The sequence below is a fragment of the Streptomyces sp. NPDC003697 genome, from assembly GCF_053587115.1.
Map to the genome: position 1 here is coordinate 1 of NZ_JBSFNN010000004.1, position 57,671 is coordinate 57,671.

The window sequence follows — 57,671 nt, forward strand, 5'->3', positions numbered from 1 at the left end:
TGTGGAAGGAGAGACGATCGTGACGGTATTGACATGGCTGCTCATCCCGCTGGGGACGGGCGTTCTGGTGAGCCGGAAGCCCAAGTACATCCAGTACGAGGGCGTCCGGCCGGCACGCCGAGAGCACGCACCGGACGCCGCTCCTTGACAGGCAAACGTTGCCTGCCGCGGCCCTAGAAGCGGCCGGCGCCCAGGTCCCGGGACACCGCGCGGGCGCAGTCCCGCACCGCCGCGATCAGGTCCGGGCGCAGCTCGCCCTCCTGGCACACCCGCTCCACGGCGCCGGTGATGCCGACCGCCCCCACCGGCATCCGCCGCCGGTCGTGGATGGGCGCCGCGATGGACGCCACACCCACCCAGGTCTCCTCCACGTCGGCCGCCCAGCCCCGCGCGCGCGTGAGGTCCAGCACGTGTTCAAAGGCCTCCGGCTCGCACACGGTCCGGTCGGTGAACGGCTTGCGGTCGGACTCGATCGCCTCGCTGTGGGCGACCGGGTCGTACGCCGACAGGACCTTGCCGAGCGCCGTGGAGTGCAGCGGCTGCATGGCCCCGATCTCCAGGACCTGCCGGCTGTCGTCCGGGCGGAAGACGTGGTGCACGATCAGCACGCCCTGCTGGTGCAGCACGCCCAGGTAGACGCTCTCGCCGCTGGAGCGGGCCAGGTCGTCCGCCCACACCAGGGCCCGCGCCCGCAGTTCGTGCACGTCCAGGTAGGTGGTGCCCAGCCGCAGCAGCTCGGCGCCCAGCTGGTAGCGCCCGGAGGTGTCGTCCTGTTCGACGAAGCCCTCCTGCTGGAGGGTGCGCAGTATCCCGTGGGCGGTGCCCTTGGCGAGACCCAGTGACGACGCGATGTCCGACAGGCCGAGCCGTCGTTCGCCGCCTGCGAGCAGCCGCAGCATCGCGGCCGCCCGTTCGAGCGACTGGATGTTCCGTGCCATCGCCGTCCTGCCTCCGTCCCCTTCAACCGTCGGCGGCGACCTCCCTGCCACCGTTCGGCAATGCCGAACACTACCGGTCGATGTCGACTCTCCGCTAATGGTCGGTCGACACCTGTTACGTCCCCGTCCCGCCGAGGGTGACGTCGGCGACATCCTCGTCCGCACCGTGGACGGCCCGAACATCGCCCCCCACTCCCGGCTACGCTGGCCGCGTGCGCCTTGGCGGGAGCTCCGGGAGGAGTGTGCCGACAAGGCGCAAAGCCGACAGCCGTCGCACTCACAGGGAGCCCCTTCATGGCCTCGTTGCCGCCGACCCCTTCCGCCGACAGCCGGACCCGTGTGTCCGCCCTCCGCGAGGCACTCGCCACCCGAGTGGTGGTCGCCGACGGAGCGATGGGCACGATGCTGCAGGCCCACGACCCCACCCTCGAGGACTTCGAGAACCTCGAAGGCTGCAACGAGATCCTGAACGTCACCCGGCCCGACATCGTCCGTTCGGTCCACGAGGCGTACTTCGCCGCGGACGTCGACTGCGTGGAGACCAACACCTTCGGCGCCAACCACACCGCGGCGGCGGAGTACGAGATCTCCGAGCGGGTCCACGAGCTGTCGGAGGCGGGCGCCCGCATCGCCCGCGAGGTCGCCGACGAGTACGCCGCCCGGGACGGCCGGACCCGCTGGGTGCTGGGCTCGATCGGCCCCGGCACCAAGCTCCCCACCCTCGGGCACGTCGGCTACACCACGATCCGGGACGGCTACCAGGCCAACGCCGAGGGCCTGCTCGCGGGCGGCGCCGACGCGCTGATCGTCGAGACCACGCAGGACCTGCTGCAGACGAAGGCCTCGGTCCTCGGCGCCCGGCGCGCCATGGAGGCCACCGGCGCCGAGGTGCCCCTGCTGTGCTCGATGGCGTTCGAGACGACCGGCACCATGCTGCTCGGCTCCGAGATCGGCGCCGCGCTGACCGCGCTGGAGCCGCTCGGCATCGACATGATCGGCCTGAACTGCTCCACCGGCCCGGCCGAGATGAGCGAGCACCTGCGGTACCTCACCCGGCACTCCCGCATCCCGCTGCTGTGCATGCCGAACGCGGGCCTGCCGGTGCTGACCAAGGACGGCGCCCACTTCCCGCTGGACCCCGAGGGCCTCGCGGACGCGCAGGAGAACTTCGTCCGCGACTACGGCCTGTCCCTGGTCGGCGGCTGCTGCGGCACCACCCCCGAGCACCTGCGACAGGTGGTGGAGCGGGTCCGCGGCCTCACCCCGCCCGGGCGCGACCCGCGCCCCGAGCCGGGCGCCGCCTCCCTCTACCAGAGCGTCCCCTTCCGCCAGGACACCTCGTACCTGGCGATCGGCGAGCGCACCAACGCCAACGGCTCCAGGAAGTTCCGCGAGGCCATGCTCGACGGGCGCTGGGACGACTGCGTGGAGCTGGCGCGCGAGCAGATCCGCGAGGGCGCGCACATGCTCGACCTGTGCGTCGACTACGTCGGCCGCGACGGCGTCGCCGACATGGCGGAACTCGCCGGCCGCTTCGCCACCGCCTCGACCCTGCCGATCGTGCTCGACTCCACCGAGGTCGACGTCCTGCGTGCCGGGCTGGAGAAGCTCGGCGGCCGTGCGGTGCTCAACTCGGTGAACTACGAGGACGGCGACGGCCCGGACTCCCGGTTCGCCAAGGTCACCGCGCTCGCCAAGGAGCACGGCGCCGCCCTGATCGCCCTCACGATCGACGAGGAGGGCCAGGCCCGCACCGCGGAGAAGAAGGTCGAGATCGCCGAGCGGCTGATCGGCGACCTGACCGGCAACTGGGGCATCCACGAGGAGGACATCCTCGTCGACTGCCTGACCTTCACCATCTGTACCGGCCAGGAGGAGTCCCGCAAGGACGGCGTCGCCACCATCGAGGCGATCCGCGAGCTGAAGCGCCGCCACCCGGCCGTGCAGACCACGCTCGGCCTGTCCAACATCTCCTTCGGACTCAACCCGGCCGCCCGGATCCTGCTGAACTCCGTCTTCCTCGACGAGTGCGTGAAGGCCGGCCTGGACTCGGCGATCGTGCACGCGTCCAAGATCCTTCCGATCGCCCGTTTCGACGAGGAACAGGTCACCACGGCCCTGGACCTCATCCACGACCGGCGCCGCGAGGGCTACGACCCGCTGCAGAAGCTGATGGCGCTGTTCGAGGGCGCGACCGCGAAGTCCCTCAAGGCGGGCAGGGCCGAGGAACTGGCCGCGCTGCCGCTCGAGGAGCGCCTGAAGCGGCGGATCATCGACGGCGAGCGCAACGGCCTCGAGGCCGACCTGGACGAGGCGCTGCGGACCCGCAAGGCCCTCGACATCGTCAACGAGACCCTGCTGGACGGCATGAAGGTCGTCGGCGAGCTGTTCGGCTCCGGCCAGATGCAGCTGCCGTTCGTGCTCCAGTCCGCCGAGGTCATGAAGGCCGCCGTCGCCCACCTCGAACCGCACATGGAGCGCACCGACGAGGCCGGCAAGGGCACCATCGTGCTCGCCACCGTCCGCGGCGACGTGCACGACATCGGCAAGAACCTCGTCGACATCATCCTGTCCAACAACGGCTACAACGTCGTCAACCTCGGCATCAAGCAGCCCGTCTCCGCCATCCTGGAGGCGGCCGAGGAGCACCGGGCCGACGTCATCGGCATGTCCGGGCTCCTGGTCAAGTCCACGGTGATCATGAAGGAGAACCTGGAGGAGCTGAACCAGCGGGGCCTGGCGGCCGCCTACCCGGTCATCCTGGGCGGCGCCGCCCTGACCCGGGCGTACGTCGAGCAGGACCTGCACGAGCTGTACGAGGGCGAGGTCCGCTACGCCCGCGACGCCTTCGAGGGCCTGCGCCTGATGGACGCGCTCATCGGCGTCAAGCGCGGCGTGCCCGGCGCCAAGCTGCCGGAGCTGCGCCCGCGCCGCGTCCGGGCGGCCACCGTCGAGATCGAGGAGCGTCCGCAGGAGGGCCACGTCCGCTCCGACGTGGCCACCGACAACCCGGTCCCCGAGCCGCCCTTCTGGGGCACCCGCGTGATCAAGGGCATCCAGCTCAAGGAGTACGCGAGCTGGCTGGACGAGGGCGCCCTGTTCAAGGGCCAGTGGGGGCTGAAGCAGGCCCGCACCGGCGACGGGCCGACGTACGAGGAACTCGCCGAGACCGAGGGACGGCCCCGGCTGCGCGGGCTGCTGGACCGGCTGCAGACCGAGAACCTGCTCGAGGCGGCCGTCGTCTACGGCTACTTCCCGTGCGTGTCCAAGGACGACGACCTCATCGTCCTGGACGAGCAGGGCAACGAGCGCACCCGCTTCACCTTCCCCCGTCAGCGCCGCGGCCGCCGGCTCTGCCTGGCCGACTTCTTCCGCCCGGAGGAGTCGGGGGAGCGGGACGTGGTCGGATTCCAGGTCGTCACCGTCGGCTCCAGGATCGGAGAGGAGACAGCGCGGCTGTTCGCCGCCGACTCCTACCGCGACTACCTGGAACTGCACGGCCTGTCCGTGCAGCTCGCCGAGGCGCTGGCCGAGTACTGGCACGCGCGCGTGCGTGCCGAGCTGGGTTTCGCCGGCGAGGACCCGCGCGACATCGAGGACATGTTCGCCCTGAAGTACCGGGGCGCCCGTTTCTCCCTCGGTTACGGCGCCTGCCCCGACCTGGAGGACCGCGCCAAGATCGCGGACCTGCTCCACCCGGAGCGGATCGGCGTCCGCCTGTCGGAGGAGTTCCAGCTGCACCCCGAGCAGTCCACCGACGCGATCGTGATCCACCACCCGGAGGCCAAGTACTTCAACGCGCGCTGAGGCGCGGCCCCGCCCGTTCGGGAACGGCGCCGGGTGTCCTGGGGGCACGGTGTTCAAACCAGGCGTTCGCGAGGCACAAGTCGTACACTGGCAGGTCCACCGCAGGCCGGTTCCCGTGACGGGAACCGGCCTGATCGTCCCTGAAGGAGGTACACCGGATGACCAGTACGGTCCCCGCTCTCTCCACCCGCGCGGCCGAGGGCTCCGCCCTGCAGGCCGTTCTCCTGGACATGGACGGCACGCTGGTGGACACGGAGGGCTTCTGGTGGGACGTCGAGGTCGAGGTCTTCGCCGCCCTCGGACACACGCTCGACGACTCCTGGAGACACGTCGTGGTCGGCGGGCCCATGAGCCGGAGCGCCGGTTTCCTGATCGAGGCCACCGGCGCCGACATCACCCTCGCCGAGATCAGCGTTCTGCTCAACCGCGGCTTCGAGGACCGCATCGGTGCCGGCCTGCCCCTCATGCCGGGCGCCGCACGGCTGCTCGCCGAGCTGTCCGCGCACGGCATCCCCACGGCCCTGGTCTCCGCCTCGCACCGGCGCATCATCGACCGGGTGCTGACCGGGCTCGGTGCCCACCACTTCGCCCTGACGGTCGCGGGCGACGAGGTCGCGCGCACCAAGCCGCACCCCGACCCGTACCTGCTCGCCGCGGCCGGGCTGGGCGCGGACCCCGCCCGGTGCGCGGTGGTCGAGGACACCGCGACCGGCGTCGCCGCCGCGGAGGCGGCCGGCTGCCACGTCGTGGCCGTGCCCTCGGTGGCGCCCATCGAGCCCGCCCACCGGCGCACCGTCGTCACGTCGCTCGAAGAGGTCGATCTGACATTCCTGCGCGGACTGATGACAGAAATGCGCTAGATCGTTCACCGAGCGTGCACCATGAATAAATCCATTAGCATTGTCAGCTCAATCGAATAAATCAATACGCGCGGTCGTGGCGGAATTCCGGTGCGGCGTACGCGAGTTGGGGATGTGACGTTCCCCACGCCTGCGGGGGTCGACATCGGAGGCGGCATCTGGTCCCCGCCCCCTCGCGGACACGCTTCGTGCACCCTTGTGTCCCGGTTGGTGAGACGCTGCACCAATCCTTCCGCAACACGTTTCTCCGGTCCGTTCATACCCGGTTCCACAGCGTGATGGGCATTCCGCTCCGCTCGCTGTGACCCCTCCCGCGGGGGCGGATTAATCTCATCGCGAGAACATCGCCCCTACCCCGTGATCCGCCGCAACACCCCTGCATGCCGGGTACACGGACATGACTGCCTGGAGAAACTCGAGCATGAACCGCAAGACTCTGGTGCTGCCGGCCGTGGCCGGCCTGCTCGCCCCGGTGCTCGCCGCCTGCGGCGGGTCCGACAGCGGCGGCAACGGCGGCGACGCCATCGTCGTCGGCACCACGGACCGGTTCACCGCCTCCGAGGAAGCCCCCGCGCCCCTGGACCCGGCCTACGCCTACGACGTCGGCAGCTGGAACATCCTGCGCCAGACCGTGCAGACGCTGATGATCCAGCCCAAGGGCGAGGGCGAGCCGGTGCCCGAGGCCGCGGAGCGGTGCGGCTTCACCGACAGCGGCAACGAGCGCTACGCCTGCACCCTGCGCGAGGGCCTGAAGTTCGCCAACGGCGACCCCATCACCGCGGCCGACGTGAAGTTCTCCATCGACCGCGCCCTGGCCCTCAAGGGCGACAGCGGCGTGTTCGGCCTGCTGTCCACCGTCGACACCGTCGAGACCAAGGGCGAGCGCGAGGTCGTCTTCCACCTCAACACGGCCGACGCCACCTTCCCGTTCAAGCTGTCGACGCCCGTCGCGGGCATCGTCAACCCCAAGGACTACGCGAAGAACAAGCTGCGCGACGGCTTCGCCATCGACGGCTCCGGCGCCTACACCATGAAGGCGAAGGTCGAGAACGACGAGCTCGTCGAAGCGGTCTTCGCCAAGAACCCCAACTACAAGGGGACGTTGCAGCTCAACAACGACAAGGTGGAGATGCGGTCGTTCGAGGACGCCGGCGCCATGGGTGACGCCCTGGACAAGGGCGACATCGACGTCATGACCCGCACCATGGCGCCGGAGCAGATCCGCGCGCTCACCAACGCCTCCGACGGCAAGGTCGACATGGTCGAGATGCCCGGTCTGGAGATCCGCTACCTCGCCTTCAACACCGACGCCCCCTCCGTCGAGGACAAGGCCGTGCGGCAGGCGATGGCCCAGGTCATCAACCGCAGCGAGCTGGTCTCCGAGGTCTACGGCCCCCAGGCCGAGCCGCTCTACTCGCTGGTGCCGGCCACCATCACGGGCCACTCCAACGCGTTCTTCAACAAGTACGGCGACCCCGACGTGGCGAAGGCCAAGTCGCTGCTCGCCAAGGCCGACATCACCACGCCGGTGAAGCTGACGCTGCACTACACGACCGACCACTACGGTCCGGCCACCAAGAAGGAGTTCCAGATCCTTCAGAAGCAGCTCAACGCCAGCGGCCTGTTCGACGTGAGCATCCAGGGCACCCCCTGGAAGAGTTTCCGCACGGCGGAGCTGAAGGGCTCCTTCGACGTCTACGGCATGGGTTGGTTCCCCGACTTCCCGGACGCGGACAACTACCTCGCGCCGTTCCTGGACAAGGACAACACCCTCAACACGCCCTACGTCAACAGCCGGATCCGCAACACCCTGATCCCGGAATCCCGCCGGGAGGCCGACCGGCTCACCGCCGTCTCCAGCCTGACGGCCATTCAGGACATCGTCGCCGACGACGTGCCGATCATCCCGCTGTGGCAGGGCAAGCAGTACGTCGCCTCGACGGACGACGTCACCGGCACCGCCTACGCCCTCAACTCCACTGCGACCCTTCAGCTATGGGAGCTCGGGCGCGGTGTGAAAAACTGAGCGCTCTTCGGGCCCTGTGTCGGCACAGGGCCCACCCCGGCGGCTGGGACTGCGGCCCCGGGCCTTCGAGGACGCGAACGAGGCATACGCTGTGAACATGCGCAAGCAGTGGCCGGTTCTGCCCATCGTGGCAGGACTGGCATCCGGTCTGCTGACCGGATGCGGATCCGACAGCGGCGGATCCGGGAGCGACGGCTCCCAGGTGGTCGTGGGAATGTCCGACGACGTCCTGGCCACGGACCCGGCGTCCGGCTACGACCCCGGCTCCTGGCTGTTGTTCAGCAATGTCTTCCAGTCGCTGCTCAGCTTCCCCAAGGGAGGCACCGAGCCGCAGCCGGAGGCCGCCGAGCGGTGCTCCTTCACGGACACGCAGACCAAGGTGTACCGGTGCACGCTCAAGGACGGGCTGAAGTTCAGCAACGGTGACCCGCTCACGTCCGAGGACGTCAAGTTCTCGTTCGACCGCATGCTGAGGATCAACGACGACGCGGGCCCGGCGATCATGTTCCCCATGCTCGACTCGGTCGCGACGCCCGACGACAGGACCGTCGTCTTCCGGCTGAAGGTCCCCGACGCCACCTTCCCGAGCAAGATCGCCTCCGGCGCCGGCTCCATCGTCGACCACCGCCAGTACGACGCGGACGGGCTGCGCAAGGACGGCCGGGCCGTCGGCTCGGGCCCGTACAAGCTGGACTCCTTCGGCAAGGACGAGGCCGTCTTCTCGGCCAACAAGAACTACACGGGTGCCGCCGAGCGGAAGAACTCCGGCGTGACGCTGCGCTTCTTCCACGGCGACCAGGCCGCCCTCAAGCGGGCCCTGCTCGACGACAGGGTCGACGTCGCCTACCGCGGCCTGACCGCCGGCGACATATCCGACATCGAGAAGCAGGACGGCGACAAGGGCGTCGAGGTCGTCGAGGGCAGCAGCGCCGAGGTCCAGCACCTGGTCTTCAACATGGACGACCCGGTCGCCGGAAAGCTCGGCGTCCGCAAGGCCATCGCCCACCTGATCGACCGCGACGAGCTCATCAGTCAGGTCTACAAGGACACGGCGACCCCGCTGTACTCGATCATCCCGGCCGGGATCGCCGGCCACAACACGGCCTTCTTCGACACCTACGGCGCCCGCCCCTCCAAGGCCGCGGCGGCCGCCGCCCTGGCCGCCGACGGCATCAGGGGCAAGGTGCGGCTCACCCTCTGGTCGACCCCGTCCCGCTACGGCCCGGCCACCGACCAGGAGTTGGGCGCGATCGCCGCCCAGCTCAACGCCAGCGGCCTGTTCCAGGCGGACGTCGTGTCCGTGCCCTTCGGCCAGTACGAGAAGGACATCGCCAAGGGCAAGTACGGCGTCTACGTCAAGGGCTGGGTGCCCGACTACCCGGACGCCGACAACTTCACCGCGCCCTTCTTCGGCGAGGGCAACGTGCTGGGCAACCACTACACCAACAAGACCATCACCGGCACGCTCATCCCGCGCACCGCCGCCCAGAGCGACCGAGCCGCCACCGACAAGGCCTACGGCGAACTGCAGGACATCGTGGCCCGCCAGCTGCCGGTCCTGCCGGTGTGGCAGGCCAAGCAGTACGCGGTCGTCCGGGACGGCGTCTACGGGCTGGAGTACTGCCTGGACGCCTCGACCGTGTTCCGCTTCTGGGAACTCAGCAAGAGCTGACGCCGACCGGTTCCGCACGGACTCCGCGGGAAGGGCGCCACTCCCGGCTCCTACGGGAACGGCGCCCTTCGTCGTCGCGGCCCCCGGTGCGCCGCGCTGCCCGTCGGTGCGGCCCGGCCGCTACTGCTGCGCGCCGGGCCGCACCAGACCGCTCTCGTACGCGTACACCGCGGCCTGCACCCGGTCGCGCAGGCCCAGCTTGGTCAGCACATGCCCGACGTGCGTCTTGACGGTGGTCTCACTGACGAACAGGTCGGCGGCGATCTCCGCGTTCGACAGCCCCCGCGCGACGAGCTTCAGCACTTCCACCTCGCGGTCGGTGAGCGTGTGCAGGGTGTCCGGCACCGGCTCCTCGCCGGAAGGCAGGTGCGTGGCGTACTTGTCCAGCAGACGGCGCGTGATGCTCGGCGCCAGCATCGCCTCGCCGGCGGCGACCACCCGGATCGCCTGCACCAGTTCGTCGGCGGGAGCGTCCTTCAGCAGGAACCCGCTCGCGCCGGCGCGCAGCGCCTCCACCACGTACTCGTCGAGGTCGAAGGTGGTCAGCACCAGCACCTTCGCCGGGCCGTCCCGGCCGGGCCCGGTGATCCGCCGGGTCGCCTCCACCCCGTCCATCCGCGGCATGCGGATGTCCATCAGCACCACGTCGGGCTGCAGGGCGCGCACCTGGTCCAGGGCCTGAAGGCCGTCTCCGGCCTCACCGACGACCGCGATGTCCTGCTCGGCCTCCAGAATCATCCGGAACCCGGTACGCAGCAGCGGCTGGTCGTCGACCAGTAGGACGCGGATGGCCACGAGAGTCTCCTTCGCTAGGTCCTGTCGTCTGGATCAGGCCGACTTCCGGGTGCGGTGCCTTCCGGCCGACCCGGGCGGGGTCTGGTGCGTGCCGCCGCACGGCGGAGGAGGGCGCCGACGCGGAACGCCGACAGCCGACGAGAATGCGGCAGATGCGCGTGCCCGGGCCCGCGACGCCGGGGTGGTCCGGACGACAGGGCCTGGTCCGGCCCCATTCTGCCCTGCGCCCCGATTCCCGGGGCCCCCACCCTCGCGGCACGGACGGCCGCGCGCCCCGGCAACCCCGGGCAGGCGGGCCGACTTTCGCGCCCGGCGGCGTCCACGGCCGGGCGGACGCCGGTGGGCGACGCGGCCGGGGCCCTGGTCGCACGGCGAGAGGACGAACCACCGGACCCGCCCCGGCACGGAGCCGGCGGACCGGCGGCAGCCGCTGCTACTCGGACGCCTCGCCCGGCCCTCTGGCCACCTCCGCGCCCCTCGCCCGCACCGGCAGCGGATAGGGCGGCGGGGTCCCCCCGAACTCCGGACAGTGCGCCTTGTGGTCGCACCAGCCGCACAGCTTCGTCGGCCGGGGCCGCCAGTCGCCCGTCTCCGTCGCCAGCCGGATCGCGTCCCACAGCGCCAGCAGCTTCCGCTCGACCCGCTCCAGGTCGGCCACCACGGGGTCGTACGTCAGCACCTCCCCGCTGCCCAGGTACACCAGCTGCAGCCGGCGGGGCACGACCTTCTTCAGCCGCCAGACCACCAGCGCGTAGAACTTCATCTGGAACAGCGCGCCCTCGGCGTACTCGGGCCGGGGCGCCTTGCCCGTCTTGTAATCGACGATCCGCACCTCGCCGGTGGGCGCCACGTCGACCCGGTCGATGATCCCGCGCAGTCTCAGCCCCGACTCCAGCTCCGCCTCGACGAACAGCTCGCGCTCGGCCGGCTCCAGCCGCGTCGGGTCCTCCAGCGTGAACCAGCGCTCGACCAGCTGTTCGGCCTGTGTCAGCCAGCGGGCCAGCCGTTCGCCGTCCGGGTCGTCGGCGAACAGCTCCACCAGCTCCGGCCTGGCCTCACGCAGCCGGTCCCACTGGCCGGGGATCAGTGACTTGGCGCGGGGCGGGGTCCGGTCGGCGGCCGGGGCGTCGAAGAGTCGCTCCAGCACGGCGTGCACCAGGGTGCCCCGCGTCGCGGCCTCGCTCGGCTTCTCCGGCAACCGGTCGATCACCCGGAACCGGTACAGCAGCGGGCACTGCATGAAGTCACCGGCACGCGAGGGCGACAGGGACGCGGGCACGGAGGCGGCGGGGGAGGCGGAAGCCGGAGACGGGGACGGGGAAACGGTCGGGGAAACGGACGGGGACGGTACGAACACGGCCTCCCGCGGCTCCGCCTGCGCGGTCGCCGCCGGCGGCGACCCGGCCTGCCGCGGCCCGGCCCCTTCGCTGTCGCTCCTGGCTTCGCCCTCGGTGCTGGTCTCCATGCCACAGACCTTACGGCCCGGCACCGACAGTGACCCCGTCCCGCTGCCGTGAAGAGCGCTACAGCGGGGAAGCGCAAGGGGTGCCGGGCTGATCCGTTCGCCCCGGCCGCATACCATCGACCCGAGACCCTTCCGCCCGTCAGGTGCGGGAGACGCTTTCCAACGAGGGGACACCGTGGACGTGAGCGGCGGAGGCGGTAAGCCGCGGTCCGGCAAGGACGAGCCGGCCGAGGACCAGACGGCCCCGGAGGTCCGTGCCACCGACCCCGAGAACCGCGAGACCGACGCCTCCCACCCCGGCCCCGACGACGCCGGCACCCGCACTACGCCTGGCTCCGACGGCGCCGGCACGGACGCCGGCACCCGTACCTCCCGCGGCTCCGACGACGCCGGCACGGACGCCGGCACCCGCACTCCACCCGGCGCCGCCCGTCCCGCCGCTCCCGCCGAGCAGGGGCACGACCCGCACGGCGCCGCCCGTCCCGCCGCTCCCGCCGAGCAGGGGCACGACCCGCACGACGCCCATCCCGACCGCGCCCACGCGCGCTCGGGGCGCCGCGGGAACCGGGCGCCGCAGCGGCACCCGGAGCCCCGGGGCGGGCTGCTCATGGGGCGTCCCTTCGGCGTGCCCGTGTACGTGGCGCCGAGCTGGTTCCTGGTGGCCGCCCTGATCACCTGGGTGTTCGGCGGGCAACTCGACCGCGTGCTGCCCGGTCTCGGCGCCGCCCGCTACCTCGTCGCCCTGTTCTTCGCGGTCGCCTTCTACGCCTCCGTGCTCGTCCACGAGCTCGCCCACACGATCGCCGCGCTCCGGTTCGGGCTCCCGGTGCGCCGCATCCGGCTGCAGTTCTTCGGCGGTGTCTCCGAGATCGAGAAGGAGGCCGAGACGCCGGGCCGCGAGTTCGTGCTGGCGTTCGTCGGCCCGCTGCTCTCGCTGGTCCTCGCCGGCGTCTTCTACCTGGCCCTGCAACCCGTCGAGCCCGGCACCGTCCCCGGCATCCTGCTGGCCGGTCTGATGATCTCCAACCTCCTCGTCGCCGCCTTCAACCTGCTGCCGGGCCTGCCCCTGGACGGCGGCCGCATGCTCCGGGCCGTCGTCTGGAAGATGACCGGCCGGCCGATGAGCGGCACCGTCGCCGCAGCCTGGGTGGGCCGCGCCCTCGCCGTCTGCGTCCTGATCGGACTGCCCCTGTTCACCCAGTCCGGAGCACTCGGCTCCGGCGCCGAGGACAGCGTCGGCGTGGACACCGTCACCGACGCCCTGCTCGCCGCCATCCTCGCGGCGATCATCTGGACCGGCGCCGGCAACAGCCTGCGCATGGCCCGCCTGCGCGAACACCTGCCGGAGCTGCGCGCCCGCAACCTCACCCGCCGCGCCGTCCCCGTCGAGACCGACACCTCGCTCTCCGAGGCCCTGCGCCGCGCCAACGCCGCCGGAGCCCGCGCCCTCGTCGTCGTCGACGGCCACGGGGAGCCCCTCTCGCTCGTCCGCGAGTCCGCCATCGTCGGCGTCCCCGAACACCGCCGCCCCTGGGTCCACGCCAGCGAACTCGCCCAGGACCTCACGGAGGGGATGCGGGTCTCCGCCGAGCTCGCCGGCGAGGACCTGCTGGACGCCCTGCGCGCGGCCCCGGCCACCGAGTACCTGGTGCTGGAGGAGACCGGCGAGATCTACGGTGTGCTGTCCGCCGCCGACGTCGAGCGTGCCTTCGTCAAGGCCATGGCCCGTCCCTCGGCGTCCGCCTGAGCGCACCTTTCCGCGTGGTCGGCGGCCCCGCGCGGGACCGGTAGGCTGGTCACATGTCCGAACCGACCGGTGCCGCCCGCCGTCGCGGGCCCTTCAAGGTCGGGGACCAGGTACAGCTGACCGACCCCAAGGGCCGCCACTACACGTTCACGCTCGAAGCAGGGAAGAACTTCCACACCCACAAGGGTTCCTTCCCGCACGACGAGCTGATCGGCGCACCCGAGGGCAGCGTCGTCCGCACCACCGGGAACGTCGCCTACCTCGCGCTGCGCCCCCTGCTCCCCGACTACGTCCTGTCCATGCCCCGCGGGGCGGCCGTCGTCTACCCCAAGGACGCGGGGCAGATCCTCGCCTTCGCCGACATCTTTCCCGGCGCGCGCGTCGTGGAGGCCGGCGTCGGCTCCGGTTCGCTCAGCAGCTTCCTGCTGCGGGCCATCGGCGACCAGGGCATGCTGCACAGCTACGAGCGCCGCGCGGACTTCGCCGAGATCGCCCAGCAGAACGTCGAACGCTACTTCGGCGGCCCGCACCCCGCCTGGCAGCTCACCGTCGGCGACCTCCAGGACAACCTGTCCGACACCGACGTCGACCGCGTCATCCTCGACATGCTGGCGCCGTGGGAGTGCCTGGAGGCCGTCACCAAGGCCCTCGTCCCGGGCGGCATCCTCTGCTGCTACGTCGCGACCACCACCCAGCTCGCCCGGACCGTCGAGTCCATCCGCGAGATCGGCAGCTTCAACGAGCCGACCGCCTGGGAGACGATGATCCGCAACTGGCACATCGAGGGCCTCGCCGTCCGCCCCGACCACCGGATGATCGGCCACACCGGCTTCCTGCTCACCGCCCGCCGCCTCGCGGACGGCGTCGAGCCGCCCACGCGCCGCCGCCGGCCCGCCAAGGGCGCCTACGGGGAGGACTACGAGGGGCCCAACGCCGGTGGGGGCGCCGGCCGCTGAGGCGGCACGCTCCAGGTCAACGCACAGGCGCCGTGACGCAGTTACCCGGCAGGGACGGGAACCGCGTCACGGCGCCTTCGTCCTGACGCGGCACCAGCAGTCACGGGACCGCGGACGCGCGGTCGCCGACCGGAAACCGGTACGAGTACCCACCCTGCTGTTCCCCAGCCCTGTGACGTGTGGCACGATGCTGGCCACCCCCACCGGCACAGCCCTCACAGGAGACACTCCTCGTGCAGCATTCCGCCGTTCCGGAACTGGCACACACGCACACCAGCCCCCTCCACTGGGTCGCCACCGCCACCGCTGTCGCCGGTGTGGTCGCCCTCACCTCGGTGCTCCAGCCCGGCTCGGCCACTGCGGCGCAGCCGGCCGGCACCCGGGCGCGGTCCGCCCCCGCGGCCGCCGCGCCGCCCGGGACCACCGGTGTGAGCTTCCCGCTCGCCTGCGGTCCCGTGAAACCCGTGGTGGCCGGGCGGGCCTCCGGCGACCTCGACGGCGACGGCCGCCCCGAGACCGTCGCCGCGGTCCACTGCGACGCCGCCATGGGCACCCCGCCCGACGGCCTCTACGTCCTCACCCGGGGCGCGGACAGCGGTGAACCCCGGGTCGTGGCCACGCTGGTCGACCCGGAGGACCGGCGCACCGTCACGGACCTCGCGGTCCGCGGCGGCGTCGTGACCGCCACCCTGCTCGGTTACTCCTCACCCGACGTGCCCAGTTGCTGCCCCGACCTCACCGACGTCACGGCGTGGCAGTGGCGGGACGGCACGTTCCTGCGCTCCACGCCCTCGCCGGGGCGCAGCGTCTGATGCCTCATCCCCGGCGAGGGGGGCGCGCAGTGCCGGCGGAGGGCGGGAAACCGGGTTCATGGGGCCGCAGGGGCTCAGGTGGCGGTGACGCTGGGCCACCGCGCCGTCACTCGGCGTCCGGCCCGTACACCTCCACCTTGTCCGAAATCCGACGTACGTGGATGCAGTCGCCCGGGCATTCCCGCGCCGAGTCCACGACGTCCGTGAGGAGCGGTACCGGTACGGGGGTTGTCGCGCCCCTGTCCTGCAGCAGCTCGTCACCCGGGCCCTTGACGTAGGCCAGACCGTCGATGTCCAGCTCGAACACCTCGGGCGCGTACTGGGCGCAGATGCCGTCCCCGGTACAGAGATCCTGGTCGATCCAGACCTCCAGGGCCTCGCTCGTGTCCGGGGCCTGCTGCTGCACGGTCATGTCTCCTGCCGTTTCGCTTCGAGCCGCACGGGAATCCGGCCAGCTCTGGCGGGTGTTGAACACTTCGACCCTACAGCCGCCCGCTTTCCCTTCGCGTTCCGTGGGTATTCCCCTGGCGTGGGGGAGAGCGCAAGGGTGAAGATCGGACACACCTCGACCGTCTTTTGATCTAGGGGTTTCAATCGACACCCACCCAGGTAGGGTCTGGAAGCGTCCAGCTCCCCTTGGAGGAGGTGAGGACCGTGGCAGCCCACGACGACGACATTAACCGCGGCATCCGCCCGGGACGCGGGTCCGACGACCCGGGCGGGCAGATCGCCTACCTTGAGCAGGAGATCGCCGTCCTGCGACGCAAGCTCGCCGACTCTCCGCGGCACACGAGGATCCTCGAAGAGCGGATCGTCGAGCTGCAGACCAACCTGGCCGGCGTGTCCGCGCAGAACGAACGACTGGCGAACACCCTCCGTGAGGCCCGCGACCAGATCGTGGCCCTCAAGGAGGAGGTGGACCGGCTCGCGCAGCCGCCGGCCGGCTTCGGTGTCTTCCTGCAGGCCAACGAGGACGGCACGGCCGACATCTTCACCGGCGGCCGCAAGCTCCGGGTGAACGTCAGCCCCGGCGTCGAGCTCGAGGAGCTGCGGCGCGGCCAGGAAGTGATGCTCAACGAAGCGCTCAACGTGGTCGACGCCATGGAGTTCGAGCGCGTCGGCGACATCGTCACCCTCAAGGAGATCCTCGAGGACGGCGAGCGCGCCCTGGTGCTGGGCCACACCGACGAGGAACGGGTGGTGCGGCTCGCCGAGCCGCTGCTGGACGTGACCATCCGCCCGGGTGACGCCCTGCTGCTCGAGCCGAGGTCCGGCTACGTCTACGAGGTCGTGCCCAAGAGCGAGGTCGAGGAACTCGTCCTCGAAGAGGTGCCCGACATCGGCTACGAGCAGATCGGCGGCCTCGGCAACCAGATCGAGGCCATCCGGGACGCCGTCGAGCTTCCGTACCTCTACCCGGACCTGTTCAAGGAGCACGAGCTGCGGCCGCCGAAGGGCGTGCTGTTGTACGGGCCCCCCGGATGCGGCAAGACGCTCATCGCCAAGGCCGTGGCCAACTCGCTCGCCAAGAAGGTGGCCGAGGTCACCGGCCAGGCCGCCGGCAAGAGCTTCTTCCTCAACATCAAGGGCCCCGAGCTACTGAACAAGTACGTCGGCGAGACCGAGCGGCAGATCCGCCTGGTCTTCCAGCGCGCACGGGAGAAGGCCAGCGAGGGCACCCCCGTCATCGTCTTCTTCGACGAGATGGAGTCCCTCTTCCGCACCCGCGGCTCCGGCGTCAGCTCGGACGTGGAGAACACCATCGTCCCGCAGCTGCTCGCCGAGATCGACGGCGTGGAGGGCCTGCAGAACGTGGTCGTGATCGGCGCCTCCAACCGTGAGGACATGATCGACCCCGCCATCCTGCGGCCCGGCCGGCTCGACGTGAAGATCAAGATCGAGCGTCCGGACGCCGAGGCGGCCCAGGACATCTTCGGGAAGTACCTCACCGAGCGTCTCCCGCTGCACGCGGACGACCTCACGGAACACGGCGGCGACAAGGCCGCCACGGTCCAGGGCATGATCCAGACCGCGGTGGAACAGATGTACGCCGAATCCGAGGAGAACCGCTTCCTGGAGGTCACCTACGCCAACGGCGACAAGGAAGTCCTGTACTTCAAGGACTTCAATTCCGGCGCCATGATCGAGAACATCGTGGGCCGCGCCAAGAAGATGGCCATCAAGGACTTCCTCGAGAAGAACCAGAAGGGCCTGCGCGTCTCCCACCTCCTCCAGGCCTGCGTGGACGAGTTCAAGGAGAACGAGGACCTGCCCAACACCACCAACCCGGACGACTGGGCCCGGATCTCCGGAAAGAAGGGCGAGCGGATCGTCTACATCCGCACCCTCATCACCGGAAAGCAGGGCGCGGACACCGGACGCTCCATCGACACGGTGGCGAACACCGGTCAGTACCTGTAAAGGCAGGGCGGCTGCGGGTGCCCTCGGCGGGGTACCCGCAGTCGGCTGTTTTTCGGGCCACGGCTGGAGCAGGCAATGATGCAAATGATCTCCCCACCAGCGCAAAGGCGTTCTAGGCTCTGTCGTACCGCCGGGTCGCGCAGTGCGGGGACGGGCACCGCACAGGCACCTGGGCACCAGCGGTATCTGAGCGGCGCCCACGACCGAGGGCGCCGCCGGGCAAGGAGGGCCGCATGACCGTACGGCGAGTAATGGGCATCGAGACGGAGTACGGGATCTCCGTCCCCGGCCACCCCAATGCCAATGCCATGCTCACCTCGTCCCAGATCGTCAACGCCTACGCGGCGGCGATGCACCGGGCCCGCCGGGCCCGGTGGGACTTCGAGGAGGAGAACCCGCTGCGGGACGCCCGGGGCTTCGACCTCACCCGCGAGGCCGCCGACGCCAGCCAGCTCACCGACGAGGACATCGGCCTCGCCAACGTGATCCTCACCAACGGCGCGCGGCTCTACGTCGACCACGCCCACCCCGAGTACAGCGCGCCCGAGGTCACCAATCCCCGGGACGCCGTCCTGTGGGACAAGGCCGGCGAGCGCATCATGGCGGAGGCCGCGGAGCGGGCCGCCCAGCTGCCCGGTGCCCAGCCGATCCACCTCTACAAGAACAACACCGACAACAAGGGCGCCTCCTACGGCACGCACGAGAACTACCTGATGAAGCGGGAGACCCCGTTCTCGGACATCGTGCGCCACCTCACGCCCTTCTTCGTCTCCCGCCAGGTCTTCGCCGGCGCCGGCCGGCTCGGCATCGGCCAGGACGGCCACGAGCACGGCTTCCAGCTCAGCCAGCGCGCGGACTACTTCGAGGTCGAGGTCGGCCTCGAGACGACGCTGAAGCGTCCGATCATCAACACCCGGGACGAGCCGCACGCCGACGCGGAGAAGTACCGCCGGCTGCATGTGATCATCGGCGACGCGAACCTCTCGGAGATCTCCACCTACCTCAAGCTGGGCACGACCTCCCTGGTCCTGTCGATGATCGAGGACGGCTTCATCGCCGTCGACCTGGCCGTCGACCAGCCCGTCCGCACCCTCCACCAGGTCTCGCACGACCCCTCCCTGCGGCGCCTGGTCACGCTCCGCAGCGGCCGCACGCTGACCGCGGTCCAGCTGCAGATGGAGTACTACGAGCTGGCGCGCAAGTACGTGGAGGAGCGGTTCGGGGCGGACGCCGACGACCAGACCAAGGACGTCCTCACCCGGTGGGAGGACACCCTCAACCGCCTGGAGAACGACCCGATGAGCCTCGCCGGCGAACTCGACTGGGTCGCCAAGCGCGAGCTCATGGAGGGCTACCGGCGCCGTGACGACCTCGACTGGGACGCCGCCCGGCTGCACCTGGTCGACCTCCAGTACGCCGACGTGCGCCCCGACAAGGGCCTGTACAACCGCCTGGTGGCCCGGGGACGCATGAAGCGGCTCCTGGACGAGTCGGAGGTCGAGCGGGCCCGTACGAAGCCGCCGGAGGACACCCGCGCGTACTTCCGCGGGCGCTGCCTGGAGCAGTACGCGGACGACGTCGCGGCGGCCTCCTGGGACTCGGTCATCTTCGACCTGCCGGGACGGGACTCGCTGCAGCGCGTCCCAACCCTCGAACCGCTTCGCGGAACGCGTAATCACGTCAAGGAGCTCCTGGACCGGTGCCGTACGGCCGACGACCTGGTCAGGGTCCTGTCCGGCGGCTGAGGGGACACCCGGGCCTGGGCGGGCCGCCCGGGGTGGAAACCCCGGGGTCCGGGAATCATCGAGGTGGCCCTCGTACGTTGGAGAAACTGCAGGGCCGATGTCGGACCCGGCTTGTAGGGTCTGATCATCACCGATCGGCCGAAAGGCCGACCTGTCGGGCGAACTGAGCGGGGTGAGGGTTATGGCAACGAAGGACACCGGCGGCGGGCAGCAGAAGGCCACGCGATCCACGGAGGAGGTCGAGGAGCAGGCGCAGGAGGCGCAGGGCTCGGACGACCTCAAGGAGCGTCACGAGAAGCTGAACGACGACGTGGACTCCGTCCTCGACGAGATCGACGACGTGCTCGAGGAGAACGCCGAGGACTTCGTGCGGTCCTTCGTGCAGAAGGGCGGCGAGTGACGGCTCGGTGAGCCGTCCGGCCTTGGGGTCGCACGGCGGGTGGGGGTAGGTCGGTGGGCGGGGCCGGGTACATGTGAAGGCTGCGCGCGGTGCGGCGAGACCCCCCGTGCGCGGCCTTCACGGGCACCTGCCCACCGTCCCCGCCGGGGGTCGCGCGCGCTGCGCCGGAAGCCTTCCGCAGCCGATGTGGATCACTGCCGCAACGCGGGTAGGGTCCGTGACGTACTGTGCTTCAACTTGCAAGTCCGGCCTCGGCCTGTTGAGGGACGATCCCGCAGCTGCGTACCGAGCTGCCGACTATCCGGAAGGAAACGCGTGGAAGCCAACACTCGTAGCACCGGGCGTCTACCAGCTGCCTTCCTGACGCCCGGGTCGTCGTCCTTCATGGACTTCCTCGCCGAGCACCAGCCCGAGCTGCTGCCCGGCAACCGGCAGCTGCCTCCCACCCAGGGTGTGGTCGAGGCGCCGCACGGCACGACCATCGTCGCCGTGACGTTCCCGGGGGGCGTCGTGCTGGCCGGTGACCGCCGGGCCACCATGGGCAACGTCATCGCGCAGCGGGACATCGAGAAGGTCTTCCCGGCGGACGAGTACTCGGCGGTGGGCATCGCCGGTACGGCCGGCCTGGCCGTCGAGATGGTCAAGCTGTTCCAGCTGGAGCTGGAGCACTTCGAGAAGGTCGAGGGGGCCCAGCTCTCCCTCGAGGGCAAGGCGAACCGCCTGTCCACCATGATCCGCTCCAACCTCGGCATGGCCATGCAGGGTCTGGCCGTGGTCCCGCTCTTCGCCGGTTACGACGTGGACCGCGAGCAGGGCCGCATCTTCTCCTACGACGTCACGGGCGGCCGCTCCGAGGAGCGCGGCTACGCGGCCACGGGCTCCGGCTCGATCTTCGCGCGCGGGGCCATGAAGAAGCTCTTCCGTGACGACCTGACCGAGGCCGAGGCCACGACACTGGTGTTCCAGGCCCTGTACGACGCGGCAGACGACGACTCGGCGACCGGTGGTCCCGATGTCGCCCGCCGGATCTATCCGATCGTCACCGTGATCACCGAGGACGGTTTCCGCCGGCTCACCGAGGACGAGTCGTCCGAGATCGCCCGCGCGGTGCTGGAGCGCCGCCTGGTGCAGCCCGACGGCCCCAAGGCCTCGGTGCTCTGAGGCGGACGCGGCTTTTTCCAAGGTGATCGTGTGACTTCGACAGAAAGGGACGGATAACCGGTGTCGACGCCGTTCTACGTTTCCCCTCAGCAGGCGATGGCCGACCGGGCGGAGTACGCCCGCAAGGGCATCGCCCGCGGTCGCAGCCTGGTCGTGCTGCAGTACGCCGACGGCATCGTGTTCGTCGGCGAGAATCCGTCCCGCGCGCTGCACAAGTTCAGTGAGATCTACGACCGGATCGCCTTCGCGGCCGCCGGCAAGTACAACGAGTACGAGAACCTGCGGATCGGCGGCGTGCGCTACGCCGACCTGCGCGGTTACACCTACGACCGCGACGACGTGACCGCCCGCGGGCTCGCCAACGTCTACGCCCAGACGCTGGGCACGATCTTCTCCAGCGCGGCCGAGAAGCCGTACGAGGTGGAGCTGGTCGTGGCGGAGGTGGGGGTGACGCCCGAGGGCGACCAGATCTACCGGCTGCCGCACGACGGGTCGATCGTGGACGAGCACGGCTCGGTCGCGGTCGGCGGCAACGCCGAGCAGATCAGCGGCTTCCTCGACCAGCGCCACCGTGACGGCATGTCGCTGGCGGAGGCGCTTAAGCTGGCCGTGCAGGCCCTGTCCCGTGACACCAACGGCAGCGAGCGGGAGATCCCCGCGGAGCGCCTGGAGGTGGCGGTGCTGGACCGTACGCGGCCGCAGAAGCGCAAGTTCAAGCGCATCGTCGGCCGTCAGCTGGCGCGTCTGCTGGAGGCCGGCGGCGCCGCGACGGAGGCGGAGAGCGCCGCCGAGGAGCAGAGCTCCGAGGACGAGTGATCCCGCCCTCGTCCCTGTCCCGGATGCCCCGGCCGACGTCTCGGCCGGGGCATCCGGCGCGTTCCGGGCGGTCGCGTCCCGGGCCTCGCGCCCGGACCGGCTCCCGGGCCCGGTGTTCGGGCCGGTGTCCGCGGGCGGTGGCCGTGTGCCGGGACTCGCGCCTCGTGGCTGTGAGCCGGGTCGGGGCGCACAGGGGCCTCAGGGGGCGGCGGGAGGGGCCGTGGAGCCCCGCACCACCAGGCGCACCGGAATGTCCCCGTCCTCGGGGGAGCGGCCCTCCAGCACGGCCAGCAGGGCGCCCATGCCCCGTTCCCCGAACAGTTCGGCGTCCAGGCGTACGGTCGTGAGCTCCGGGTCGATCGCCGTGGCGAGCGCGAGGTCGTCCAGGCCGGTGACGGAGACGTCGTCGGGGACCCGCAGGCCCAGCCGGCGCAGGGCCTTGTAGGCGCCGGCCGCGAGTTTGTCGTCGTCGCAGACCAGTGCGGTGGGGCGGGGGCCGGCGGCGCCGAACGCGGCCTCGACGGCCGCCCGGGCGTCCTCGAAGGACAGGGGCGCGCGGGCGGTGCGCAGAGAGGTCCCCGGCACCGCGCGGAGCCGGGCCGCCAGTTCGCGCGCCCGCACCTCGAACGTCCAGGAGGCCACGTCGGCTGCCAGGTGGAGGAAGCGGCGGTGGCCGAGGCCGAGCAGGTGGCCGGCGACCTGGCGCATCCCGTCGGCGATGTCGAGGTTGACGGTGGCGGCGCCGAGGCTGCCCGCCGGATCGCTGTCGAGCATGACCAGGGGCAGCTGGTCGCCGCGGATGGCGGTGAGGGCGTCGGCGGCCATGGAGGAGGCGAGGACACCGTCGAGGGCGGCCTGGGCGGAGCCGAAGGGGCTGCGGGCGGGGCCGATGCCTTCGGGGGAGGGGTAGAGCACGACGCCGAATCCGTGCTCGGCGGCGACGCGGGCGGCGCCGGTGTAGACGCCGGCGAAGAACTCGGTGGTGAGGGCGGGGACGACGAGGAGGACCGTCCGGGTGCGGCCGAGGCGCAGGTTGCGGGCGGCGAGGTTGGGCCGGTACCCGAGGTCCCGGGCGGCCTGCCTCACCCGCGCTGCCGTGGTCTCGGCCACCCGTCCGCGCCATTTCCCGGCGAGCACGAGGGAGACGGCGGCCTGCGAGACGCCGGCGGCCTGGGCGACGTCACGGCTGGTGGGGCGCGTGCTGGCTGGTGCCACCGCGGGCCTGCTCCTTCGTCTGGACGCGTGAACAGCGCACATGGTACGTATGACGACGCACGTTATACGTAAAACCTGAGGAGGCGGGGTACCTCGGGCGAGCCGACGGAAGGGCGGGCGATGGCCGCGGGCTATCTGGAGATCCTCAGGGCGAGGCACGCCGCGCGGCTGCTGGCCGGCACCCTGGTGGGACGGCTGCCCAACGCGACCGCCGCGATCGCCGTCGTGCTGTTCGTCCGCGCGGAGGGCGGCACCTACAGCCTGGCCGGGGCGCTGGCGGCCGTGTACGGGGTCGCCAACGCGGTCGGGCAGCCCGTGCTGGGCCGTCTCGTGGACCTGTACGGACAGCCGCGCGTACAGCTGCCCGCCGCCGTCCTGGCCGCCCTGGCGACCACCGTCTTCGCCGTGACCGGGATCGAGCCGGCCGCGCCGGCCTGGGCCGCCGTGGCGGCCTCCGGACTGTTCACCCCGCCCCTGGAGGGCGGCCTGCGGGCGTTGTGGCCGTCCGTGCTGCGCAGGAGGGACCAGGTGCACACGGCGTACGCCATGGACGCCGTGGCGCAGGAGGTCATGTTCACGGCCGGCCCGCTGCTGGTGACCCTGTGCGTGTCCCTGTGGTCGGCCCGGGTGGCGCTGATCGTGCTGGCCGTCGCCGGGGTGCTCGGGGCGCTCTCCGTCGTGCTCTCGCCGCCCTCCCGGGCCTGGCGCTCGGCACCGCGCGAGGCCCACTGGCTCGGCGCGCTGCGCTCGCCCGGGCTGCTGGCCCTGCTCGGCGCGTTCCTCTTCGTCGGCATGGCGCTCGGCTCCATCACGGTCGCCGCCGTGCCGTACGCGGACGGCCACGGCGGGGACGCGGTGTACGGCTGGCTCATGGCCGCCCTCGGCCTGGGGGCCCTGGTGGGCGGCACGGTCTACGGCGCGCGGCAGTGGACGGGCGCGCCCGAGCGGCGACTGCGTGTGCTGGTGGCCCTTCTGGCGGTGTGTTACCTGCCGCTGACGCTGATGCCGGGCGCGGTGGCCATGGTGCTGCTCACCGCGCTGGCCGGAGTCTTTCTCGCCCCCGCCATCGCCTGCGCGTTCGTCATCGTCGACCGGCACGCGCCGCGCGGCACGGTCACCGAGGCGTTCTCCTGGCTGGTGACCACCTTCACGGTGGGTTCCTCCGTGGGTACGGGCGTGGCGGGGCCGGTCGTCCAGTCGGGTGGCGCGCTGTGGGGTTTCGTGCTGCCGGGTGCCGCGGGGGCCGTGTCGTCGCTGGTCCTCGCGGTCACCGGCGGAGCGCTCATCGTTCCCCCCGGGCGGGAGGTCGTTGCGGCTTCATCGGAAAATGATCCAAATCGTGCCGCCGAACCCCGTTTCAGCTCGGGGGATCGGGCGTAATGTTCACTCATGGACCGCCGCATTTTCGGGCTGGAGAACGAGTACGGCGTCACGTGCACGTTCAGGGGACAGCGCCGCCTGTCGCCTGACGAGGTGGCGCGGTACCTCTTCCGCCGTGTCGTGTCATGGGGCCGCAGCAGCAATGTCTTTCTGCGAAACGGCGCCCGGCTCTATCTCGACGTGGGGTCACATCCGGAATACGCGACACCGGAATGTGACGACGTGATCGAACTGGTCACCCACGACAAGGCCGGCGAGCGCATTCTCGAAGGACTCCTGGTGGACGCGGAACGACGCCTGCACGAGGAGGGAATCGCGGGCGACGTCTACCTCTTCAAGAACAACACCGACTCGGCCGGCAACTCCTACGGCTGCCACGAGAACTATCTGGTGGCGCGGCACGGGGAGTTCTCGCGACTCGCGGACATCCTCATCCCGTTCCTCGTCACCCGCCAGCTGCTGTGCGGGGCGGGCAAGGTCCTGCAGACGCCGCGCGGGGCCGTGTACTGCGTCAGCCAGCGGGCCGAGCACATCTGGGAGGGCGTCTCCTCGGCGACGACCCGCTCGCGGCCCATCATCAACACGCGCGACGAACCCCACGCCGACGCCGAGCGCTACCGCCGGCTGCACGTCATCGTGGGTGATTCGAACATGTCCGAGACGACGACGCTGCTGAAGGTCGGTGCCACCGACCTGGTGCTGCGCATGATCGAGGCCGGCACGGTGATGCGCGACCTCACCCTGGAGAACCCGATCCGGGCGATCCGCGAGGTCAGCCACGACATCACCGGCCGCCGCAAGGTGCGCCTGGCGAGCGGGCGGGAGGCCTCCGCGCTGGAGGTGCAGCGCGAGTACTACGAGAAGGCCGTGGACTTCTGCGACCGCCGGGGCATCCGCACCGGCACCGTCGCGCGGGTGCTGGAGCTGTGGGGCCGCACGCTCGAGGCGATCGAGACCGAGGACCTGGACCGGATCGGCACCGAGATCGACTGGGTCATGAAGTACAAGCTCATCGAGCGCTACCGGGCCAAGCACAACATGACGATGTCGCACCCGCGGGTCGCCCAGATAGACCTCGCCTACCACGACATCCACCGCCGTCGCGGCCTGTACTACCTGCTGGAGAAGAAGGGCCAAGCCGCCCGGGTCTGCAATGACTTGAAGATCTTCGAGGGCAAGTCGGTGCCGCCGCAGACCACCAGGGCGCGGCTGCGCGGCGACTTCATCCGGCGGGCCCAGGAGCAGCGGCGGGACTTCACCGTCGACTGGGTCCACCTCAAGCTCAACGACCAGGCCCAGCGCACGGTGTTGTGCAAGGACCCGTTCCGTTCCGTGGACGACAGGGTGGAGAAGCTGATCGCGGGGATGTGAGAGGAGGGCGGTCACCCGCCGCCGGCGCGTTCCCCCGCGCGGCGGTGACGTGGCAACGCCACACGGGCGCCGTACGTTTCGCGTACGGCGCCCTTCTCACGCCGTAGAGTTGCGCGCACGCCATCAACAAGATCGACCGATTACGAGGCCCCCACCGTGCGTCGACGCTCACTTCTCCTCACCGTGCCCGCGGGACTGGTCACGCTGGCCGCGTGCGGCAACGACAAGCCCGGCTCGGACAGCACCGGCGAGAGCGCGTCGCCCTCGGCCCCGTCGGCCGCGCCGTCGCCCAAAATCGTCTCGGGTCCGCTGCCGGCGATCACGGCGGGCGTGAAGTTCGGGGAGAAGCCGACCGTCGCCAAGGGCAGCGGCGCCCCGTCGAAGGACCTCGCCGTCAGGACGGTCATCGCAGGCGGCGGCCGCACCGTGGCGGAGAACGACTACCTCCGGGCGCACTACCTGGGGCAGATCTGGGACACGGGCAAGGTCTTCGACAACTCCTACGACCGCAGGACGCCCCTGCTCATCCAGCTCGCCCAGGGTCAGATCATCGACGGCTGGCGGTACGCCCTCACCGGCCGGAAGGCCGGCAGCCGCGTCGAGTTCTCGGTGCCGCCGGCCTGGGGATACGGCGCGCAGGGCAACGCGCAGGCGGGCATCAAGGGCACCGACACGCTGGTCTTCGTCGTGGACGTGCTGGACACCTTCAACGCCAAGAGCTCGGCCAAGGGCAAGGTCGTCCCGCAGAACGACGCCTCCCTGCCCAAGGTGGGCACGAACACCGACGGCAAGGCCCCGTCCGTCGAGGTCCCCCACAAGGCTCCCCCCAGGAAGCTCGTCGCGAAGTACGTCATCGAGGGCAACGGCGAGCAGGTCGCCGCGGACAACACGGTGCTCGTCCAGTACAAGGGCCTGGTGTGGGAGACCGGCAAGGAGTTCGACTCCACCTACTCGCGGGGTGCCCTGACGTCGTTCTCCCTGCAGCAGGTCGTCAAGGGCTGGTCCCAGGGCCTGACCGGCAAGAAGGTCGGCAGCCGCGTCCTGATCGTCATCCCGCCGGCCCTCGGCTACGGCGACAACCCGCCCCCGAACAGCGGTATCCCCAAGGGCGCCACCCTCGTCTTCACCGTGGACCTCCTGGCGAAGATGTGACACCCCAGCGGCGCGCCCGCCCGGGCGCGGGCACGATCCCGGCCGGGATGCGAGACTGTCGGCGTTGCCTTGTCGTAGAGAAGCAGGAGCGTAAGACGTGAGCATCGACAAGCCCGAGATCGACTTCCCGGGCGGCGAGCCCCCGGCGGACCTCGAGATCAAGGACATCTGGGAGGGCGACGGCCCGGAGGCCAAGGCCGGCGACACCGTCTCCGTCCACTACGTCGGCGTCGCCTTCTCCACCGGCGAGGAGTTCGACGCGTCCTGGAACCGGGGCACGCCGCTGCGCTTCCAGCTGGGCGTCGGCCAGGTCATCCCCGGCTGGGACCGCGGCGTGCAGGGCATGAAGGTGGGCGGCCGCCGCCAGCTGACGATCCCCGCGCACCTGGCCTACGGCGACCGCGGCGCCGGGGCCCGGATCAAGCCGGGCGAGACGCTGATCTTCGTCTGCGACCTGGTCGCGGTCTGATCGTCGTAGGCTGATCGAAGGATCCGGTCGCGGCCCGGTCGCCGCCCGGGCGAGTGCGGGACCCGACCGGATTCGATCACCTCGGGCCCATGCCTGCCGGGCATGGGCCCTCGGCTTTGGTCACCGCACCGCGGAGCGGTACGGTCATCGGTCGGAAGCACATGGGAGAAGGCGAAGGGCGTCGATGGCCATTGCCAAGGCCGAGCGGCTGATGAACCTGGCGCTGTGTCTGCTGGGGACGCGGCGGCCGCTCAGCAAGCGCGAGCTGCGCGAGTCCCTCGAGGCCTACATCGAAGCCGGCTCCGACGACTCCTTCAACCGCATGTTCGAGCGCGACAAGGACGACCTGCGCGAACTCGGGCTCGTCATCGAGACCGTCGAGAACCTCGACGGCGAGGTCGGGTACCTGGCGCGCCGCGACAGCAACCGCCTGCCCCCGATCACCCTCGACGCCGAGGAGGCCGCCGCCCTCGGGCTCGCCGCCAAGGTCTGGCAGCAGGCCCGCCTGGCCGGCGCGGCCAGCGGCGCCCTGCAGAAGCTGCGCGCGGCCGGGCTGCCCGAGGACGTCGACCCCTACGGGACCCACAGCGCCCTCGAGCCCCGCATCCCGGTGCACGAGGCCGCCTTCGAGCCGCTGATGCTCGCCTGCCGCGACCGTCGTCCCGTCGTCTTCGACTACCGCAAGGCCAACGCCGCCGAACCCGGCACCCGGCACGTCGAACCGTGGGCCCTGGAGTGCTGGCGCGGCCACTGGTACCTGGCCGGTTTCGACCGCGACCGGGGCGCCGAGCGGGTCTTCCGGCTGTCCCGGATCACGGGGAAGGTGCGCAGCCGCGGCGGCGGCTTCACCGCCCCGGTGCCCGACGTCGTCACCGTCCGCGAGACCGTGGCGAGCTGGGCCGGCGAGACGGCCGACCGCTCGGCGCGCATCCGGCTGCGCCCGGGCGCGGGGTACCCCCTTCGGGCGAGGGCCACCGCCGTACGGGAACTCGGTGACGGGTGGGAGGAGTTGGAGATTCCGTACGGGCACGGGCTGGACGCCTGGCTGGTGGAGTTCGGTCCGGACGTGGTGGTCCTGGAGCCCGCCGAGCTGCGGGCCGACGTGGTGGACCGGCTGCGTGCCGTGGCCAAGGGCTGAGGGGAACGAGCGACACCGTGGCAGGAAAACCGGCCAGGCCCGCGAACGCCATCGACCAGACCCGGCGGATGCTGTCCCTGGTGACCTACCTCAGGGAGCGTCCCGGCGCCCGGGTCGAGGACGTCGCGCGCGCCTTCGGCATCAGCGAGGACGAGCTGGTCTCGGACCTGGACGTGCTGCCCATGTGCGGCACCAGCTTCCGCGGCGGCGACCTGCTGGACATCGACACCGACGGCGAGCGCATCTGGTGGCACAACCCCGCCGCCCTCGGGGCGGAGGCGGCCGAGCCGCTGCGGCTGGCCGCCGACGAGGCGACCGCCCTGCTGGTGGCCGCCCGCGCCGTCGCCACCCTGCCCGGGCTCCGGGAGAGCGACCGCCAGGCTCTGCTGCGGGCCACGGCCAAGGTGGAGGCCGCGGCCGGCGAGGCGGCCGGGGCGAGCTCCCGGCTGTCGGTGACCTTCGAGTCCGAGGGCGGCGTCTTCGCGGACGTCGACCGGGCCATCTCCGAGCGCCGCCGGCTGTGGATCCGCTACTACTCGCCCGCCCGGGACGAGGTCACCGAGCGCGAGATCGACCCCATCCGCCTGGTCAGCGTCGGCCACACGTACGTGGAGGCGTGGTGCCGCCGCTCCGAGGCGCGCCGCACCTTCCGCCTGGACCGGGTCGCCGAGATCAGGATCCTCGACGAGCCGTCCGCGCCGCCGGAGATCGAGCTGCGGGACCTCTCGGAGGCACTCGTGCAGCCCGCCGCGGAGGACCCGGAGGTCGTCGTCGAGGTCGCTCCCGGCGGCCGCTGGGTCGCCGAGTACTACCCGCACGACAGCGCCGACGAGCTGCCCGGCGGCGGTCTGCGTATCACTCTGCGCACCCCCGACCCGGCCTCGCTCAGACGCCTGGCGCTCCGGCTCGGGCGCGACGGCCGGATCGTCTCGCCGCCGGAGCTGGCCGACAGCGCCCGGCAGGCGGCACGCGAGGCGCTGGCGGCGTACGACGGCCTGGAGCGGCAGGAACCCGGCCCGGGCCGGGGCGCGGGGGGCGCGCCCGGACCGCAGCGGAGCGCCGGGCGAGCGCGGCCGGACCAGGACGGGGTGTACGACAGGCAGGAGCAGAGGCTTTGAGCGAGTCGGCGGCGTCCGAGGTGCGGGGCATGTCGGTGGCATCCGCCTTCTCCGGCATGCGCGGTGTGGCCCCCGTGGTCTTCCGGGCGGGCTGTCCCGACTGCCGGGGCCGCTTCGAACTCGCGGCGAGCGCGCTGCGCCTGGCCATCGGCGGCTCCAGCCGCACCACGTTCTACTCGTTCACCTGCCCCGGCTGCGGCGCCTCGGTCCGCAAGCCCGCCGGCGAGCGGATCGTCGAGCTGCTCACCGGTGGCGGGGTCAGGACGCTCCGCCTGCACTCCACCGTCTAGGGTCTTGAGTCATGTTCTGGCCGATGTTCGCGGTAGCCGCGGGTTTCCTGGGTCTCGCCGTCCTCGGCGTGCTCGCCGTCCGGGTCTTCGTCGAGGCGAGGCGGCTGGGGGCGCAGGTCTCGGAGTCCGCGCGCCGTATCGACCGGGCCGCCGAGGACCTGGAGCGTGCGACGGCCGCCACGGCCCGGGCGGCGGAGACGCTGTGAGGACCGCCCGCCCGTACGGGCGCCCCGCAGCGCCGCACAGGTTCCGCGCGGGGCCCCGCGGCCGCGCCGCTTCGCCCTGTCATCCGGCCGCTTCGGGCAGGTACGCTGCTGGGCGCGGCCCGGAGACGAGGCCCGGGCCGTGGACGGGCGTACGCACGGGGATTGCCTCGCGTTCACCCCTGAGCGTTACGATCGCTGTCGAGAACGATCGATCGGGCAGGCGTCCGGCCGGTCGGACAGCACCCACCCAGCCGCCTCGGTGAGAAGGTAAAGACTTATGTTCGGAAGGCTCGGAGCCCCCGAGATCATTCTCATCCTCGTCGTCATCATCCTGCTGTTCGGCGCGAAGAAGCTTCCGGACATGGCACGCTCGCTGGGCAAGTCCGCGCGCATCCTCAAGAGCGAGGCCAAGGCGATGAAGGACGAGGGCAGGTCCTCCGCCCCGGCCGACCCGCCGCACACCGGTGAGGAGCCCCCCGCGCAGCGCACCATCCAGGCCGCGCCCGGTGACGTGACGAGCTCGCGACCGGTCAGCGAGCCGACGGACACCAGCAAGCGCTGACGCACGGCCGGACCCCTCCGGCCTGCCGCACGAGATGAGGACGTGGGTTGCTCAAGCCTGCCCGCAAGAAGGAAAAGGATCCCGAAGGGCGGATGCCCCTCGCGGAGCACCTTCGTGAGCTGCGCAACCGGCTCGGGAAGTCCGTCCTGGCCATTGTGATCGGCGCGACCGTCGCCGCCGTCTACTACCGGGGGATCATCGACTTCCTCACGGAGCCGGTCCAGCACGCGGTGGGGTGCTCCAAGTCGTTCACGGAGCTGGCGAAGCAGAGCGAGGGAGCCTGCGGCAACATCACCGTGGAGGGCCTCCTCGGCCCGTTCACGCTGATGATCAAGGTCGCGCTCACGGCCGGTGTCGTCATCGCGAGCCCGGTCTGGCTGTACCAGCTGTGGGCCTTCGTCGCGCCCGGCCTGCACAAGCACGAGAAGCGGTACTCGCTGGCCTTCGTCGGGGCCGGCTTCCCGCTGTTCGTCGCGGGTGCGTACTTCTCGTACCACGTGCTTCCCGCGGCGGCCAGCGTCCTGATCGACTTCACGCCCGAGGGCGCGGTCAACCTGCTGCCGCTGGACGACCTGCTCGACCTCGTGACCCGCATGGTGATCGTCTTCGGCCTCTCCTTCGAGCTGCCGCTGCTGCTGGTGATGCTGAACCTCACCGGGCTGGTCACCGGGCGGCGGATGCTCGGCTGGTGGCGCGGAATGATCATGGGTGTCACGCTCTTCGCGGCCTTCGCCACGCCCACGGTCGACCCGATCTCGATGCTGTCGCTGGCCGCGCCGATCGTCCTGCTGTACTTCCTGGCCACCGGCTTCGCGGTGACGAACGACAGGCGCAGGCGCCGGCGCGAGGCGGAGGGTCCCGGTGACGACGAGGCGTCCGAGCTCGACCTGACGCCCGAGGACATCGGTGAGGTGGAGGCGGTGCCGGTGCCGTCCGCCGTGCCGGAGCAGAGCGGCCCGGCCCGTGACCGGGTGACCGGGTACGACGACGTGACGTAGGGGTACCCGTCGGGCTCGGCCCGGGTCCGCGACGCCCGGCACGGCACCCCGCCGCGCCCGGCCGGTGCGGACGAAGCGGGGCGGGTGGTGCGCGGCCCGCCGCCCCCGCCGAGGCCGCGGGCATGATCCCGACAATGATCGTCCTGTTGTCGGCGCGGGCCGGTACGCTCGAAAGTACGATGACAGAGGACCTCTCACCGGCCGAGCGGTACGCGGCAGCACGCAGGCGCGCTGTCGAGCAGGCCACCGCGCTCGCGGGCTTCCGCGAGATGTACGACTTCGGCCTCGACCCCTTCCAGATCGAGGCGTGCAGGGCACTCGAGGCGGGCAAGGGCGTGCTGGTCGCGGCGCCCACCGGTTCGGGCAAGACGATCGTGGGCGAGTTCGCCGTCCACCTGGCCCTCCAGCAGGGCAAGAAGTGCTTCTACACGACACCCATCAAGGCGCTGTCGAACCAGAAGTACGCCGACCTGTGCCGCCGCTACGGCACCGGCAAGGTCGGTCTCCTCACCGGTGACAACAGCGTCAACCCCGACGCCCCCGTGGTCGTGATGACCACCGAGGTGCTGCGGAACATGCTCTACGCCGGTTCCCAGACCCTGCTGGGCCTCGGGTACGTGGTCATGGACGAGGTGCACTACCTCTCCGACCGCTTCCGCGGCGCCGTCTGGGAGGAAGTGATCATCCACCTGCCCGAGTCGGTGACGCTGGTCTCCCTGTCGGCGACCGTTTCGAACGCCGAGGAGTTCGGCGACTGGCTCGACACCGTCCGCGGCGACACCCAGGTGATCGTCTCTGAGCACCGGCCCGTGCCGCTGTTCCAGCACGTGCTCGCCGGCCGGCGCATGTACGACCTGTTCGAGGAGGGCGAGGGCCACAAGAGGGCCGTCAACCCCGACCTGGCGCGCCTGGCGCGCATGGAGGCCAGCCGGCCCTCGTATCCGGACCGCCGGCGCGGCCGGGCCATGCGCGAGGCCGACCGCGAGCGGGAGCGCCGCCAGCGCTCGCGGGTGTGGACGCCCGGACGTCCCGAGGTCATCGAGCGCCTCGACGCCGAGGGCCTGCTGCCCGCGATCACCTTCATCTTCAGCCGCGCCGGGTGCGAGGCCGCCGTCCAGCAGTGCCTGTACGCGGGCCTGCGGCTCAACGACGAGGACGCACGGCAGCGGGTGCGCGCCCTCGTCGAGGAGCGCACGGCGTCCATTCCGCGGGAGGACCTGCACGTCCTCGGCTACTACGAGTGGCTGGAGGGCCTGGAACGCGGCATCGCCGCCCACCACGCCGGCATGCTGCCGACCTTCAAGGAGGTCGTGGAGGAGCTGTTCGTGCGTGGTCTGGTGAAGGCGGTCTTCGCCACCGAGACCCTCGCGCTGGGCATCAACATGCCCGCCCGGTCGGTGGTGCTGGAGAAGCTCGTCAAGTGGAACGGCGAGCAGCACGCCGACATCACCCCCGGCGAGTACACGCAGCTCACGGGCCGCGCGGGCCGTCGTGGCATCGATGTCGAGGGTCACGCGGTGGTGCTGTGGCAGCGCGGCATGAACCCCGATCACCTGGCGGGCCTCGCCGGCACGCGCACCTATCCGCTGCGGTCCAGCTTCAAGCCGTCGTACAACATGGCGGTCAACCTGGTCGAGCAGTTCGGCCGGCACCGCTCGCGCGAGCTGCTGGAGACGTCCTTCGCGCAGTTCCAGGCCGACAAGTCGGTCGTCGGGATCTCCCGGCAGGTGCAGCGCAACGAGGAGGGCCTGGAGGGCTACAAGGCCTCGATGACCTGCCACCTCGGCGACTTCGAGGAGTACGCGCGGCTGCGCCGGGAGCTGAAGGACCGCGAGACCGAGCTGGCCCGGCAGGGCGCCGCCCAGCGGCGTGCCGAGGCCGCCGTGGCGCTGGAGAGGCTCAAGCCCGGCGACGTGATCCAGGTCCCCACGGGCAAGTACGCGGGCCTGGCGCTGGTGCTGGACCCGGGCCTGCCCGCCGGCCGGAGCAACGGCCACCGCGGCTTCGACCACCTCGACGGCCCGCGTCCGCTGGTGCTGACCGCCGAGCGGCAGGTCAAGCGACTGGCGGCGGTGGACTTCCCGGTACCCGTCGAGTCGCTGGAGCGGATGCGGATCCCCAAGTCCTTCAATCCGCGCTCGCCGCAGTCCCGCCGGGACCTCGCCTCCGCGCTGCGCACCAAGGCGGGGCACATCCCGCCCGAGCGGCACCGCAAGCGCCGGTCCGAGGCCGCCGACGACCGGGAGATCGCCCGGCTGCGCACCGCACTGCGCGCCCACCCCTGCCACGGCTGCAACGACCGTGAGGACCACGCCCGCTGGGCCGAGCGCTACCACCGGCTGCTGCGCGACACCCGGCACCTGGAGCACCGCATCGAGGGCCGGACGAACACCATCGCCCGCACCTTCGACCGCATCGTGGCGCTGCTGACCGAGCTGGACTACCTGCGCGGCAACGAGGTCACCGAGCACGGCAAGCGGCTGGCGCGGTTGTACGGCGAACTGGACCTGCTCGCCAGCGAATGCCTGCGCGAGCGGGTCTGGGAGGGTCTCGCCCCGGCCGAACTCGCCGCGTGCGTCTCGGCGTTGGTGTACGAGGCGCGGGCCGCCGACGACGCCGTGGCGCCCAGGCTGCCCTCGGGCAGGGCGAAGGCCGCGCTCGGTGAGATGGTGCGGATCTGGGGCCGCCTGGACGCCCTGGAGGAGGAGTTCCGCATCAGTCAGACCGAGGGCGTCGGCCAGCGCGAGCCGGACCTCGGGTTCGCCTGGTCCGCGTACATGTGGGCCTCCGGCAAGGGTCTGGACGAGGTGCTGCGCGAGGCGGAGATGCCGGCCGGTGACTTCGTGCGCTGGTGCAAGCAGGTCATCGACGTCCTCGGCCAGATCGCGGCGGCCGCTCCGGTGGAGGACTCGACGGTCGCGAAGAACGCGCGCAAGGCGGTCGACGGCCTGCTGCGCGGAGTGGTGGCCTACTCCTCGGTGGGCTAGGGGCCGGACCCCGGGCTCCCGGCAGGATCCGGGCGACCCCCTCCGGACCGAGTACAGCCGCCGATGCCCCACGCCCGTCACGGGTGTGGGGCATCGTGCTGTCAACGCCCCGGGTGACGGCCCGCGGACACGTACGGAAACCCCCTTCACCCCTCACGGTGAGTGAGTTTCGCACGCCCGTGCCTAGTTACCCTGTGTGTTCGAATGGAATCAGTGCGTGCAAATGCAGCCGAGGGTACTCCTGTCGCGGCGGCCGCTGCAGGTGCTTGCCGGATATGACACGGCGATAACCCGGTCGGACTAAGCTCGCCCGCGGCGCACCGAGTTGAGGCGTATTCGTGCGCTTGTTCCCAAAAGTCGCCGACATCCCAGACAGTCCCATGACATACCCCCCTGCTTTCGTCCCCCAAACCCGACCGAGTCGTCTCAGAGGGCTTACATGGTGAGTGCCCAACCGGCCCCCGATGGCCGTGAACTTCCCTCCGCACGCGTGCTGTTGCTGCCCGCCATGGTGATGGCGGCGGCGACCGGGGCCGCCGTCGCCCTGGTGCCCGCCGCGGCCCGGCTCGCCGTCGGCTGCTGCGGCGCCGTGGCCACGCTGCTCGTGCTCGTCACGGCGGCCGAAGCGGCGCGCCGCGGCCGCACCATCCAGAGCCAGCGGGCCGAGCACGCCCGTCACACCGCGTATCTGGAGCGGCGGATCGCCGCCCAGGAGGGGGAGATGATCCGGCTCGGGTCGCAGATCGTCCCCACCGCCCTGGAGCGGCTGCGCGCCGGCCGGACACCCCGGGAGGTGATGATCGAGGTCATCGACGACGACCCCGAGTGGCGGCACATCCCGGAGTCGCAGCGCTCGGTGGTGCGGGCGATGCTGAAGATCGTCGACCAGGAGGAGTCCCTGCGCGACTCCACCCAGCGCTCCTTCGTCAGCATCGCCCGGCGCGTCCAAGCGATCGTTCACCAGCAGGCCAAGGAACTGCGGGAGATGGAGGAGGACCACGGCCGCAGCCCCGAGGTCTTCGACGACCTGCTGCGCATCGACCACGGCACCGCGCTGATCGGGCGCCTGGCCGACTCCATCTCCGTCCTCGGCGGCGGCCGGCCCGGCCGCCAGTGGCCGAACCCGGTCACCCTCTACAGCGTGCTGCGCGGCGCCATGTCCCGGATCCTGGAGTACCGCCGCATCGAGCTGCACTCCATCGCCAAGGTCAACATCAAGGGCACCCACGTCGAGCCCGTCATCCACGCCGCCGCCGAACTCCTCGACAACGCCACCCGCTACTCGCCGCCACAGACGAAGGTGCACGTCACCGCCGTCGAGGTGCAGACCGGGGTGGCCATCGAGATCGAGGACGGCGGCGTCAGCCTCAGCGAGGAGGCCCGCGCCCGGGTCGAGAGGATGCTCGAGCGCGCCCAGGCCGGACTCGACCTGCAGGACCTCGGCGAGAACCCCCGTCTTGGACTGGCCGTGGTGGGACGGCTCTGCTCGGCGTACAACATGCAGGTCTCCCTGCGGGCCTCCGCCTACGGCGGTGTCCGCGCCGTCCTCGTCGTCCCCAGCGACATGATGACGACGGAGCCCGCGCCCGGTCTCGCGCACGGCATCGGCGTCACCGCCGTGCCCAAGCTCGACCTCGGCGGCCTGGAGGGCCCCAAGCGCGCACCCAAGCGGCGCCGGCCCACCACTCCCCGCATCCCCGCCTCCGTGTCCATGGAGGACGACGTCCCCGAGGTCACCGAGTGGACACCGGGCGGCCTGCCGCAGCGACGGAGCCGGGTGAAGATCCCGCTCAGCCGGCGCATCGCCGAGCAGTCGGCCGCCGAGCGCGAGGAGCGGGAGAACGGACCCCTCTGGTCCACGCCGGAGCCCGAACCCGCCCCGCGGGAGAAGGAGCCCGAGCCCGGCCTGTGGGTCGAGGCCTTCTGGAACGGACTCAAGGACGGCAACACCGACGCGGACCCGACCGCGTTCACGCAGGACCCGGCGGCGTTCACCCACCTGATCGACGAGCCGGCCCGTCACCACGCCGACGACGAGGGGGACCTCAAGTGATCCAGCAGCGAGCGAACTTCGACTGGATGCTCAAGGAGCTCCACGACGGCGTACCGGGCATCGAGATGATCGTGGTCCTGTCGGCCGACGGACTGCGCATCGCCCGCTACGGCGGCGACCCGGACGCCGCCGACCGGGTCGCCGCGGCCTGTGCCGGACTGCAGAGCCTGGCGAGCGCCGTCGCCCACGAGATCCCGGACAGCGACGGCCGGATGAAGATGGTCGTCATCGAGATCCAGGGCGGCTACTTCTACCTGATGTCCGCCGGCGCCAACGCCTACCTCGCGGTGCTGTCCGACATCGTGGCCGAACCCGGACTGATGAGCAATCGGATGCGCGACCTGGTGGTCCGCATCGGCGCCCATCTCACCAGTCCGCCGCGGCGGAACGGGCAGACCGTATGACTCCTCCGCAACGCCAGAGGCGCTCGCCCTCCCGGCAGGACCCCCCGCCGGAACCCGCCGGGCAGGGCGAGGAGAAGAACCCCGAACGGCTGTACGTGGTGGCCGGAGGCACCGGGGACGGCGCCCGCGCCGCCCTCGACCTGGTGACGCTGGTCGTGGCGCGCGCCGACCCGCCCCCGTCCGCCTCGCCGGAGCAGACGGCGGTGCTCCGGCTGTGCGCCTCGCCCCTGTCGGTGGCCGAGCTGTCGGCCTACCTGAACCTGCCGTTCAGCGCGATGACCGTCCTGATCACCGAGTTGCTCACGGCGGAACTGGTGCAGGCGCGCGCCCCGATCGTCCGCCAGGCGGTTCCCGACCGTTCCCTCCTCGAAGCGGTGATGCATGGACTCCAAAGGCTCTGACACCCTCCCCGGTCCGCGGAGCGAGGACCACCTGCCGCACACGGCCCAGGCCGCGGTCAAGATCGTGATCGTCGGCGGGTTCGGGGTCGGCAAGACCACCATGGTCGGTTCGGTGAGCGAGATCAGGCCGCTGACCACCGAGGAGACCATGACGCAGGCCGGCATCGGGGTCGACGACGACTACGGCTCCGACTCGAAGACCGCCACCACCGTGGCGATGGACTTCGGCCGCATCAGCATCACCGACCAGCTGGTGCTCTACCTCTTCGGCACACCCGGCCAGGAGCGCTTCTGGTTCCTGTGGAACGGCCTGTTCGAGGGGGCGCTCGGCGCGGTCGTGCTGGTCGACACCCGCCGGCTGGAGGTCAGCTTCGACGTCATGGGGCGCCTGGAGGAGCGCGGCGTGCCCTTCGTGGTCGCCGTCAACTCCTTCCCCGACGGGCCCCGTCACCCCCTCCGGGAACTCCGCGCGGCACTCGACCTGCCCGAGGAGATCCCGATCGTCGAGTGCGACGCCCGCCGCCGGGCCTCCAGCCGGGACGTGCTGATGACGCTGATGCGCTTCCTGCACTCCCTCGCCATGACCGGATCGCTCACCTGACCCCGGGCCGCCCGGCCCCACCCCACGCATCCACTCCCGTCCCGAAAGCGATCACTGTGACGTTGGAACCCCACTTCCCGACCGGTCCGGACGACCCGCCGGCCGGTCCTCCCCCCGGCTGCCCCGCGCACGCCGTCGGGCCGGGAGGACTGCAACGGCTGTACGAGGCGGAGGACCTCGCGGCGCTGTACGAGAGGCTCCGGGAGCAGCACGGCCCGGTGGCGCCCGTACTGCTCCACGACGACGTGCCGATGTGGTTGGTCCTCGGCCACGCCGAGAACCTGCACATGGTGCGTACGCCCTCCCGGTACACCCGGGACAGCCGTATCTGGTCACCGCTCAGGGACGGCATGGTCAAGCCCGACCACCCGCTCATGCCGCACATCGCCTGGCAGCCCGTCTGCTCCCACGCCGAGGGCGACGAGCACAAACGGCTGCGCGGCGCGGTCACCGCTGCCATGGAGGCCATCGACCACCGCAACATGCGCCGGCACATCGGCCGCCACACCCAGCGCCTGGTCAACCGGTTCTGCGAGGAGGGCCGCGCCGACCTCGTCGCCCAGTTCGCCGAGCACCTGCCGATGGCAGTGATGTGCGAGATCCTCGGCATGCCCGAGGAGTACGGCGACGGCGACCGCATCGTGCAGGCGGCCCGCGACATGCTCAAGGGCACCGAGACCGCGATCGCCAGCAACGAGTACGTCATGGGCTGCCTGACACGGCTCACCGCCCGCCGGCGCACCCGGCCCCAGGAGGACTTCGCCAGCCGGCTCGTGGTGGACCCGGCCGGCCTGACCGACGAGGAGATCGGTCAGCACCTGCGGGTGGTGCTCATCGCCGCCTACGAGGCCACCGCCAACCTCCTGGCCAACGTGCTGCGGCGGGTGCTCACCGAGCCGGGCTTCCGCGCGCAGCTCAACGGCGGGCAGATGACGGTGCCGGAGGCGGTCGAGCAGTCCCTGTGGGACGAGCCGCCGTTCAGTACCGTCTTGGGCTACTTCGCCAAGCAGGAGACGGAGCTGGGCGGTCAGCGCATCCGCAGGGGCGACGGGCTGCTGTTCGGCATCGCGCCGGGCAACGTCGACCCGCGGGTCCGCCCCGACCTGTCGGCCGGCATGCAGGGCAACCGCTCCCACCTCGCGTTCGGCGGCGGTCCGCACGAGTGCCCCGGCCAGGACATCGGCCGCGCGATCGCCGACGTCGGCGTGGACGCGCTGCTGATGCGGCTGCCCGACATCCAACTCGACTGCGACGAGGAGGAGCTGCGCTGGACGCAGTCGATCGCCTCACGCCACCTGGTGGAGCTCCCGGTGCGGTTCACACCGACGAGCCCGCGGGAGGTGACGGCGGATCCGGCCCGTCCCCGGGTCCCGCAGCAGCGCACCGACTGGCAGGTGGGCATCGGCCCTTCCACGCCGGCGTCCGTCCCGGAGCGGCCGTCACCGGCGTCCGTCGGTGAGCGGCCGGCAGGGGGTTCCGCCGCCGAGTCACCGGCAGCGGCGCGGGAGCAGGCCGCCGCGGCCGTTCCCGGAACGCCGGCGCGTCCGACGGGGACGGCTTCCGCCGCCTCCGGGGGCGTCCTGCGGCGCCTCCTGCGCTGGTGGCGTGGTCACTGACCGGCCCACCGCGGGTAGGAGGACCAGGCCAGGAGCGTCCGCCGACTGGTGAACCGGTGCTCCGCCCCCGTGATCGGGTCGGTGAACTCCAGCACCCGCGCCAGCAGTTGCAGCGGCCGCCGGAAGTCGGCGGCGGGCGCGGGGCCGGTCACCACCGGATACAGCGGGTCGCCGAGGATCGGCACACCGAGCGCGTTCATGTGCACGCGCAGCTGGTGGGTCTGCCCGGTGCGGGGCACCAGCCGGTACCGGGCGAGCCCGTCCGCGCGGTGCTCGGCCCGTTCGACGCGGGTGACCGCGTTCGGTTCGCCCGCGACCTCGCGGGCGGCGAGCACTCCGCGCTCCTTCACGATCCGGCTGCGCACCGTCCGCGGCAGGGCCAGACCGGGCTCGTGGGGTGCGACGGCCTCGTACTCCTTGTGCACCCGCCGGTCGCGGAACAGTGTCTGGTACGCCCCGCGTTCCCCGGGCCGCACCGTGAACAGCACCAGCCCGGCGGTGAGCCGGTCCAGGCGGTGCGCGGCCGTGAGCGTCGGGACACCCAGCTCCCGCCGCAGCCGCGCCAGCGCGGTCTCGGCGACGTGCGAGCCGCGGGGGGTGGTGGCGAGGAAGTGCGGCTTGTCCACTACGACGACGTGCTCGTCCCGGTGGACGACCTGCAGCGGGAACGGCACCGGCACCTCGGCGGGCAGCTCCCGGTGGAACCACACGAACATCCCGGGCCGGTACGCCGCGTCCGGCGCCACCGCCCGCCCGTCGGCCCCGACGATCCGCCCGGCGCCGAACATCTCCTCGACGACCCCGGGTCCCGCCCCGGTCAGCCGCTCCACCAGGTGCTCGCGCACGGTGGCCCACGACCCCTCGGCGGGCAGCCGCACACGCACGGGGTCCACCCCGTGGCGCTGGGGCAGGGGGGAAGGCGGAGCGGGGGTTCTGCGTCTCATCGGCGCCCAGCGTAGGCGCTGCCGCGAGGCGGGGGAGAGCCGCGGAGTGCGCCCGGGGGCGCGGTACCGCCTGGTACCTGGACCGCAGCCGCCCCGGCCCGGCCCGGCCCCTGGACGTCGGCACCCGGCACCCGGCCGGGAGCCCTCGTGCCGGGGTGTACCAGGGCTGCGGGAATTCCCGTGGGCCGGGCCTCGCGCGGTGGCCAGCTCGCCGACCGGGCGTGCCCTCGTACCAGAAGCCTGCTGCGGCACGGTGCCGCCCAGGTGCCTGGTTGGTCCGGAGCGGCCCCGGCCGTGCCCGTGGACTTGGCGGCCACACGGCCCCCATCCCGCCGACCGGGCGTGCCCTCGTACCAGAAGCCTGCTGCGGCACGGTGCCGCCCAGGTGCCTGGTTGGTCCGGAGCGGCCCCGGCCGTGCCCGTGGACTTGGCGGCCACGCGGCCCCCATCCCGCCGGCCGGGAGCCCGCGTGCCGGGTGTACCCGGACTGCGGGAGTCCCCTGGGCCGGGCCTCGCCCGGTGGGCGTCCTGGACGCGTCGACGAACATGCCGGGCGAGCCTGCAGCGGCCTGCTCGGTGGCGGAGGGGCCGCCGGGACCGCCCCCGCCGGGGTGCCGCGGTCCGGCGGCGGGCACGTCCGTGCCGCGGCTCGGGGCGCGGACGGGCCCGGCGCCGTCCGCGCGGCCGGCGCTCAGGCGGCCGGTGCCGCGCCCTCCTGCTCCTGTTCGATGCGCGCGTTCCACTCGCGCTTGGTGGCCTGCCAGCCGTCCTCGGTGTGGCCCAGCCGCCAGTAGCCGGAGACGGACAGGTCCTCGCGCGGGACGGCGTGCCCGACGCGCAGCAGGCGGCGCAGCTCCTTCACGAAGCCGGCCTCGCCGTGGACGAACGCGTGCACCCGGCCCTCGGGGAACGTGAGCGCCCGCACGGCCTCGACCAGTGCCTCACCGACGGGGCGCTGCCCGCGGTGCAGCCAGACGACGTCCACGCCGGAGTCGATCTTCTGCTCCTCCTGGGGGCCGGCGACCTCGACGAAGGCGTGGGCGCGGGCGCCCTCGGGCAGCGTCTCCAGGGCGCGGGCGATGGCGGGCAGGGCGCTCTCGTCACCGGCGAGCAGGTGCCAGTCGGCGCTCATGTCCGGGGCGTAGGCGCCGCCGGGGCCCACGAACCGGACGGTCTCGCCCGGCCTGGCGCGCAGGGCCCACGGGCCGGCGAGGCCCTCGTCGCCGTGGATCACGAAGTCCAGCGTCAGCTCACGGCGTTCCGGGTCCCAGGCGCGCACGGTGTACGTCCGGGTCACCGGCCACTGCTCGCGCGGGAACTCCTCGCGGACGCGCTGCATGTCGAAGGGCTCCGGGTAGGTGACGCCCTCGGCCGGGAACAGCAGCTTCACGTAGTGGTCCGTGCATGTGTCGGCGGTGAGGCCGGCCAGGCCGTCGCCCCCGAGCACGACGCGCTGCATGTGCGGGGTGAGCCGCTCGGTGCGGACGACCTGCGCGGTGTGGGCCTTCCGCGGCTTGCGCGCCGGGCGTTCTGCCATGACGGCCTCCCTGCTCCCTTGCTTAGGGTTGCTTAGGGTTACCTAAGTTAGCACCTTCTCGGGATGAATACCTCGCCTGTACGGGCGGCGTGGGAGGACGCCGGCCGGGCCGTCATGCCGTGAGCGTGGCCAGCAGGCGCTGCAGGGAGCCTCCCAGTCCCCAGCGGGCCGCCAGCTCGTCCAGCGCGGCCGGATCGCGCGGGGTGCGCGGCAGCGCCGCGTCGACGTCCGGCAGCGGGACGTCGGTCGCCACGCGCACGACCTTCGGTGCCACTGCCAGGTACGGCCGCGCCTCGTGCAGGCGTCTGCGCTGCGACGGCGTGAGAGCCGCCTTCGGGTCGTCCACGGCCGCCATGATCCCGGCCAGGTCGCCGAACTCGGCGAGCAGCCTGGCCGCCGTCTTCTCGCCGATGCCGGGCACGCCGGGCAGCCCGTCGCTCGGGTCGCCGCGCAGCAGGGCCAGGTCCGCGTACCCGCTGCCGCCGACCCCGTACTTCTCCCGCAGGACCGCCTCGTCGGTGGCCCGCAGGGTGCCGACGCCCTTGACCGGGTACAGCACCCGCACTGCGCGGGCGTCGTCCACCAGCTGGTACAGGTCCCGGTCACCGGTGACGATGTCGACCGGGCCCCGGGCCCGCGCGGTGAAGGTGCCGATCACGTCGTCCGCCTCGTAGTCCGCGACACCCACCCGGGCGATGCCGACGGCATCGAGGACGGCCTCGATCACCGGGATCTGCGGGGACAGGGTGTCCGGCACCTCCTCCTCGTCGGGGGCGCCCGCGTGCGCCGCGGCGACGCGGTGCGCCTTGTAGGACGGGATCAGCTCCACCCGCCAGTGCGGCCGCCAGTCGGCGTCCATGCACGCCACCAGCCGGTCGGGCCGGTGGTCCCTGACCAGGCGGTCGACGAAGTCGAGCAACCCGCGCACGGCGTTCACCGGAGTGCCGTCGGGAGCCTTGACCGACTCCGGGACGCCGAAGTAGGCACGGAAGTACAGGGTCGCGGTGTCGAGGAGCATCAGTCGTCCGGTCACGCACCGCATCATGCCGCACGGCACCGACAGTGCCGCGCCGGTGACGGCGGCGGCCGGGCCGCCGGGGCGGCAGGGCGCAGGGCTGTGCGGGGGCCGGCCCGAGGTGCGCGCGAATGTGAGCCGGGTCGCATTCCAGTTTGGGTCGTGCACTTCGGGGCAGGTGGCGCTTCGGACCGAAGGTAGTTGAGATATTCAACTTTTGCTTTGTCTTTGCGTCCCGTCCCTGCCGCCGAGATGAGAAGGTACGCGTGTCATCCAGGCTTGAGGCCGAGCACCTCTTCAAGGTGTTCGGCAGACGACCCGACGAGGCAGTGCAAAGGCTCCGCCGGGGCGCCGACCGCGAGGAACTGCGTGCCGACGGCACCACCGCCGCCGTGATCGACGCCTCCTTCGCGGTCGAGCCCGGCCAGATCTTCGTCGTCATGGGCCTGTCCGGATCCGGCAAGTCCACGCTGCTGCGCATGCTCAACGGGCTCCTCGAGCCGACCGCGGGCAGCGTCCGTTTCGACGGGCAGGACCTGACCGCGCTCCCCGGCCGTGCCCTGCGCGAGGTCCGCTCGAAGAAGATCAGCATGGTCTTCCAGCACTTCGCGCTCTTCCCGCACCGCAGCGTCCGCGAGAACGCCGCATACGGCCTGGAAGTGCAGGGCGTGCCCCGCGCCGAGCGCGCACGCCGCGCCGACGAGGCGCTCGCCCTGTGCGGCCTGGCCGGCTGGGAGGAGTCCTGGCCCGACGAGCTCTCCGGCGGCATGCAGCAGCGCGTCGGCCTCGCCCGCGCGCTGGCCACCGACGCCGAACTGTTGCTGATGGACGAGTCCTTCAGCGCCCTGGACCCGCTGATCCGGCGCGACATGCAGGACCAGCTCCTGCAGCTGCAGAAGACCCTGAAGAAGACGATCGTCTTCATCACCCACGACCTCAACGAGGCCATGCGCCTGGGCGACCGCATCGCCGTCATGCGCGACGGCCGGATCGTGCAGTGCGGCAGCGCGGAGGAGATCCTGCTCCAGCCCGCCGACGACTACGTCGCCTCCTTCGTCCAGGACGTCGACCGCTCCCGCGTGCTCACCGCCGAGGCCGTCATGGACCGCGACGTGCGCGGGGACGAGGCCGACTGCGCGTGCCGGACCGCGCGGACCGACACGCCGTTCACCGAGCTGTGCGCCATCAGCGCCCGCGTGCCGCATCCCGTCGCCGTGCTCGACGAGCACCGCCGCCTCGTCGGGGTCGTCCCCCGGCAGCGGCTGATCGGCTTCCTCGGCGACGAGCAGGCCGCCCCCGACGCCTGCGACGCGCCGCGTCGCCAGGACGGCGAGAAGGCGGTGGCCCGTGCCTAGGATCCCGCTCGGCGACTGGGTCAACACCGCGGTCGACTGGCTGCTGGCCCACATGGCCTGGCTCTTCGACTTCCTCAAGGCCGTCTTCACCGGCACCTACGACGGCATCGCCGCCGTCCTGCAGGCCCCCGAGCCGCTGCTGCTCGCGGGTGTCTTCGCCGTGCTCGCCTTCTGGTTGCGTGGCACCCTCGCCGGTGTCCTCACCTTCGTGGGATTCGCCTTCGTCGACTCCCTCGGACTCTGGGACGACGCGATGGTGACCCTGGCGCTGGTCCTGGTCGCCACGATCATCGCGCTGGTGGTCTCCGTGCCGGTCGGCATCTGGGCGGCGCGCTCGGACCGGGTCAGCGGGCTCGTGCGGCCGGTCCTGGACTTCATGCAGACGCTGCCCGCGATGATCTACCTCATCCCGGCCATCCTGTTCTTCGGCACGGGCGCCTCCGCCGGCATCGTCGCCACGCTGATCTTCGCGCTCGCCCCGGGCGTGCGCATGACGGAGCTGGGCATCCGCCAGGTCGACGCGGAACTGGTCGAGGCCGCCGAGGCGTTCGGCACCACTCCCCGCAACACGCTGCTGCGCGTGCAGCTGCCGCTGGCCCTGCCCACCGTCATGGCGGGCGTCAACCAGGTCATCATGCTCGGCCTGTCCATGGCCGCGATCGCCGGCATGGTCGGCACCGGCGGTCTCGGCGGCGACGTCAACGAGGCCATCGGCCAGCTCAACGTCGGCCTCGGGTCCGAGGCCGGCGTCGCCATCGTGATCCTCGCGATCTACCTGGACCGCATGACCAGCGCCCTCGGCGCGCAGGTCTCCCCGCTCGGCCGCCGCGTCGCCGCCCGGGCGCGCGCCGCGCAGGGCTTCCGGATCCGGTCCTACCGGCCCCGACCGCAGGTCGCCGTCGTCGGTGTCGTCATCCTCGCGCTGGTCGCGGGCGGCATGGGCATCTTCGGCGGGAACGGCGGCGGCTCCGCCTCCGGGGCCGACGGCAAGGACGTCGGTGCCGGCAAGAAGATCACCATGGGGTACGTCCCCTGGGACGAGGGGGTGGCCTCCACCTTCCTGTGGAAGGAGATCCTCGAACAGCGCGGTTTCGAGGTCGACGCCCGGCAGTTCGACGCCGGACCGCTCTACACCTCCCTCGCGCAGGGCAATGTCGACTTCGGGACCGACTCGTGGTTGCCGACCACGCACGCCCAGTACTGGAAGAAGTACGGCGACCGGCTCGACGACCTCGGCTCCTGGTACGGCCCGACCTCACTGGAGCTGAGCGTCCCGTCGTACATGAAGGACGTCGACTCGCTCGCCGACCTCAAGGGCAGGAGCGCCGCCTTCGGCGGCAGGATCACCGGCATCGAGTCCAGCGCCGGTGAGACGGCCCTGCTCAAGAGCAAGGTCCTCAAGGCGTACGGCCTCGACAAGGAGTACAAGGTCGCCGACAGCTCCACGCCGGCGATGCTGGCCGAGCTGAAGCGTGCCTACAGCCGCAAGGAACCGATCGTCGTGACGCTCTGGTCGCCGCACTGGGCGTACCACGACTACGACCTGAAGAAGCTGAAGGACCCCAAGGGCGCCTGGGGCAAGGGCGACGGAGTGCACACGCTGGCCCGCAAGGGCTTCGCCGGCGACAACCCGGTCGTCGCCGACTGGCTGAAGAAGTTCCGGATGACCGAGCAGCAGCTCACCGGCCTGGAGGCCAGGATCAACGAGGCCGGCAAGGGCCGTCAGCAGGACGCCGTGCGCGCCTGGCTGAAGGACAACCCCGGGATCGTCGACAAGCTGGCCCCGGCGCCGGGCGGCTCCGGCGCGCGACCGGCGGAGGCCGGGCGCCCGCTGAACGTCGCCTGGTTCCCCTGGGACGAGGACATCGCCGTCACCCACCTGTGGAAGCGCGTCCTCGAGCGGCGCGGCTACCGGCTGAACCTGAAGCAGATGGACGTGGGCCCGGTCTACACCGGCCTGGCCTCCGGCGACATCGACGTCAACTTCGACGCCTGGCTGCCGTACGCGCAGAAGAACTACTGGGACCGGAGCAAGGACCGCATCACGGACCTGGGTACCTGGTACCGGCCGACCTCGCTGGAGATCGCCGTGCCCTCCTACGTCAAGGACGTGAGGTCCCTGGAGGACCTCAAGGGCAAGTCCGCGCTCTTCGGCGGCAGGATCATCGGCATCGAGCCGGGTACCGGCGAGATGAACCTGCTGAAGAACAAGGTCCTGCCCGGCTACGGACTGGACAAGGAGTACGAGGTCGTCGACGGCTCCACGCCGGCGATGCTGGCCGAGCTGAAGCGGGCCTACGCGCAGAAGAAGCCGGTCGCGGTCGTCCTGTGGTCACCGCACTGGGCGTACAGCGAGTACCACCTCACCAAGCTGAAGGACGGCAGGAAGCTCTTCGGCGAGGGCAACACGATCCGCACCGTCTCCAGCCGGTCGTTCCCCGGGCGGTACCCGCAGCTGACGAAGTGGATCAAGAACTTCCGGATGAGCGAGGACGAGCTCGGCAGTCTGGAGGGCGAGATCAACAAGCGTGGCCAGGGCCATGAGCAAGAGGCGGTCGACGCCTGGCTGAAGCGGCATCCGGACATGATCGGCCGGATGACCCCGCAGTAGCCCCCGCCGCGCACACCGCCCGAGGGGCGGACCCGTCCACGCCGCCCGACCGCGTGGACGGGTCCGCCCCTCGGGCCTTCGCAGGGGCCTTCCTCCCGGTCTTCGGCCCTGTTCCCAGGAGTCCCTTCCCGCCCCCCGGGCCTGCCCGGGGGGCCCGCTTTCGGCGCGGCACGGTTCCGGCCAATCACGGTGCGTCACCGACCCGGGCTCGCGTTCGGCCGTCCGGCCGACCTGATCTGCCGCTTCGCCCACGAGACGGACGACGTGCCCGGTCCGGCGCGGGGGCGGATCCACTGGCGCGAACCGACACGTCGCGCCCCGTGCGGGGGGACGGGGTTGGCACGGCCGCATGAACCGGCCCGCCGAACCTGCGTAGGGTGCAGAGAAGCGCGACCGAACGGCGCGGGCCCGCAGTGGGGCGCGCCGGAAGCCGGCCGACGAGCGAAGGAGGGAGCCGGAGCGATGGGCGACCACAAGGAGCAGCCCCTGCGCGTGGGCGCGGCCGTGCGGCGGCGGCGCCGGGCGCTGGAGCTCACCCTCGCCGTCGTGGCCGAGCGCAGCGGCCTGTCGGTGCCTTTCCTCAGCCAGATCGAGAACGACCGGGCGCGTCCCAGCACCATCTCCCTGGAGAAGGTGGCCGACGCCCTGCGGACCACCGCCGTGGAACTGCTGGCGGCCGCCGACCCGGCGTGCAGCGTCGACGTCGTGCGCGACGAGGCCGTCGAACCGGCCCTCTCGCCCGAGCCCCGGGCGCGCTCCCTGGTTCGCGGGCACCACCAGCTGCACGCCACCGAGTTCACCGGCGACCACGACGCGGGCCGCGAGTTCCAGCACCGCAACGACGAGTTGATGTACGTCGCCGACGGGGCCGTGGAGATCGAGGCCGAGGGACGCGCCTACCGGCTCGGGCGCGGCGACACGATGTACCTGACGGGTGGGGTGCGCCACCGCTGGCGGGCGACCGTGCCGGAGACCCGCGTGATCGTGGTCGCGGTGGCGGAGCACATCGAGGCGGTGCAGGACCGGTCGCGCTGATGCGGGTGGTTTCCCTGGTGCCCTCGCTCACCGAGGCGGTCGCGGTGACGCTGCCCGGCGTCCTGGCCGGCGCGACCGACTGGTGCGGTCACCCCGCGGACCTCGACGTGGTCCGCGTCGGCGGCACCAAGAACCCGAGGACCGGCACCATCGCGGCGCTCGCCCCCGACCTGGTGATCGCCAACGAGGAGGAGAACCGCGCCGCCGACCTGGACGCCCTGCGCGCGGCCGGCGCGGAGGTGCTGGTGACCGAGGTGCGCACGGTGCCGCAGGCCTTCCGGGAGCTCGCGCGGGTGCTGCGGGCGTGCGGGGCGCGGAGCACGCCGCGGTGGCTGGACCAGGCGGAGGCCGCCTGGTCGTCGCTGCCGGCGCCGGAGCCCCTTGCCACCGCCGTGGTGCCGGTCTGGCGCCGGCCGTGGATGGTGCTGGGCCGGGACACCTTCGCGGGGGACGTGCTCGCCCGCCTCGGCGTCCGCAACCTGTACGCCGGCCATGCCGAGCGCTACCCCCGCGTGCCGTTGGCGGAGCTGCGGGCGGCGGACCCGGACGTCGTCGTCCTGCCGGACGAGCCGTACCGCTTCACCGCGGACGACGGCCCGGAGGCCTTTCCCGGTGTGCCGTCCGCCCTGGTCAGCGGACGACACCTGACCTGGTACGGACCGTCGCTGGCACAAGCGCCGCGGGTACTGCGGGAGGCGCTGAGAGCGGCCCACCCGTGAGCGGGCCCCGAGGGTGCGCTTCGTCGCCGCCCCCGGGGCCAACCGCCGTCACCAGAGGATTCGTCCATGCCCGGCATAAGGTGGGCTGATGGCGAAGGCAGAGGGGAGCGGACGGGGACGGCGGGGCTCGCATGCCCCGCTGGCGCACCGGGTCCCGGACCTCGGGGCACTGGAACTGCTGCTGGCCGTGGCGCGGCTGGGCAGCCTCGGCGGGGCGGCGCGCGAACTCGGCGTCACGCAGCCGGCCGCCAGCAGCCGGATCCGGTCCATGGAACGGCAGCTCGGCGTGGCCCTGGTGGACCGCTCGCCGCGCGGTTCGCGGCTGACGGAGGCCGGGGCGCTGGTGACCGACTGGGCGCGACGGGTCGTGGAGGCCGCGGAGGCGTTCGACGCGGGGGCGCAGGCCCTGCGGGACCGGCGGGACTCGCGGCTGCGGATCGCGGCCAGCATGACGATCGCGGAGTACCTGCTGCCGGGATGGCTGATCGCACTCAGGGAACGGCGGCCGGACACGGCGGTGTCGCTGCTCGCCGGCAACTCCGCGGTGGTGGCTCAGCGGCTGCTCGCGGACGAGGCGGACCTCGGCTTCGTGGAGGGGCTGACCGTGCCCTCCGGGCTGGACTCCGCGGTGGTCGCCCGCGACCGCCTCGTCGTGGTGACGGCCCCGGGCCACCCGTGGGCCCGCCGCCGGCGCCCGCTGGCGGCCGGAGAACTGGCGGAGACTCCGCTCATCCTGCGGGAGGAGGGCTCCGGGACGCGGCAGGTCCTGGACACCGCGCTGGGCGGTCTGGCCCGCCCGCTGATCGAGCTGTCCTCGACCACGGCGGTGAAGGCCTCCGCCGTCAGCGGCGCCGGGCCGGCGGTGCTGAGCGAACTGGCGGTGGGCGAGGAGCTGTCCCTGCGGCGGCTGGTACGGATTCCCGTGCACGGCGTCACCCTGAAGCGGGACCTGCGGGCGGTCTGGCCCACGGGCCACCACCCGGCCGGTCCGGCCCGGGAACTGCTCTCCCTGACCCGCTGCCGCCCGCCCGCGGGGCCGGCGGCGAGCGCGTGAGCGGAGCGGACGGGGTCCGTGCGGCGGGACGGGGCCTGTGCGGTGGGACGGGGTCCGTGCGGCGGCGGGCGGCTCCCAGAGCGGCGGACCGGAGGAAGCCCGTATGCCGACAGCTCCGTCGGCCGTCGGAACGGAACAGCCCCGTGCGGCGGACGCATGACCTCCGCGCGTCGGCGGTACGGAGCGCGCCCCACCCCGTGCCGATGGGGCGGGCGGGATCGCCGTCAGGGGCCGCAGCGGACCGCCGTGCTCGCCGCGGCGTCCGCGGCGGCCCGCACCAGGCCCCGCATCACCCGTACGTCCTCGCCCATCTCGGGGTGCCACTGCACGCCCACGACCCAGTCGGCGGACGGCAGTTCGACGGCCTCCGCCGTGCCGTCCTCCGCGAGCGCCGACACCACCAGGCCCTCGCCGAGACGGTCGACCGCCTGGTGGTGGAAGGTCGCGACCGTCGTCCGCTCGGGTACCAGACCGGCGTAACGGGTGCCGGGGACCGGCTCGACCGGGTGCCCGCCGAAGACGCCAACCACCTCGGCGTGCCCGTCCAGGTGCTGCACGAGCGTGCCGCCGAGGGCGACGTTCAGCAGCTGCATACCCCGGCAGATGCCGAGCAGCGGCACCCGCGCGGCCAGCGCCGCTCCGATCAGGGCGAGCTCCCAGGCGTCCCGGGCCCGGGCGGGCGGCCCGGTGCGGGGGTCGGGTTCCGCGCCGTACCGGGCCGGCTCGACGTCGGGGCCGCCCGCGATCACCAGGCCGTCGAGGCGGGCGACGGTCGCCGCGGCCCGCTCGGGCGCGTCCGGCGGCAGCATCACGGCCAGTCCGCCCGCCCGCTGCACCAGCCGCGGATAGCCGGCCGGCAGCAGCGCCGACTCCAGCTCCCACGCGCCCCAGCGCGCCCCGGTCTCCAGATAGGTGCTGATGCCGATCAGCGGCCGCACGGTCACCCGTTCCTCCCGGTCTGCCATGGTCTCCTCCCGACTCCGTCTCACGTCAGAAAGCCCCGCAGCAGCGCCGCCGTTCCCGCACAGTGCTCCCGCATCGCCTTCCGCGCCCCGTCCGCGTCCCCGTCGAGCACCGCCTCGACGAGCGCGGCGTGCTGGCGCTGCGAGTGCTCCAGGTTGCGCGCCAGCAGCGGGATGCGGTCCAGCAGCTCGTTCACCCTGGCCCGGACGGCCGCGTACTGCGCCGCCAGCGTGGGCGAGCCGGCGAGCTCGGCGAGCGTGAGGTGCAGCATCGTGTCCACCCGACGGTAGTCCGGGAGCGGGGCCTCCCGCGTGCGCCGCAGCGCCTCCCGCAGCCGCGTCGCCCGCTCGCCGACCGGGCCGTCCGCCGCGCACAGGCCCGCCGCGCCGACCTCCAGCACCTCGCGGAAACGCAGCACGTCCTCGATGTCGACCTCGGCGGTCCGGCGCCGCTGCGCGTCCCCGCCGCCGGTGTCCGCGCGGGGCAGCACAAACGTTCCGCCGTAGCGTCCGCGCCGTGCCTCGACCAGCCCCTCGTCCCGCAGCACCTTCAGCACCTCGCGCAGGGTCACCCGGCTGACGCCGAGCCGCTCCGCCAGCACCCGCTCGGCGGGCAGCCGCCCACCCGGCGGAACCAGCTCCAGCCGCACGACCTGCAGGATCTGCTCCAGCGCCTCCTCGAATCCGTTGCCCGCCCGCACCGGCCGCAGCACCGGCGTGAGAGCGTCCCCGCGCCCGCCCGGCTCCGTGTGCCGCGCCATGTGGCCGCGCCCCCTTCCCCGGAAATGGTTCCCGGCCATACCTTATGGCTCCCGGCCGGCCGACGAAGCCGAAGGAGGCTCACCCGTGGCAGACCGCACACCCCCGCTCGGCGTCGAGGAGCTGCACACCCTCGTCGCGAGCGGCGAGATCGACACGGTCGTCCTGGCCTTCCCCGACATGCAGGGACGACTGCAGGGCAAGCGTTTCGCCGCGCGGTTCTTCCTGGACGAGGTGCTCGCCCACGGCACCGAGGGCTGCAACTACCTGCTCGCCGTCGACACCGAGATGAACCCCGCCGACGGGTACGCCATGTCCTCCTGGGACCGCGGCTACGGCGACTTCGCGATGCACCCGGACCTGTCCACGCTGCGCCTGGTCCCCTGGAACCCCGGCACGGCCCTGGTCGTCGCCGACCTCGCCTGGCACGACGGCTCCCCGGTGGCCGCCGCGCCCCGCCAGATCCTGCGCCGCCAGCTGGAACGGCTCGCCGCGCTCGGCCACACCGCACAGGTCGGCACCGAGCTGGAGTTCATCGTCTTCAAGGACACCTACGAGCAGGCCTGGGACGCCCACTACCGGGGTCTGACCCCGGCGAACCAGTACAACATCGACTACTCCGTCCTGGGCACCGGCCGGATAGAACCCCTGCTGCGGCGCATCCGCAACGAGATGGCCGGCGCCGGACTCACCGTCGAGTCCGCCAAGGGGGAGTGCAACCCCGGCCAGCACGAGATCGCCTTCCGCTACGACGAGGCCCTCGTCACCTGCGACCAGCACGCCGTCTACAAGACGGGCGCCAAGGAGATCGCCGCCCAGGAGGGCATGTCCCTGACCTTCATGGCCAAGTACAACGAGCGCGAGGGCAACTCCTGCCACATCCACCTCTCCCTCGCGGGCCCCGACGGCGCCGGCGTGATGGCCGGTGAGGGCCCCGACGGCATGTCCGGCCTCATGCGTCACTTCCTCGCCGGGCAGCTGGCCGCGCTGCGGGACTTCTCCCTCCTGTACGCCCCCCACATCAACTCCTACAAGCGGTTCCAGCCCGGCTCCTTCGCCCCGACCGCCGTAGCCTGGGGATTCGACAACCGCACCTGCGCCCTCCGCGTCGTCGGGCACGGCCGTTCGCTCCGCTTCGAGAACCGGCTGCCCGGCGGCGACGTCAACCCGTACCTCGCCGTGGCCGGGCTGGTGGCGGCGGGCCTGCACGGCGTCGAGCAGCGCCTGGAGCTGCCCGATCCCTGCCCGGGCAACGCCTACACCGCCGACTACGAGCACGTCCCCACCACCCTGCGTGAGGCCGCCGAGCTGTGGGAGAACAGCGCCATCGCCCGGGCCGCCTTCGGCGACGAGGTCGTCGAGCACTACCGCAACATGGCGCGCGTCGAGGTCGAGGCCTTCGACGCCGCGGTCACCGACTGGGAACTGCGCCGCTCCTTCGAACGCCTGTGAGAGGTCCCTTACTTGCGTAACCTGCCCCACGAGAACGAGCACCGGCACGAGCACGCCGACGAACCCGCACACGAGCTGCGGGTACGCAATCCGGCCACCGAGGAGGTCGTCGCCACCGTCCCCGCCGCCACCGCCGCCGACGTGGACCGGGCGGTCGTCCGGGCCGGCGCGGCCCAGACGAGGTGGGCCGCGCTCCCGCCCGGCGAACGCGCCCGCCTGCTGCGCCGGTTCGCCGTCCACGTCGACGCGCACCGGGAGGAACTCGCCCTGCTGGAGGTCCGCGAGGCCGGCCACACACTCGGCAACGCCCGCTGGGAAGCCGGAAACGTCCGCGACCTGCTCGACTACGCGGCCGGGGGAGTGGAACGCCTGACGGGCCGGCAGATCCCCGTCGCCGGCGGCCTGGACGTCACCTTCCTCGAACCCCTCGGCGTCGTCGGCGTGATCGCGCCCTGGAACTTCCCGATGCCCATCGCGGCCTGGGGCACGGCCCCGGCGCTCGCCGCGGGCAACGCCGTGATCCTCAAACCGGCCGAGACCACCCCGCTGACGGCCCTCCGCCTCGCCGAACTCGCCCTGCAGGCGGGGCTTCCCGAGCACCTCTTCCAGGTGCTCCCCGGCCGCGGCCCCGTCGCGGGCAACGCCCTGGTCGAGCACCCGGGCGTGGCGAAGATCGTCTTCACCGGCTCGACGGCCGTGGGCAGACAGGTGTGGGCGAAGGGGGCCGCCCTGCTCAAACGCGTCACCCTGGAACTCGGCGGCAAGAGCCCGAACATCGTCTTCGCCGACGCCGACCTCGAAGCCGCCGCGGCCGCCGCCCCGATGTCCTTCCTGGACAACTGCGGCCAGGACTGCTGCGCCCGCACCCGAATCCTCGTCGAGCGCACCGTCCACGACCGCTTCCTCGGCCTCCTCGCCCCCGCGGTCGAGTCCGTGATCGTCGGCGATCCGGCCGACGAGAAGACCCAGATGGGCCCGCTGATCTCCGCAGCCCAGCTCGAACGCGTCAACTCGTACGTCGACGCGGACGCCCCCGGCATCCGCGGCACGGCACCCGAGGGCTCCGGCTACTGGTACCCGCCCACCGTCCTCACCGGCGTCGACCCGCGGGCGCCCGTGGCTGTCGAGGAGGTCTTCGGCCCCGTCGCCGTCGTCCTTCCCTTCGACGACGAGGCCGACGCGGTCCGCCTGGCCAACGACACGCCCTACGGCCTGTCCGGCTCGGTCTGGACCCGGGACGTCGGCCGCGCCCTGCGCGTCGCGCAGGCCGTCCGGGCGGGCAACCTGTCCGTCAACTCCCACTCCAGCGTCCGTTACTGGACCCCGTTCGGCGGCTTCAAGCAGTCCGGTGTCGGCCGCGAGCTGGGCCCGGACGCGCTGGCCGCCTTCACCGAGACCAAGAACGTCTTCATCAGCACGGAGGGCCCCGCACAGTGACCGACGAAATGATCTGCCGCCGGCTGGCCGGCCGCACCGCCGTCATCACCGGAGCCGGCAGCGGCATCGGCCTGGCCACCGCGCGCCGCCTCGCCTCCGAGGGCGCCCACGTCGTGTGCGGCGACATCGACGAGACCCGCGGCAAGGCGGCCGCCGAGGAGGTCGGCGGGCTGTTCGTGCAGGTCGACGTCACCGATCCGGACGAGGTCGAGGCGCTGTTCAAGACGGCCTACGACACGTACGGCAGCGTCGACATCGCCTTCAACAACGCCGGCATCTCCCCGCCCGACGACGACTCGATCCTGGAGACCGACCTGGAGGCGTGGAAGCGCGTCCAGGAGGTCAACCTGACCTCCGTCTACCTGTGCTGCAAGGCCGCCCTCCCCTACATGCGGCGCCAGGGCAAGGGCTCCATCATCAACACGGCGTCCTTCGTGGCCCGGATGGGCGCGGCCACCTCGCAGATCTCCTACACCGCCTCCAAGGGCGGTGTGCTGGCCATGTCGCGTGAACTCGGCGTGCAGTTCGCCCGCGAGGGCATCCGCGTCAACGCGCTGTGTCCGGGACCGGTCAACACCCCCCTCCTGCGGGAACTGTTCGCCAAGGATCCGGAGCGGGCCGCGCGCCGGCTCGTCCACGTGCCGGTCGGCCGGTTCGCCGAGGCCGAGGAGATCGCCGCCGCGGTCGCCTTCCTCGCCAGCGACGACTCCTCCTTCGTCAACGCGACCGACTTCCTGGTGGACGGCGGGATCGCCGGGGCGTACGTCACGCCGCTGTGAGACCAGTGCCGGCGGCGTGCTCCCGGTGACCGGATCCGGCGGGACGTCCCCCGAGTCACTGGCGGAGAGCGACACGGCCGACGCGGCCGGGCAGCGCCCGTTCGGCGGGATCACCTCCCGCCGGACCGTCGCGTCCGGGCAGATGGCCGTGGCGGGTACTTCGTGCGCTGGCGCGTCGGGACGGCCGAGGGGCCCGGCGGATACGTCGAGTCGCCGGCCTTCCCGTCCGGCGCCGGCACCGGGGCGCCGGTCGTCGTACGCCTCGTCTTCGACGGGGGCCCGGACGGCCCGCCCCTGGCCGACATGGACCTGATCACCGACGGCTTCCGGTCCCTCGGGGACGCCGGCACGGGCGGGGGCGTCGGCAGCAGCATCGCGCCGCCGGGCTGAGCCGTGACGGTCGTGCCAGGCCCCGCGCACCGCGCCGGGTCCCCCGGACCGGAGGACCGGGAGCCCGCGGGACCGGGGACACGGGGTACCGCGGAGCCGAAGGCTCAGAGGAACGTCCGGCCCTCGCCCCGGTACGTCGGTACGGTCGCCGTGACCCGGTCTCCCTCCACCAGGTGCAGCACCTCGAACCGCTCGCACAGCTCACCGGCCTTGGCGTGCCGGAACCACACCTTGTCGCCGATCAGCAGGTCGTCGGCCGGCGTGCCCAGCAGCGGGGTCTGCACCTCGCCCGGGCCCTCCTGGGGGTCGTAGCGCAGCCCCTCGGGCAGGTACGGCACCGGCAGCCGGTCCGGACCGGCCGCACCGGAGGCCGGATAGCCGCCACCCAGCACCGTCACGATCCCGACCCCCGGCCGCCGTACGACGGGCTGGGCGAAGAGGGCCGCCGGACGGCCGCGGAAGGACGTGTAGTTGTCGAACAGGCGCGGCACGTACAGCCCGGAGCCGGCGGCGATCTCCGTGACCGCGTCCTCGGCGGCGGTGTGCTGGACGCTGCCCGTGCCACCGCCGTTGACGAACTCCAGATCCGGTGCGACGGCCCGGACCGCTCGCACCACCGCGGCCCGCCGCCCGGCCAGTTCCCGGCGGGCCGCCGCCTGCATCAGGCGCACGGCACGCGACCGCAGGGGCCGCCCGGCCACCGCGTCGCCGACACCGGCCACATGACCCTCGTACGCCATCAGCCCCACCAGCCGGAACCCCGGCCGCCGCGCCACCGTTCGGGCCATCTCGGCGACCTCGGCGGGAGAGTGCAGCGGGGAGCGGCGCGCGCCGACCCGCACGCGGCCCCCGAGCAGCCTCAGCGAGGTGTCCAACTCCAGGCACACCCGCACCACTTCGCGGCCGCCGCCGCGTGCGGCGTCGATGAGGTCGAGCTGCGCCGGGTCGTCGACCATCACGGTCACGGCGGCGGCCGGCTTGGGATCGCCGGCGAGTTCGGCGAAGGCGGCGCGGTCGGCCGAGGGGTAGGCGAGCAGGACGTCGTCGAATCCGGAGCGGGCCAGCCACAGGGACTCGGGGAGCGTGAACGACATCACGCCCTGGAAGCCGTCCCTGGCCAGGACGCGTTCGAGCAGGGCCCGGCAGCGTACGGACTTGCTGGCGACCCGGACCGGCTTGCCGCCGGCCCGGCGCACGAGGTCGTCGGCGTTGGCGTCGAAGGCCTCCAGGTCCACGATCGCGAGGGGGGCGTCCAGATGGGCGGTGGCCCTGTCGTAGCGGGCACGGTCGGCGGCGCGCGCAGTCATGAACGCAGCCTGCCAGAGGGGATTACCGCAGGGTAGGGGGACGTTCCGGGCAGATGCCCCGGGCTCGTGGACCGGTTCCCGGATCGGCGGCGGCAACCCGTAAAGTGACCGCACGTACGGCGGAAAGCACCCGGTCCCGCGAATGAGCGGGGATGGCGCTTCGCCCGTACGGGTATGCGTGCCCGGTGACGGACGACTTCGTGCCGGGCCGGGGGTGAGTGAGGACGGCCCGCGTACGAGGAAACGGCCCGGGCACGAGGAAACGGGGGGTGCATGAGCACGGAAGCGCGCCGCGCCCCCGTCCCGCCACGGCCGCCCACGCCTCCGGCCACGGTGCCCGCCGACGGCCGTTCCGACGGCCGGACGCAGGAGCCCGGGGAACCGGGTGCGCGCAGGCAGGCCGATGGCCCGGGCGGTGCGCGCCGGACGCCGGCGCCCGCGGGCCCGCGCCCGTCCTTCCCCGACTTCCCGGCCCCCCGCACCACCGACCCGGCGAGCCCGCCCCCGCCCCCGGCGTCGGCCCGCTTCCCCGACAACCCACCCCCGACCGGCCCGGGAACGCCCGGGCGGCGAGCTGGGGAACCGGCCCCGGTCCAGGCCTCCGGCCCCGGCGGCAAGGACACGCGGACCGGCTCCGGCGGCACCCCGGGCCGTCCTGCGGACGGGCCGCCGTCGCCGGGCGCCACGGCGCCCGCTCGGCCGGGGCAGGGGGAGGCGTTCGGCTCGGAGCGTG

At 72.1% G+C, this 57,671-nt stretch carries 48 protein-coding genes and 1 pseudogene; 38 read left to right on the forward strand and 11 right to left on the reverse strand.

The features are described from left to right. Window positions 1-173: 173 nt before the first annotated feature. Window positions 174-938 (reverse strand): IclR family transcriptional regulator, encoded by a 765-nt coding sequence (locus ACWDNY_RS02335; protein ID WP_451643813.1) that lies wholly within the window; start codon window positions 936-938, stop codon window positions 174-176. Between the two features lie 294 nt (window positions 939-1,232). Here ACWDNY_RS02335 and metH point away from each other — a divergent pair, with 294 nt between their 5' ends. The 4 genes from metH to ACWDNY_RS02355 all read left to right on the forward strand — a co-directional run bounded on the left by metH (window position 1,233) and on the right by ACWDNY_RS02355 (window position 9,303). Beyond that, window positions 1,233-4,745: a methionine synthase gene (metH, locus tag ACWDNY_RS02340; protein WP_451643814.1), complete on the forward strand. Its 3,513-nt coding sequence runs from the start codon at window positions 1,233-1,235 to the stop codon at window positions 4,743-4,745. 158 nt (window positions 4,746-4,903) lie between these two features. Beyond that, window positions 4,904-5,605: an HAD family hydrolase gene (locus ACWDNY_RS02345; RefSeq protein ID WP_451643815.1), complete on the forward strand. Its 702-nt coding sequence runs from the start codon at window positions 4,904-4,906 to the stop codon at window positions 5,603-5,605. Window positions 5,606-6,026: 421 nt separating this feature from the next. Beyond that, window positions 6,027-7,631: an ABC transporter substrate-binding protein gene (locus tag ACWDNY_RS02350; protein ID WP_451643817.1), complete on the forward strand. Its 1,605-nt coding sequence runs from the start codon at window positions 6,027-6,029 to the stop codon at window positions 7,629-7,631. Window positions 7,632-7,722: 91 nt separating this feature from the next. Next, a complete protein-coding gene (locus ACWDNY_RS02355) occupies window positions 7,723-9,303 on the forward strand; it encodes an ABC transporter substrate-binding protein (RefSeq protein ID WP_451643818.1) in 1,581 nt (526 codons plus the stop codon). 120 nt (window positions 9,304-9,423) lie between these two features. Here ACWDNY_RS02355 and ACWDNY_RS02360 read toward each other — a convergent pair whose 3' ends face one another. Both ACWDNY_RS02360 and ACWDNY_RS02365 read right to left on the reverse strand, forming a co-directional pair. Beyond that, the gene (locus tag ACWDNY_RS02360; protein ID WP_451643819.1) at window positions 9,424-10,098 is read right to left on the reverse strand and encodes a response regulator; all 675 of its coding nucleotides are present in this window, start codon (window positions 10,096-10,098) and stop codon (window positions 9,424-9,426) included. A 433-nt stretch (window positions 10,099-10,531) separates the two neighbouring features. Further along, entirely contained in the window at window positions 10,532-11,563 is a 1,032-nt protein-coding gene (locus tag ACWDNY_RS02365; RefSeq protein WP_451643820.1) for a RecB family exonuclease, read from the reverse strand. Between the two features lie 175 nt (window positions 11,564-11,738). Here ACWDNY_RS02365 and ACWDNY_RS02370 point away from each other — a divergent pair, with 175 nt between their 5' ends. The 3 genes from ACWDNY_RS02370 to ACWDNY_RS02380 all read left to right on the forward strand — a co-directional run bounded on the left by ACWDNY_RS02370 (window position 11,739) and on the right by ACWDNY_RS02380 (window position 15,078). Then, the gene (locus ACWDNY_RS02370) at window positions 11,739-13,310 is read left to right on the forward strand and encodes a site-2 protease family protein (protein ID WP_451643821.1); all 1,572 of its coding nucleotides are present in this window, start codon (window positions 11,739-11,741) and stop codon (window positions 13,308-13,310) included. A 53-nt stretch (window positions 13,311-13,363) separates the two neighbouring features. Continuing rightward, window positions 13,364-14,266: a tRNA (adenine-N1)-methyltransferase gene (locus ACWDNY_RS02375; protein ID WP_451643822.1), complete on the forward strand. Its 903-nt coding sequence runs from the start codon at window positions 13,364-13,366 to the stop codon at window positions 14,264-14,266. Between the two features lie 233 nt (window positions 14,267-14,499). Then, entirely contained in the window at window positions 14,500-15,078 is a 579-nt protein-coding gene (locus ACWDNY_RS02380; protein ID WP_451643823.1) for a hypothetical protein, read from the forward strand. Between the two features lie 106 nt (window positions 15,079-15,184). On the opposite strand, the gene ACWDNY_RS02385 is transcribed toward ACWDNY_RS02380, so the two are convergent. Continuing rightward, window positions 15,185-15,490: a ferredoxin gene (locus ACWDNY_RS02385; protein ID WP_451643824.1), complete on the reverse strand. Its 306-nt coding sequence runs from the start codon at window positions 15,488-15,490 to the stop codon at window positions 15,185-15,187. Between the two features lie 242 nt (window positions 15,491-15,732). On the opposite strand from ACWDNY_RS02385, the gene arc reads away from it, so the two are divergent. The 6 genes and pseudogenes from arc to prcA all read left to right on the forward strand — a co-directional run bounded on the left by arc (window position 15,733) and on the right by prcA (window position 21,621). Continuing rightward, a complete protein-coding gene (gene arc, locus ACWDNY_RS02390; protein WP_451643826.1) occupies window positions 15,733-17,499 on the forward strand; it encodes a proteasome ATPase in 1,767 nt (588 codons plus the stop codon). A 233-nt stretch (window positions 17,500-17,732) separates the two neighbouring features. After that, a complete protein-coding gene (gene dop / locus ACWDNY_RS02395; protein ID WP_451643827.1) occupies window positions 17,733-19,244 on the forward strand; it encodes a depupylase/deamidase Dop in 1,512 nt (503 codons plus the stop codon). A 181-nt stretch (window positions 19,245-19,425) separates the two neighbouring features. Further along, a complete protein-coding gene (locus ACWDNY_RS02400) occupies window positions 19,426-19,644 on the forward strand; it encodes a ubiquitin-like protein Pup (RefSeq protein WP_451643828.1) in 219 nt (72 codons plus the stop codon). Window positions 19,645-19,821: 177 nt separating this feature from the next. Further along, a pseudogene (locus tag ACWDNY_RS02405) lies at window positions 19,822-20,008 on the forward strand (endonuclease domain-containing protein); the annotation flags it as partial. Continuing rightward, entirely contained in the window at window positions 19,960-20,805 is an 846-nt protein-coding gene (prcB, locus tag ACWDNY_RS02410) for a proteasome subunit beta (RefSeq protein ID WP_451643829.1), read from the forward strand. The pseudogene ACWDNY_RS02405 and the gene prcB, both read left to right, overlap by 49 nt. Window positions 20,806-20,865: 60 nt before the next feature. Then, window positions 20,866-21,621 carry a proteasome subunit alpha gene (gene prcA, locus ACWDNY_RS02415; protein WP_451643830.1) on the forward strand — a complete coding sequence of 252 codons (756 nt, stop codon included), beginning with the start codon at window positions 20,866-20,868 and terminating at the stop codon, window positions 21,619-21,621. 198 nt (window positions 21,622-21,819) lie between these two features. Here the strand turns inward: prcA and ACWDNY_RS02420 are convergent, their stop codons facing one another. Then, the gene (locus ACWDNY_RS02420; RefSeq protein ID WP_451643831.1) at window positions 21,820-22,836 is read right to left on the reverse strand and encodes a LacI family DNA-binding transcriptional regulator; all 1,017 of its coding nucleotides are present in this window, start codon (window positions 22,834-22,836) and stop codon (window positions 21,820-21,822) included. Between the two features lie 120 nt (window positions 22,837-22,956). On the opposite strand from ACWDNY_RS02420, the gene ACWDNY_RS02425 reads away from it, so the two are divergent. The 16 genes from ACWDNY_RS02425 (at window position 22,957) to ACWDNY_RS02500 (ending at window position 39,582) form a co-directional block, all read left to right on the forward strand. Continuing rightward, complete coding sequence (locus ACWDNY_RS02425) at window positions 22,957-24,216, forward strand: MFS transporter (RefSeq protein ID WP_451643832.1); 1,260 nt, start codon at window positions 22,957-22,959, stop codon at window positions 24,214-24,216. Window positions 24,217-24,225: 9 nt separating this feature from the next. Then, on the forward strand, window positions 24,226-25,587 hold the full coding sequence (gene pafA, locus ACWDNY_RS02430) for a Pup--protein ligase (RefSeq protein WP_451643834.1): 1,362 nt from the start codon (window positions 24,226-24,228) through the stop codon (window positions 25,585-25,587). Between the two features lie 156 nt (window positions 25,588-25,743). Further along, entirely contained in the window at window positions 25,744-26,739 is a 996-nt protein-coding gene (locus ACWDNY_RS02435) for an FKBP-type peptidyl-prolyl cis-trans isomerase (protein WP_451643835.1), read from the forward strand. A gap of 97 nt (window positions 26,740-26,836) precedes the next feature. Then, window positions 26,837-27,208: an FKBP-type peptidyl-prolyl cis-trans isomerase gene (locus ACWDNY_RS02440; protein ID WP_451643836.1), complete on the forward strand. Its 372-nt coding sequence runs from the start codon at window positions 26,837-26,839 to the stop codon at window positions 27,206-27,208. Window positions 27,209-27,392: 184 nt separating this feature from the next. Then, complete coding sequence (locus ACWDNY_RS02445) at window positions 27,393-28,346, forward strand: helix-turn-helix transcriptional regulator (RefSeq protein ID WP_451643837.1); 954 nt, start codon at window positions 27,393-27,395, stop codon at window positions 28,344-28,346. A 17-nt stretch (window positions 28,347-28,363) separates the two neighbouring features. Continuing rightward, window positions 28,364-29,464, forward strand: coding sequence for a helix-turn-helix transcriptional regulator (locus tag ACWDNY_RS02450; RefSeq protein ID WP_451643838.1), 1,101 nt, complete (start codon window positions 28,364-28,366; stop codon window positions 29,462-29,464). Further along, the gene (locus ACWDNY_RS02455; RefSeq protein WP_451643839.1) at window positions 29,461-29,754 is read left to right on the forward strand and encodes a hypothetical protein; all 294 of its coding nucleotides are present in this window, start codon (window positions 29,461-29,463) and stop codon (window positions 29,752-29,754) included. The genes ACWDNY_RS02450 and ACWDNY_RS02455 overlap by 4 nt, the downstream gene beginning before the upstream one ends. An 11-nt stretch (window positions 29,755-29,765) precedes the next feature. Next, a complete protein-coding gene (locus ACWDNY_RS02460; protein WP_451643840.1) occupies window positions 29,766-29,960 on the forward strand; it encodes a hypothetical protein in 195 nt (64 codons plus the stop codon). 277 nt (window positions 29,961-30,237) lie between these two features. Continuing rightward, entirely contained in the window at window positions 30,238-30,522 is a 285-nt protein-coding gene (gene tatA, locus ACWDNY_RS02465) for a Sec-independent protein translocase subunit TatA (protein WP_451643841.1), read from the forward strand. Window positions 30,523-30,569: 47 nt separating this feature from the next. Continuing rightward, a complete protein-coding gene (gene tatC, locus ACWDNY_RS02470) occupies window positions 30,570-31,520 on the forward strand; it encodes a twin-arginine translocase subunit TatC (RefSeq protein ID WP_451643842.1) in 951 nt (316 codons plus the stop codon). Window positions 31,521-31,654: 134 nt separating this feature from the next. Then, window positions 31,655-34,507, forward strand: a complete 2,853-nt coding sequence (locus ACWDNY_RS02475) for a DEAD/DEAH box helicase (RefSeq protein ID WP_451643843.1) — start codon at window positions 31,655-31,657, stop codon at window positions 34,505-34,507. A 439-nt stretch (window positions 34,508-34,946) separates the two neighbouring features. Beyond that, the gene (locus tag ACWDNY_RS02480; protein WP_451643844.1) at window positions 34,947-36,560 is read left to right on the forward strand and encodes a sensor histidine kinase; all 1,614 of its coding nucleotides are present in this window, start codon (window positions 34,947-34,949) and stop codon (window positions 36,558-36,560) included. Then, complete coding sequence (locus tag ACWDNY_RS02485; RefSeq protein ID WP_451643845.1) at window positions 36,557-36,964, forward strand: roadblock/LC7 domain-containing protein; 408 nt, start codon at window positions 36,557-36,559, stop codon at window positions 36,962-36,964. Before ACWDNY_RS02480 ends, ACWDNY_RS02485 begins: the two co-directional genes overlap by 4 nt. Further along, a complete protein-coding gene (locus ACWDNY_RS02490) occupies window positions 36,961-37,365 on the forward strand; it encodes a DUF742 domain-containing protein (RefSeq protein WP_451643846.1) in 405 nt (134 codons plus the stop codon). Before ACWDNY_RS02485 ends, ACWDNY_RS02490 begins: the two co-directional genes overlap by 4 nt. Beyond that, a complete protein-coding gene (locus ACWDNY_RS02495; RefSeq protein WP_451643847.1) occupies window positions 37,346-37,966 on the forward strand; it encodes a GTP-binding protein in 621 nt (206 codons plus the stop codon). The genes ACWDNY_RS02490 and ACWDNY_RS02495 overlap by 20 nt, the downstream gene beginning before the upstream one ends. A gap of 56 nt (window positions 37,967-38,022) precedes the next feature. Then, a complete protein-coding gene (locus tag ACWDNY_RS02500; RefSeq protein WP_451643848.1) occupies window positions 38,023-39,582 on the forward strand; it encodes a cytochrome P450 in 1,560 nt (519 codons plus the stop codon). On the opposite strand, the gene ACWDNY_RS02505 is transcribed toward ACWDNY_RS02500, so the two are convergent. The 3 genes from ACWDNY_RS02505 to ACWDNY_RS02515 all read right to left on the reverse strand — a co-directional run bounded on the left by ACWDNY_RS02505 (window position 39,576) and on the right by ACWDNY_RS02515 (window position 43,105). Continuing rightward, entirely contained in the window at window positions 39,576-40,526 is a 951-nt protein-coding gene (locus ACWDNY_RS02505) for an RluA family pseudouridine synthase (RefSeq protein ID WP_451643849.1), read from the reverse strand. The two genes, ACWDNY_RS02500 and ACWDNY_RS02505, sit on opposite strands and share 7 nt — an antisense overlap. Window positions 40,527-41,217: 691 nt before the next feature. Beyond that, entirely contained in the window at window positions 41,218-42,063 is an 846-nt protein-coding gene (locus ACWDNY_RS02510) for a siderophore-interacting protein (protein WP_451643850.1), read from the reverse strand. 112 nt (window positions 42,064-42,175) lie between these two features. After that, the gene (locus ACWDNY_RS02515; RefSeq protein WP_451643939.1) at window positions 42,176-43,105 is read right to left on the reverse strand and encodes a 5'-3' exonuclease; all 930 of its coding nucleotides are present in this window, start codon (window positions 43,103-43,105) and stop codon (window positions 42,176-42,178) included. 239 nt (window positions 43,106-43,344) lie between these two features. On the opposite strand from ACWDNY_RS02515, the gene ACWDNY_RS02520 reads away from it, so the two are divergent. The 5 genes from ACWDNY_RS02520 to ACWDNY_RS02540 all read left to right on the forward strand — a co-directional run bounded on the left by ACWDNY_RS02520 (window position 43,345) and on the right by ACWDNY_RS02540 (window position 49,852). Next, entirely contained in the window at window positions 43,345-44,433 is a 1,089-nt protein-coding gene (locus tag ACWDNY_RS02520) for a quaternary amine ABC transporter ATP-binding protein (RefSeq protein WP_451643851.1), read from the forward strand. After that, on the forward strand, window positions 44,426-47,044 hold the full coding sequence (locus ACWDNY_RS02525; protein ID WP_451643852.1) for an ABC transporter permease/substrate binding protein: 2,619 nt from the start codon (window positions 44,426-44,428) through the stop codon (window positions 47,042-47,044). The genes ACWDNY_RS02520 and ACWDNY_RS02525 overlap by 8 nt, the downstream gene beginning before the upstream one ends. Before the next feature lie 462 nt (window positions 47,045-47,506). Continuing rightward, the gene (locus ACWDNY_RS02530; protein ID WP_451643853.1) at window positions 47,507-48,079 is read left to right on the forward strand and encodes a helix-turn-helix domain-containing protein; all 573 of its coding nucleotides are present in this window, start codon (window positions 47,507-47,509) and stop codon (window positions 48,077-48,079) included. Next, complete coding sequence (locus ACWDNY_RS02535; RefSeq protein WP_451643854.1) at window positions 48,079-48,798, forward strand: helical backbone metal receptor; 720 nt, start codon at window positions 48,079-48,081, stop codon at window positions 48,796-48,798. Before ACWDNY_RS02530 ends, ACWDNY_RS02535 begins: the two co-directional genes overlap by 1 nt. Window positions 48,799-48,886: 88 nt before the next feature. Then, window positions 48,887-49,852 carry a LysR family transcriptional regulator gene (locus tag ACWDNY_RS02540; protein WP_451643855.1) on the forward strand — a complete coding sequence of 322 codons (966 nt, stop codon included), beginning with the start codon at window positions 48,887-48,889 and terminating at the stop codon, window positions 49,850-49,852. Between the two features lie 224 nt (window positions 49,853-50,076). Here the strand turns inward: ACWDNY_RS02540 and ACWDNY_RS02545 are convergent, their stop codons facing one another. Then, on the reverse strand, window positions 50,077-50,796 hold the full coding sequence (locus ACWDNY_RS02545) for a gamma-glutamyl-gamma-aminobutyrate hydrolase family protein (RefSeq protein ID WP_451643941.1): 720 nt from the start codon (window positions 50,794-50,796) through the stop codon (window positions 50,077-50,079). A gap of 41 nt (window positions 50,797-50,837) precedes the next feature. Next, window positions 50,838-51,575 carry a FadR/GntR family transcriptional regulator gene (locus tag ACWDNY_RS02550; RefSeq protein WP_451643856.1) on the reverse strand — a complete coding sequence of 246 codons (738 nt, stop codon included), beginning with the start codon at window positions 51,573-51,575 and terminating at the stop codon, window positions 50,838-50,840. Window positions 51,576-51,660: 85 nt separating this feature from the next. Here ACWDNY_RS02550 and ACWDNY_RS02555 point away from each other — a divergent pair, with 85 nt between their 5' ends. The 4 genes from ACWDNY_RS02555 to ACWDNY_RS02570 all read left to right on the forward strand — a co-directional run bounded on the left by ACWDNY_RS02555 (window position 51,661) and on the right by ACWDNY_RS02570 (window position 55,631). Then, window positions 51,661-53,025, forward strand: a complete 1,365-nt coding sequence (locus tag ACWDNY_RS02555; RefSeq protein WP_451643857.1) for a glutamine synthetase family protein — start codon at window positions 51,661-51,663, stop codon at window positions 53,023-53,025. A gap of 21 nt (window positions 53,026-53,046) precedes the next feature. Continuing rightward, window positions 53,047-54,462, forward strand: a complete 1,416-nt coding sequence (locus tag ACWDNY_RS02560; protein WP_451643942.1) for an aldehyde dehydrogenase family protein — start codon at window positions 53,047-53,049, stop codon at window positions 54,460-54,462. An 8-nt stretch (window positions 54,463-54,470) separates the two neighbouring features. After that, a complete protein-coding gene (locus ACWDNY_RS02565; RefSeq protein WP_451643943.1) occupies window positions 54,471-55,241 on the forward strand; it encodes a 3-oxoacyl-ACP reductase in 771 nt (256 codons plus the stop codon). Between the two features lie 162 nt (window positions 55,242-55,403). After that, a complete protein-coding gene (locus ACWDNY_RS02570; protein WP_451643858.1) occupies window positions 55,404-55,631 on the forward strand; it encodes a hypothetical protein in 228 nt (75 codons plus the stop codon). 104 nt (window positions 55,632-55,735) lie between these two features. Here the strand turns inward: ACWDNY_RS02570 and ACWDNY_RS02575 are convergent, their stop codons facing one another. Beyond that, window positions 55,736-56,938: an amino acid deaminase/aldolase gene (locus ACWDNY_RS02575; RefSeq protein WP_451643859.1), complete on the reverse strand. Its 1,203-nt coding sequence runs from the start codon at window positions 56,936-56,938 to the stop codon at window positions 55,736-55,738. Between the last annotated feature and the right edge of the window lie 733 nt (window positions 56,939-57,671).

Coding starts and splice junctions, on each gene's coding strand:
- ACWDNY_RS02335 (WP_451643813.1), bottom strand. CDS start 938: ATGGCACGGAACATCCAGTCGCTCGAACGGGCGGCCGCGATGCTGCGG.
- metH (WP_451643814.1), top strand. CDS start 1,233: ATGGCCTCGTTGCCGCCGACCCCTTCCGCCGACAGCCGGACCCGTGTG.
- ACWDNY_RS02345 (WP_451643815.1), top strand. CDS start 4,904: ATGACCAGTACGGTCCCCGCTCTCTCCACCCGCGCGGCCGAGGGCTCC.
- ACWDNY_RS02350 (WP_451643817.1), top strand. CDS start 6,027: ATGAACCGCAAGACTCTGGTGCTGCCGGCCGTGGCCGGCCTGCTCGCC.
- ACWDNY_RS02365 (WP_451643820.1), bottom strand. CDS start 11,563: ATGGAGACCAGCACCGAGGGCGAAGCCAGGAGCGACAGCGAAGGGGCC.
- ACWDNY_RS02375 (WP_451643822.1), top strand. CDS start 13,364: ATGTCCGAACCGACCGGTGCCGCCCGCCGTCGCGGGCCCTTCAAGGTC.
- ACWDNY_RS02385 (WP_451643824.1), bottom strand. CDS start 15,490: ATGACCGTGCAGCAGCAGGCCCCGGACACGAGCGAGGCCCTGGAGGTC.
- dop (WP_451643827.1), top strand. CDS start 17,733: ATGACCGTACGGCGAGTAATGGGCATCGAGACGGAGTACGGGATCTCC.
- ACWDNY_RS02400 (WP_451643828.1), top strand. CDS start 19,426: ATGGCAACGAAGGACACCGGCGGCGGGCAGCAGAAGGCCACGCGATCC.
- ACWDNY_RS02425 (WP_451643832.1), top strand. CDS start 22,957: ATGGCCGCGGGCTATCTGGAGATCCTCAGGGCGAGGCACGCCGCGCGG.
- pafA (WP_451643834.1), top strand. CDS start 24,226: ATGGACCGCCGCATTTTCGGGCTGGAGAACGAGTACGGCGTCACGTGC.
- ACWDNY_RS02445 (WP_451643837.1), top strand. CDS start 27,393: ATGGCCATTGCCAAGGCCGAGCGGCTGATGAACCTGGCGCTGTGTCTG.
- ACWDNY_RS02460 (WP_451643840.1), top strand. CDS start 29,766: ATGTTCTGGCCGATGTTCGCGGTAGCCGCGGGTTTCCTGGGTCTCGCC.
- tatA (WP_451643841.1), top strand. CDS start 30,238: ATGTTCGGAAGGCTCGGAGCCCCCGAGATCATTCTCATCCTCGTCGTC.
- ACWDNY_RS02475 (WP_451643843.1), top strand. CDS start 31,655: ATGATCGTCCTGTTGTCGGCGCGGGCCGGTACGCTCGAAAGTACGATG.
- ACWDNY_RS02480 (WP_451643844.1), top strand. CDS start 34,947: ATGGTGAGTGCCCAACCGGCCCCCGATGGCCGTGAACTTCCCTCCGCA.
- ACWDNY_RS02490 (WP_451643846.1), top strand. CDS start 36,961: ATGACTCCTCCGCAACGCCAGAGGCGCTCGCCCTCCCGGCAGGACCCC.
- ACWDNY_RS02495 (WP_451643847.1), top strand. CDS start 37,346: ATGGACTCCAAAGGCTCTGACACCCTCCCCGGTCCGCGGAGCGAGGAC.
- ACWDNY_RS02505 (WP_451643849.1), bottom strand. CDS start 40,526: ATGAGACGCAGAACCCCCGCTCCGCCTTCCCCCCTGCCCCAGCGCCAC.
- ACWDNY_RS02510 (WP_451643850.1), bottom strand. CDS start 42,063: ATGGCAGAACGCCCGGCGCGCAAGCCGCGGAAGGCCCACACCGCGCAG.
- ACWDNY_RS02515 (WP_451643939.1), bottom strand. CDS start 43,105: ATGCGGTGCGTGACCGGACGACTGATGCTCCTCGACACCGCGACCCTG.
- ACWDNY_RS02530 (WP_451643853.1), top strand. CDS start 47,507: ATGGGCGACCACAAGGAGCAGCCCCTGCGCGTGGGCGCGGCCGTGCGG.
- ACWDNY_RS02535 (WP_451643854.1), top strand. CDS start 48,079: ATGCGGGTGGTTTCCCTGGTGCCCTCGCTCACCGAGGCGGTCGCGGTG.
- ACWDNY_RS02540 (WP_451643855.1), top strand. CDS start 48,887: ATGGCGAAGGCAGAGGGGAGCGGACGGGGACGGCGGGGCTCGCATGCC.
- ACWDNY_RS02550 (WP_451643856.1), bottom strand. CDS start 51,575: ATGGCGCGGCACACGGAGCCGGGCGGGCGCGGGGACGCTCTCACGCCG.
- ACWDNY_RS02565 (WP_451643943.1), top strand. CDS start 54,471: ATGATCTGCCGCCGGCTGGCCGGCCGCACCGCCGTCATCACCGGAGCC.
- ACWDNY_RS02575 (WP_451643859.1), bottom strand. CDS start 56,938: ATGACTGCGCGCGCCGCCGACCGTGCCCGCTACGACAGGGCCACCGCC.